At 69.8% G+C, this 53,385-nt stretch carries 61 protein-coding genes (2 of these 61 cut by a window edge); 30 read left to right on the top strand and 31 right to left on the bottom strand.

Annotation, left to right across the window (positions count from 1 at the left end):
- Window positions 1-147, bottom strand: partial view of an acetyl-CoA carboxylase carboxyltransferase subunit alpha gene (locus tag BM066_RS06140; protein ID WP_089925369.1) — the beginning only. 816 nt of this gene lie to the left of the window's left edge; only the first 147 of its 963 coding nucleotides appear in the window; its start codon is at window positions 145-147; its stop codon lies beyond the left edge, outside the window.
- A gap of 344 nt (window positions 148-491) precedes the next feature.
- Here BM066_RS06140 and BM066_RS06135 point away from each other — a divergent pair, with 344 nt between their 5' ends.
- Together BM066_RS06135 and BM066_RS06130 are read left to right on the top strand one after the other, a co-directional pair.
- Complete coding sequence (locus BM066_RS06135; protein ID WP_089925366.1) at window positions 492-692, top strand: hypothetical protein; 201 nt, start codon at window positions 492-494, stop codon at window positions 690-692.
- 141 nt (window positions 693-833) lie between these two features.
- The gene (locus BM066_RS06130) at window positions 834-1,253 is read left to right on the top strand and encodes an OsmC family protein (protein WP_089925363.1); all 420 of its coding nucleotides are present in this window, start codon (window positions 834-836) and stop codon (window positions 1,251-1,253) included.
- A 3-nt stretch (window positions 1,254-1,256) separates the two neighbouring features.
- Here the strand turns inward: BM066_RS06130 and BM066_RS06125 are convergent, their stop codons facing one another.
- From BM066_RS06125 to BM066_RS06115, 3 genes are all read right to left on the bottom strand, one after another.
- A complete protein-coding gene (locus tag BM066_RS06125) occupies window positions 1,257-2,306 on the bottom strand; it encodes an HpcH/HpaI aldolase/citrate lyase family protein (protein ID WP_089925360.1) in 1,050 nt (349 codons plus the stop codon).
- Window positions 2,307-2,567: 261 nt separating this feature from the next.
- A complete protein-coding gene (locus tag BM066_RS06120) occupies window positions 2,568-3,602 on the bottom strand; it encodes a mechanosensitive ion channel family protein (RefSeq protein WP_089925356.1) in 1,035 nt (344 codons plus the stop codon).
- Window positions 3,603-3,650: 48 nt separating this feature from the next.
- Window positions 3,651-4,655: an aldo/keto reductase gene (locus tag BM066_RS06115; protein WP_089925353.1), complete on the bottom strand. Its 1,005-nt coding sequence runs from the start codon at window positions 4,653-4,655 to the stop codon at window positions 3,651-3,653.
- Between the two features lie 125 nt (window positions 4,656-4,780).
- On the opposite strand from BM066_RS06115, the gene BM066_RS06110 reads away from it, so the two are divergent.
- Window positions 4,781-5,665, top strand: coding sequence for a LysR family transcriptional regulator (locus BM066_RS06110; protein ID WP_089925350.1), 885 nt, complete (start codon window positions 4,781-4,783; stop codon window positions 5,663-5,665).
- Between the two features lie 162 nt (window positions 5,666-5,827).
- Here the strand turns inward: BM066_RS06110 and BM066_RS06105 are convergent, their stop codons facing one another.
- The gene (locus BM066_RS06105) at window positions 5,828-6,427 is read right to left on the bottom strand and encodes a glutathione S-transferase family protein (protein ID WP_089925346.1); all 600 of its coding nucleotides are present in this window, start codon (window positions 6,425-6,427) and stop codon (window positions 5,828-5,830) included.
- A gap of 110 nt (window positions 6,428-6,537) precedes the next feature.
- On the opposite strand from BM066_RS06105, the gene BM066_RS06100 reads away from it, so the two are divergent.
- Entirely contained in the window at window positions 6,538-7,005 is a 468-nt protein-coding gene (locus BM066_RS06100) for an Lrp/AsnC family transcriptional regulator (protein WP_089925343.1), read from the top strand.
- A gap of 268 nt (window positions 7,006-7,273) precedes the next feature.
- On the opposite strand, the gene BM066_RS06095 is transcribed toward BM066_RS06100, so the two are convergent.
- On the bottom strand, window positions 7,274-8,413 hold the full coding sequence (locus BM066_RS06095; protein WP_089925340.1) for an aminotransferase class I/II-fold pyridoxal phosphate-dependent enzyme: 1,140 nt from the start codon (window positions 8,411-8,413) through the stop codon (window positions 7,274-7,276).
- Between the two features lie 124 nt (window positions 8,414-8,537).
- Here BM066_RS06095 and BM066_RS06090 point away from each other — a divergent pair, with 124 nt between their 5' ends.
- Window positions 8,538-8,864, top strand: coding sequence for a DUF1330 domain-containing protein (locus tag BM066_RS06090; RefSeq protein ID WP_089925336.1), 327 nt, complete (start codon window positions 8,538-8,540; stop codon window positions 8,862-8,864).
- Window positions 8,865-8,967: 103 nt separating this feature from the next.
- The gene (locus tag BM066_RS06085; protein WP_089925568.1) at window positions 8,968-9,453 is read left to right on the top strand and encodes a VOC family protein; all 486 of its coding nucleotides are present in this window, start codon (window positions 8,968-8,970) and stop codon (window positions 9,451-9,453) included.
- A gap of 284 nt (window positions 9,454-9,737) precedes the next feature.
- Here the strand turns inward: BM066_RS06085 and BM066_RS06080 are convergent, their stop codons facing one another.
- The gene (locus BM066_RS06080; RefSeq protein WP_035071647.1) at window positions 9,738-9,959 is read right to left on the bottom strand and encodes an alkylphosphonate utilization protein; all 222 of its coding nucleotides are present in this window, start codon (window positions 9,957-9,959) and stop codon (window positions 9,738-9,740) included.
- Window positions 9,960-10,030: 71 nt separating this feature from the next.
- Window positions 10,031-10,927 carry a LysR family transcriptional regulator gene (locus tag BM066_RS06075; RefSeq protein ID WP_255367495.1) on the bottom strand — a complete coding sequence of 299 codons (897 nt, stop codon included), beginning with the start codon at window positions 10,925-10,927 and terminating at the stop codon, window positions 10,031-10,033.
- Window positions 10,928-11,053: 126 nt separating this feature from the next.
- On the opposite strand from BM066_RS06075, the gene BM066_RS06070 reads away from it, so the two are divergent.
- Window positions 11,054-11,845 (top strand): NAD(P)H-dependent oxidoreductase, encoded by a 792-nt coding sequence (locus BM066_RS06070; protein WP_089925330.1) that lies wholly within the window; start codon window positions 11,054-11,056, stop codon window positions 11,843-11,845.
- Here BM066_RS06070 and BM066_RS06065 read toward each other — a convergent pair.
- Both BM066_RS06065 and BM066_RS06060 read right to left on the bottom strand, forming a co-directional pair.
- The gene (locus BM066_RS06065) at window positions 11,842-12,762 is read right to left on the bottom strand and encodes a site-specific tyrosine recombinase XerD (protein ID WP_089925326.1); all 921 of its coding nucleotides are present in this window, start codon (window positions 12,760-12,762) and stop codon (window positions 11,842-11,844) included. The genes BM066_RS06070 and BM066_RS06065 overlap by 4 nt on opposite strands.
- The gene (locus BM066_RS06060) at window positions 12,759-14,216 is read right to left on the bottom strand and encodes a hypothetical protein (RefSeq protein WP_089925323.1); all 1,458 of its coding nucleotides are present in this window, start codon (window positions 14,214-14,216) and stop codon (window positions 12,759-12,761) included. Before BM066_RS06060 ends, BM066_RS06065 begins: the two co-directional genes overlap by 4 nt.
- 122 nt (window positions 14,217-14,338) lie before the next feature.
- Between BM066_RS06060 and BM066_RS06055 the strand changes: the two genes are divergently transcribed.
- The 6 genes from BM066_RS06055 to BM066_RS06030 all read left to right on the top strand — a co-directional run bounded on the left by BM066_RS06055 (window position 14,339) and on the right by BM066_RS06030 (window position 20,888).
- Window positions 14,339-14,950, top strand: coding sequence for a shikimate kinase (locus tag BM066_RS06055; RefSeq protein WP_089925319.1), 612 nt, complete (start codon window positions 14,339-14,341; stop codon window positions 14,948-14,950).
- Window positions 14,947-16,056: a 3-dehydroquinate synthase gene (gene aroB, locus BM066_RS06050; RefSeq protein WP_089925316.1), complete on the top strand. Its 1,110-nt coding sequence runs from the start codon at window positions 14,947-14,949 to the stop codon at window positions 16,054-16,056. Before BM066_RS06055 ends, aroB begins: the two co-directional genes overlap by 4 nt.
- Before the next feature lie 289 nt (window positions 16,057-16,345).
- Complete coding sequence (locus BM066_RS06045) at window positions 16,346-17,344, top strand: VOC family protein (protein ID WP_089925313.1); 999 nt, start codon at window positions 16,346-16,348, stop codon at window positions 17,342-17,344.
- Window positions 17,345-17,433: 89 nt separating this feature from the next.
- The gene (locus tag BM066_RS06040) at window positions 17,434-18,717 is read left to right on the top strand and encodes an HlyC/CorC family transporter (protein WP_089925565.1); all 1,284 of its coding nucleotides are present in this window, start codon (window positions 17,434-17,436) and stop codon (window positions 18,715-18,717) included.
- 182 nt (window positions 18,718-18,899) lie between these two features.
- Window positions 18,900-20,516, top strand: coding sequence for a sensor histidine kinase (locus BM066_RS06035; protein WP_255367494.1), 1,617 nt, complete (start codon window positions 18,900-18,902; stop codon window positions 20,514-20,516).
- A 3-nt stretch (window positions 20,517-20,519) separates the two neighbouring features.
- Window positions 20,520-20,888 carry a response regulator gene (locus BM066_RS06030; protein WP_089925308.1) on the top strand — a complete coding sequence of 123 codons (369 nt, stop codon included), beginning with the start codon at window positions 20,520-20,522 and terminating at the stop codon, window positions 20,886-20,888.
- A 143-nt stretch (window positions 20,889-21,031) separates the two neighbouring features.
- Here BM066_RS06030 and BM066_RS06025 read toward each other — a convergent pair whose 3' ends face one another.
- Complete coding sequence (locus BM066_RS06025) at window positions 21,032-23,953, bottom strand: TonB-dependent receptor domain-containing protein (protein ID WP_089925305.1); 2,922 nt, start codon at window positions 23,951-23,953, stop codon at window positions 21,032-21,034.
- Window positions 23,954-24,346: 393 nt separating this feature from the next.
- Between BM066_RS06025 and BM066_RS06020 the strand changes: the two genes are divergently transcribed.
- Window positions 24,347-26,347, top strand: coding sequence for an alpha/beta hydrolase family protein (locus BM066_RS06020; protein ID WP_177218389.1), 2,001 nt, complete (start codon window positions 24,347-24,349; stop codon window positions 26,345-26,347).
- Window positions 26,348-26,403: 56 nt separating this feature from the next.
- On the opposite strand, the gene cdd is transcribed toward BM066_RS06020, so the two are convergent.
- Window positions 26,404-26,847, bottom strand: a complete 444-nt coding sequence (gene cdd, locus BM066_RS06015; RefSeq protein WP_089925297.1) for a cytidine deaminase — start codon at window positions 26,845-26,847, stop codon at window positions 26,404-26,406.
- 104 nt (window positions 26,848-26,951) lie between these two features.
- Complete coding sequence (locus tag BM066_RS06010) at window positions 26,952-27,224, bottom strand: BolA family protein (RefSeq protein WP_089925294.1); 273 nt, start codon at window positions 27,222-27,224, stop codon at window positions 26,952-26,954.
- Between the two features lie 59 nt (window positions 27,225-27,283).
- On the opposite strand from BM066_RS06010, the gene BM066_RS06005 reads away from it, so the two are divergent.
- Window positions 27,284-27,940 (top strand): J domain-containing protein, encoded by a 657-nt coding sequence (locus BM066_RS06005; RefSeq protein WP_035088807.1) that lies wholly within the window; start codon window positions 27,284-27,286, stop codon window positions 27,938-27,940.
- Between the two features lie 4 nt (window positions 27,941-27,944).
- Here the strand turns inward: BM066_RS06005 and BM066_RS06000 are convergent, their stop codons facing one another.
- Together BM066_RS06000 and BM066_RS05995 are read right to left on the bottom strand one after the other, a co-directional pair.
- Window positions 27,945-28,814, bottom strand: a complete 870-nt coding sequence (locus tag BM066_RS06000) for a hypothetical protein (protein WP_089925291.1) — start codon at window positions 28,812-28,814, stop codon at window positions 27,945-27,947.
- A gap of 28 nt (window positions 28,815-28,842) precedes the next feature.
- The gene (locus BM066_RS05995) at window positions 28,843-29,589 is read right to left on the bottom strand and encodes a phosphatase PAP2 family protein (RefSeq protein ID WP_089925288.1); all 747 of its coding nucleotides are present in this window, start codon (window positions 29,587-29,589) and stop codon (window positions 28,843-28,845) included.
- 195 nt (window positions 29,590-29,784) lie between these two features.
- Here BM066_RS05995 and BM066_RS05990 point away from each other — a divergent pair, with 195 nt between their 5' ends.
- The 4 genes from BM066_RS05990 to BM066_RS05975 all read left to right on the top strand — a co-directional run bounded on the left by BM066_RS05990 (window position 29,785) and on the right by BM066_RS05975 (window position 32,706).
- A complete protein-coding gene (locus BM066_RS05990) occupies window positions 29,785-30,174 on the top strand; it encodes an RcnB family protein (protein WP_089925285.1) in 390 nt (129 codons plus the stop codon).
- Between the two features lie 139 nt (window positions 30,175-30,313).
- A complete protein-coding gene (gene cobS, locus BM066_RS05985; protein WP_089925282.1) occupies window positions 30,314-31,321 on the top strand; it encodes a cobaltochelatase subunit CobS in 1,008 nt (335 codons plus the stop codon).
- 10 nt (window positions 31,322-31,331) lie between these two features.
- Window positions 31,332-32,261 (top strand): alpha/beta hydrolase, encoded by a 930-nt coding sequence (locus tag BM066_RS05980; protein ID WP_089925279.1) that lies wholly within the window; start codon window positions 31,332-31,334, stop codon window positions 32,259-32,261.
- A gap of 196 nt (window positions 32,262-32,457) precedes the next feature.
- Window positions 32,458-32,706: a DUF2188 domain-containing protein gene (locus tag BM066_RS05975; RefSeq protein WP_089925276.1), complete on the top strand. Its 249-nt coding sequence runs from the start codon at window positions 32,458-32,460 to the stop codon at window positions 32,704-32,706.
- 4 nt (window positions 32,707-32,710) lie between these two features.
- On the opposite strand, the gene BM066_RS05970 is transcribed toward BM066_RS05975, so the two are convergent.
- Window positions 32,711-32,911, bottom strand: coding sequence for a hypothetical protein (locus tag BM066_RS05970; protein ID WP_089925274.1), 201 nt, complete (start codon window positions 32,909-32,911; stop codon window positions 32,711-32,713).
- A gap of 303 nt (window positions 32,912-33,214) precedes the next feature.
- Here BM066_RS05970 and ychF point away from each other — a divergent pair, with 303 nt between their 5' ends.
- From ychF to BM066_RS05950, 4 genes are all read left to right on the top strand, one after another.
- Window positions 33,215-34,315, top strand: a complete 1,101-nt coding sequence (gene ychF / locus BM066_RS05965) for a redox-regulated ATPase YchF (RefSeq protein WP_089925271.1) — start codon at window positions 33,215-33,217, stop codon at window positions 34,313-34,315.
- A gap of 63 nt (window positions 34,316-34,378) precedes the next feature.
- The gene (locus BM066_RS05960) at window positions 34,379-35,059 is read left to right on the top strand and encodes a dienelactone hydrolase family protein (RefSeq protein WP_089925268.1); all 681 of its coding nucleotides are present in this window, start codon (window positions 34,379-34,381) and stop codon (window positions 35,057-35,059) included.
- Between the two features lie 2 nt (window positions 35,060-35,061).
- Entirely contained in the window at window positions 35,062-35,748 is a 687-nt protein-coding gene (locus BM066_RS05955; RefSeq protein WP_089925264.1) for a dienelactone hydrolase family protein, read from the top strand.
- 77 nt (window positions 35,749-35,825) lie between these two features.
- Complete coding sequence (locus BM066_RS05950; protein ID WP_089925261.1) at window positions 35,826-36,590, top strand: pepsin/retropepsin-like aspartic protease family protein; 765 nt, start codon at window positions 35,826-35,828, stop codon at window positions 36,588-36,590.
- A gap of 62 nt (window positions 36,591-36,652) precedes the next feature.
- Here BM066_RS05950 and BM066_RS05945 read toward each other — a convergent pair whose 3' ends face one another.
- Genes BM066_RS05945 through petA form a run of 3 tightly spaced genes read right to left on the bottom strand, consistent with a single transcriptional unit; the run spans window position 36,653 to window position 39,389 of the window.
- Window positions 36,653-37,507: a cytochrome c1 gene (locus BM066_RS05945; protein ID WP_089925258.1), complete on the bottom strand. Its 855-nt coding sequence runs from the start codon at window positions 37,505-37,507 to the stop codon at window positions 36,653-36,655.
- A gap of 5 nt (window positions 37,508-37,512) precedes the next feature.
- Window positions 37,513-38,832, bottom strand: a complete 1,320-nt coding sequence (locus BM066_RS05940) for a cytochrome b (RefSeq protein ID WP_089925255.1) — start codon at window positions 38,830-38,832, stop codon at window positions 37,513-37,515.
- Between the two features lie 5 nt (window positions 38,833-38,837).
- Entirely contained in the window at window positions 38,838-39,389 is a 552-nt protein-coding gene (gene petA, locus BM066_RS05935) for a ubiquinol-cytochrome c reductase iron-sulfur subunit (RefSeq protein WP_089925252.1), read from the bottom strand.
- 205 nt (window positions 39,390-39,594) lie between these two features.
- Here petA and BM066_RS05930 point away from each other — a divergent pair, with 205 nt between their 5' ends.
- Window positions 39,595-40,059: a tRNA (cytidine(34)-2'-O)-methyltransferase gene (locus BM066_RS05930; protein WP_177218388.1), complete on the top strand. Its 465-nt coding sequence runs from the start codon at window positions 39,595-39,597 to the stop codon at window positions 40,057-40,059.
- Window positions 40,060-40,236: 177 nt separating this feature from the next.
- Complete coding sequence (gene hemF, locus BM066_RS05925; protein ID WP_089925246.1) at window positions 40,237-41,109, top strand: oxygen-dependent coproporphyrinogen oxidase; 873 nt, start codon at window positions 40,237-40,239, stop codon at window positions 41,107-41,109.
- Window positions 41,110-41,122: 13 nt separating this feature from the next.
- On the opposite strand, the gene BM066_RS05920 is transcribed toward hemF, so the two are convergent.
- From BM066_RS05920 to BM066_RS05895, 6 genes are all read right to left on the bottom strand, one after another.
- Complete coding sequence (locus BM066_RS05920) at window positions 41,123-41,779, bottom strand: Isoquinoline 1-oxidoreductase subunit (protein ID WP_089925243.1); 657 nt, start codon at window positions 41,777-41,779, stop codon at window positions 41,123-41,125.
- A 69-nt stretch (window positions 41,780-41,848) separates the two neighbouring features.
- Entirely contained in the window at window positions 41,849-42,553 is a 705-nt protein-coding gene (locus BM066_RS05915; protein ID WP_089925240.1) for a type 1 glutamine amidotransferase, read from the bottom strand.
- A 106-nt stretch (window positions 42,554-42,659) separates the two neighbouring features.
- Window positions 42,660-43,913 (bottom strand): CCA tRNA nucleotidyltransferase, encoded by a 1,254-nt coding sequence (locus BM066_RS05910; protein ID WP_089925238.1) that lies wholly within the window; start codon window positions 43,911-43,913, stop codon window positions 42,660-42,662.
- Window positions 43,914-44,025: 112 nt separating this feature from the next.
- Window positions 44,026-44,688 (bottom strand): CoA pyrophosphatase, encoded by a 663-nt coding sequence (locus BM066_RS05905; RefSeq protein ID WP_089925559.1) that lies wholly within the window; start codon window positions 44,686-44,688, stop codon window positions 44,026-44,028.
- A gap of 2 nt (window positions 44,689-44,690) precedes the next feature.
- Complete coding sequence (locus tag BM066_RS05900) at window positions 44,691-45,266, bottom strand: DUF1285 domain-containing protein (protein ID WP_089925562.1); 576 nt, start codon at window positions 45,264-45,266, stop codon at window positions 44,691-44,693.
- 59 nt (window positions 45,267-45,325) lie between these two features.
- Window positions 45,326-45,859, bottom strand: a complete 534-nt coding sequence (locus BM066_RS05895; RefSeq protein ID WP_089925235.1) for a GNAT family N-acetyltransferase — start codon at window positions 45,857-45,859, stop codon at window positions 45,326-45,328.
- A 255-nt stretch (window positions 45,860-46,114) separates the two neighbouring features.
- On the opposite strand from BM066_RS05895, the gene BM066_RS05890 reads away from it, so the two are divergent.
- Window positions 46,115-47,413 carry an MFS transporter gene (locus tag BM066_RS05890; RefSeq protein WP_089925232.1) on the top strand — a complete coding sequence of 433 codons (1,299 nt, stop codon included), beginning with the start codon at window positions 46,115-46,117 and terminating at the stop codon, window positions 47,411-47,413.
- A gap of 11 nt (window positions 47,414-47,424) precedes the next feature.
- Here the strand turns inward: BM066_RS05890 and BM066_RS05885 are convergent, their stop codons facing one another.
- A complete protein-coding gene (locus BM066_RS05885) occupies window positions 47,425-47,904 on the bottom strand; it encodes a GNAT family N-acetyltransferase (RefSeq protein WP_089925228.1) in 480 nt (159 codons plus the stop codon).
- On the opposite strand from BM066_RS05885, the gene BM066_RS05880 reads away from it, so the two are divergent.
- Complete coding sequence (locus tag BM066_RS05880) at window positions 47,905-48,240, top strand: TfoX/Sxy family protein (RefSeq protein WP_089925225.1); 336 nt, start codon at window positions 47,905-47,907, stop codon at window positions 48,238-48,240.
- A 136-nt stretch (window positions 48,241-48,376) separates the two neighbouring features.
- On the opposite strand, the gene BM066_RS05875 is transcribed toward BM066_RS05880, so the two are convergent.
- The 5 genes from BM066_RS05875 to BM066_RS05855 all read right to left on the bottom strand — a co-directional run bounded on the left by BM066_RS05875 (window position 48,377) and on the right by BM066_RS05855 (window position 51,988).
- Window positions 48,377-49,234, bottom strand: coding sequence for an SDR family oxidoreductase (locus BM066_RS05875; RefSeq protein ID WP_089925221.1), 858 nt, complete (start codon window positions 49,232-49,234; stop codon window positions 48,377-48,379).
- A 128-nt stretch (window positions 49,235-49,362) separates the two neighbouring features.
- Window positions 49,363-50,325, bottom strand: coding sequence for an SDR family NAD(P)-dependent oxidoreductase (locus BM066_RS05870; RefSeq protein WP_089925218.1), 963 nt, complete (start codon window positions 50,323-50,325; stop codon window positions 49,363-49,365).
- 37 nt (window positions 50,326-50,362) lie between these two features.
- Window positions 50,363-50,776 carry a DUF3995 domain-containing protein gene (locus BM066_RS05865; RefSeq protein ID WP_089925215.1) on the bottom strand — a complete coding sequence of 138 codons (414 nt, stop codon included), beginning with the start codon at window positions 50,774-50,776 and terminating at the stop codon, window positions 50,363-50,365.
- A 1-nt stretch (window position 50,777) separates the two neighbouring features.
- A complete protein-coding gene (locus BM066_RS05860; protein ID WP_089925213.1) occupies window positions 50,778-51,548 on the bottom strand; it encodes an enoyl-CoA hydratase in 771 nt (256 codons plus the stop codon).
- The gene (locus tag BM066_RS05855; protein ID WP_089925210.1) at window positions 51,545-51,988 is read right to left on the bottom strand and encodes a MarR family winged helix-turn-helix transcriptional regulator; all 444 of its coding nucleotides are present in this window, start codon (window positions 51,986-51,988) and stop codon (window positions 51,545-51,547) included. The genes BM066_RS05860 and BM066_RS05855 overlap by 4 nt, the downstream gene beginning before the upstream one ends.
- 114 nt (window positions 51,989-52,102) lie before the next feature.
- Here BM066_RS05855 and BM066_RS05850 point away from each other — a divergent pair, with 114 nt between their 5' ends.
- The 3 genes from BM066_RS05850 to BM066_RS05840 all read left to right on the top strand — a co-directional run.
- Window positions 52,103-52,471, top strand: a complete 369-nt coding sequence (locus BM066_RS05850) for an ArsR/SmtB family transcription factor (protein WP_089925208.1) — start codon at window positions 52,103-52,105, stop codon at window positions 52,469-52,471.
- On the top strand, window positions 52,468-53,001 hold the full coding sequence (locus tag BM066_RS05845; protein WP_089925205.1) for an SRPBCC family protein: 534 nt from the start codon (window positions 52,468-52,470) through the stop codon (window positions 52,999-53,001). Before BM066_RS05850 ends, BM066_RS05845 begins: the two co-directional genes overlap by 4 nt.
- Before the next feature lie 123 nt (window positions 53,002-53,124).
- Window positions 53,125-53,385, top strand: the 5' portion of a protein-coding gene (locus BM066_RS05840; RefSeq protein ID WP_089925202.1) for a hypothetical protein. The gene runs 96 nt beyond the window's last position; 261 of the gene's 357 nt are visible here — the first part of the coding sequence; it begins with the start codon at window positions 53,125-53,127; its stop codon lies off the right edge, out of view.

Below are 53,385 nucleotides of genomic sequence, written 5' to 3'. Positions count from 1 at the left end.
GCGCAGTTGCTGGGCGCGATCGCGCAGGGCCTGGATCTCGCTCTCGAACGCGCCGGGGCCAGCCGTCTCGGAGAGCCGCGACAGCTCCTCGATCTTGCTTTCCAGATCGGCGATGGGTCGCTCGAAGTCGAGATAATGCGCGGCCATGGGTCTCTTAACGTCGCCGTTGCGGAAAGGTGGCGAACCTAGAGCGCGATAGCCGAAAACGAAACCGCTTTTGGCGCTCCCGGTCTCGAAATCGCCCCAAGCGGGGCTCACGGCGGGCCAGGCCTGCGACTCGTCGTCGCAGCGACACCGTGGCGGGCCGGGGAACCCTTTCTGAGTCCCGGGGATTCGTCCCCAGGAGAGTCTCGTCTGAAAACCGATGTTTGCTGGTTAACCGCGGGGTTCTCGCCTATATGTTGTCTGGTCGGCTTAGAACCAAAGCCGACGCCTGCGGCCCCGCCCATCGAATATGGACCCGGTCCCGCCTGATGCGAACGGATGTTCCCATGCAGGTGTTCACCTTCTTCTGTGTCGAGCCGGATGGTTCGGTGCCGCGCTTTGACGTCACCGCCTTCCCGGATGACCAGACCGCGCGCCGGCGCGCCGAGGAACTGGTCGGCGTCCATCGCGGCTGCGACACCGTCGAGGTGTGGCGCGGCGCGACCCAGCTGTTCGCCGTGACCTCGACCCAGCGGGCGGCGGCCTAACCTCCCCTTCTCCCTACACGGTCATCCCGGATCTGCGGCACCGCGGGCCTTGTCCGGGATGACAACGAAAAGACGCGATAAATCCGTGCAAGAAGGCTCCACTTCACGGTAGCAAGCGGGACGCTTGCCGGAGTCCGCCCCATGATCGCCGTCCCCGCCCGCCCTTCCGCCACCGCCGACGACAGCGGCCACGGCGGCGTGCAGATCCTGGTCGCCGCCGGCCCCATCCGCTTCGCGGCCGACCTGGGTCCCGTCGACGGCGGGCTGGACATCGGCCCCAATCCCCACGACCTGGTCGCCGCCGGCCTGGCGGCCTGCACCACCCAGACCCTGCGGCTCTATGCCCGGCGCAAGGGGTGGGCCGTGGGCGCGGTGCATGTCGAAGTGAGCTGGCGGCGCGAGCCGGCCGCCGCGCCGGCTGACCTGTTCGAGCGGACAATCACCCTGGGCGGCGACCTGGACGAGGCCCAGCGCGCCCGGCTGATGGAGATCGCCGAGGCCTGCCCAGTGCACAAGATGCTGGTGGCGGGGTCGCGGGTGGTGACGACGTTGGCGGGGTGACCCCTAGAACCCATAAAGCCCCGCATACGCCGCATCCTTGGTCGCGATCTGCTTGGCGCAATCGACCATGACCTTGGCCTGTTTCCAGGTCGCGTCGTCCTGCATCTTGCCGTCCAACATGGCCACGCCCGTGCCGTCGGGCATGGCCTCCAGGATGCGGCGGGCGAAGGCCACCTCGTCGGGGGCCGGCGAGAACACCCGCTTGGCGATCTCGATCTGGCTGGGATGTAGGCTCCAGGCCCCGGCGCAGCCCATCAGGAAGGCGTTGCGGAACTGCTGCTCGCAGGCGACCGGGTCGTCGATGGCCCCGAACGGGCCGTAGAACGGCTTGATCCCGTGGGCGGCGCAGGCGTCGACCATCTTGGCCAAGGTATAGTGCCACAGGTCCTGCTGCACCGAGACGCGGACGCTCCCGTCGGCCCGCGGGTCCTCGATCACCCGATAGCCGGGATGGCCGCCGCCCACCCGGGTGGTCTTCATGGCGCGGCTGGCGGCCAGGTCGGCCGGACCCAGCGAGATCCCCTGCATGCGCGGGCTGGCCCCGGCGATCTGCTCGACGTTCATCACCCCCTCGGCGGTTTCGAGGATGGCGTGCAGCAGGATCGGCCGGGTGACCCCATGCTTGGCCTCCAGCGAGGCCAGCAGCTGGTCCATGTAGAAGATGTCCCACGGCCCCTCGACCTTGGGGACCATGAGCACGTCGATCCGGTCGCCGGACTTCTCGACCAGGGTCGCCACCTCGTCCAGGTGCCAGGGCGAGTTGAGGCCGTTGATCCGCACCCACAGGCCCACGTCCAGGGCCCTGAAATCGACCTCGCGCGACATCGCCACCGTCCCGGCCAGGGCCGCGCCCTTGGCGTCGGCGGGGATGGCGTCCTCCAGATTGGCCAGGATCACGTCGACGGTCGGGGCGATCTCGGGGACCTTGGCGCGCACCTTGTCCAGGTGCGGCGGCACGAAGTGGATCATGCGCTCGACCCGGGCCGGCGGCTCCCGCCAGGGCGTCGGCGCGCCGATGGCCAGGGGTCTGAAAAAGCCTCGGGGGGTCTTCATGGCGGGCTCCCGGCGTCGTTTCTTATTTCGCAGTTGCGAGAAGACTGCGGCGGCGCGGGAACAGGGTCAAGACTGACGCGCGGGGAAGCCTGCGGCGGCCACAAGGCCGCGCCAAGGGTCACCACGGCGTCATCCCGGCCGAAGCGGAGCGTAGCGCCGGGATCCAGGGGAACCGCACCGCTTCCGCCCAGTCCCCTCGGCCCCGGACAGCCTCTGCCAGGCTTCCGGGATGACAAAGGGTTTTCGGCGGGCGACCTGGTCTCAGCTCCTGCCGTCCGGCTTCGGCGGCCCCTGGACCGGCAGCGGCGGCTCCTCGGGATCCTCGCGCGTCAGGTCCTCGGCCGCGTCGTTGCTGGACGGGGCGGCGGCCTTGGCCTTGGCGCGGCGGCTGGCGCGGGGCTCCAGGCGCAGGGCCGCGCGGGCGTCGTCGCCCTCCTCGCCCAGCACGCCGCGCAGCCGCAGGTCGCGCTGCGGATAGGGGATCTCGATCCCGGCCCCGCGCAGGGCGTCGTCGATGGCCCAGGTATAGGCCGCGAAGATCGCCGCCGGTCGGCGCACGGAATCAATGGTCGGCCAGACGACCAGCTCGAACTTCAGCGCCGAGTCGCCGTAGCCGACCAGCCAGACCTGGGTCTTGCGCATGGCGTCGTCCGGCGAGGTGAACGGCACCGAATGGGCGGCCTTCAGCACTGCGGCCCGCACCGCCTCCTTGTCGGCCCCAAACGCCGTGACGAACGGCACGCGGATGCGCCGGTTGGAATGATGCAGGGTCCAGTTGACGACCTGGTCGTTCACCAGCACCGAATTGGGGACGATGATGTCGGTGCTGTCGTTGGTGCGGATGCGGGTGGCGCGCGGCCCGATCTCGTGAACCACGCCCCGGGCGCCGTTGGACAGCTCGACGAAGTCGCCGACCGCCACCAGTCGCTCGAACACCAGCGAGATGCCCGAGGCGAAGTCCTTGATCACCCCCTGCAGGCCCAGGCCGACGCCGACGCCCAGGGCCCCGGCGAACACCGCCAGCGAGGTCAGGTCGATGCCCATGGTCGACAGGGCGGCCAGGAAGCCGATCACCACCAGGCCGTAGGTCGCCAGCTTCTCGACGATGTACAGCGACGAGGCGCTGTCGACCGCGCGGGCCCGCAGGCGGCGCAAGCCGGCGGCGGCCAGGCGGGCCGCCAGCATGGCCGCCGCCACGATCACGATCGCCGCGCCCAGCCCCCCGAGGGTAATGGTGCTCTTGCCCATCTTGACCAGTTCGAGGGCGTCGAGGCGGTGCAGCGGGTTGTCGACCATGGCGGCGAGTGTGGGGGCGCCCGGGCGTGGCGGGCAACCCCCGCTAGATTACCGCCCCACCATCGCCAGCCCGGCCGCGCTGTAGCGCGCGCCCTCGACGGCCGTCTCGGGCGCCGCCGCGGCGATCCGGGCCAGGTCGTCGGCCGACAGGGCCACGTCCACGGCGCCGAGGTTCTCCTCCAGGCGGCTGATCTTGGTGGTGCCGGGGATCGGGGCGATGTGCTCGCCCTGGGCCAGGATCCAGGCCAGGGCCAGCTGGGCCGGGGTGATCCCCTTCTCGGCGGCGATCGCCGTCAGGGCCTCGACCAGGGACAGGTTCTTGGCCATGGCCTCGCCCTGGAAGCGCGGCAGGCCCCGGCGGAAGTCGTTGTCGGCCAGGGACGCGTCGGTCTTGATCGCCCCGGTCAGGAAGCCCCGGCCCAGCGGGCTGTAGGGCACCAGGCCGACGCCCAGCTCGCTCAGGACCGGCAGAGTCGTTTGCTCCAGGTCGCGGAACCACAGCGAATACTCGCTCTGCAGAGCCGCCACCGGCTGCACCGCATGAGCCTTGCGGATGGTCTCGGGACCGGCTTCCGACAGGCCGAAGTGCTTGACCTTGCCCTCGGCGATCAGGTCCCTGACCGTCCCGGCCACGTCCTCGATCGGCACGTTGGGATCGACGCGGTGCTGGTAGAACAGATCGATCACCTCGACGCCCAGGCGCTTCAGCGACGCCTCGGCCACGGCGCGGATGTGCTCGGGCCGGCTGTCGGTGCCGCGCATGCGGGCAAAGCCCTCGCCCGACCCTTCCGGCGCGATGTCGAAGCCGAACTTGGTGGCGATCACCAGCTTGTCGCGGAAGGGCTTCAGGCCCTCGCCGACCAGAACCTCGTTGGTGTAGGGGCCGTAGACCTCGGCGGTGTCGAAGAAGGTCACGCCCAGCTCGACCGCGCGGGCCAGCAGCTTGAAGGCGTCGGCCTTGTCCAGCGCCGTGCCGTAGATCTGGCCCATCCCCATGCAGCCGAGTCCGATGGCCGAGACTTCCAGCCCGTCGCCGAGTTTGCGCGTCTTCATGGTGAGCTCCTGATGTTCGGATGTCGCATCGGAAGGCCTCGCCGTCCGACGGTGGGAAGATGGGCGCCGGACCGCCCGACGATAAGCGCTTGAAGTCTCAGTGAACTGCTGAGAATTTCTCAGCAATGGACCAGCGCCCCCTGCCCGACCTCGCCGTCTTCGCCCTAGTGGCCCAGCATCGCAGCTTCCGCGCCGCCGCCCAGGTGCTGGGCGTCTCGGCCTCGGCGCTGAGCCACACCCTGCGCAATCTGGAAGCCCGGCTGGACGTGCGGCTGCTGCACCGCACGACTCGCAGCGTCGCGCCGACCGAGGCCGGCGAGCGGCTGCTGGCCCGCCTGGCCCCGGCCCTGGCCGACATCGACGCGGCCCTGTCCGAGGTGGCGGCGTTCCGCGACCGCCCATCGGGGCGGCTGCGGATCAACATCGCCCGCTCGGCGGCCCGCTGGCTGGTGGGCCCACGCCTCGGCGGCTTCCTGAACGCCCATCCGGACGTGCGGGTCGAGATCGCCTGCGACGACGGCCTCTCCGACATCGTGGCCGGCGGCTTCGACTGCGGCGTGCGGCTGGGCGAGAGCCTGCAGGCCGACATGATCGCCGCCCCGCTAGGCCGCGAGTTGAGCCAGGCCCTGGTCTGCGCCCCGTCCTACGTCGAGGCTCACGGCGCACCGGCCCGGCCCGAGGACGTGCTCCTGCACCGCTGCCTGCTGTTCCGCCGGGCCGGCGGCCAGCCCTGGCCCTGGGAGTTCGAGCGCCAGGGGCGCGAGGTGGTGGTCAACCCGGCCGGCGTGCTGGTCAGCGACGAGAACGAGGTCCTCCGCCGCGCCTGCCTGGACGGCGCGGGCCTGGCCTTCCTGTTCCGCGACCAGGTGGCCGACGATATCGCCGCCGGCCGGCTGGTCTCGCTGCTCGACGACTGGTGCGAGCCGTTTCCCGGCTTCTTCCTCTACTATCCCAGCCGCCGCCAGCTCTCGCCGGCCCTGCGGGCGTTCATCGACTGGATGCGGTCTTAGGACGCAGCGGCGTCCGCGCCTGCTCCGCCCCTCTACGCCATTGCCCGTCATTCCCGCCCCCCCGGAATGGCGGCGCCGACGGTGGACATGTCCGCCGTCGGTTAGAGGGCGAAATTCGCCGTCGACGCCCCGCCAGCAAGCTGGCCTTCGATCGCCCAGAACCTAATCGAACGGCGCGGCCATGAAGGCTGGCGTCGCCTCGGCCCGCGCGGTCAGGGCGACCAGGTTCGGACAGGCGGCCGCCTCGACCGACTCCGGCAGGGTCCGGGCGGCGAAGGTCCAGGCCACCGCGCCGGTCGCCCAGGCCTGCGAGCCCTCCAGCCAGGCCGGCGGCGCGGCCAGCTCGGCCTCCAGCAGGCCCCAGGCCGCGCCGACCTGGCCGCGCACCCGCTCGATCCAGGGCGCGTGATATTTCTCCTCGGGCCGCTGGTTGAACTCGTAGACCAGCTGGACGGTCTTTTCGCAGGCGGCCAGGGCCAGGCCGAGGATCCGCTGGGCGCGGGCGTGGTCGGCCAGGCCGTCGGGGCTCAGGCGCCGCCCGGCCAGGCGCTCCAGGTGCTCGACGATCAGGCCGGACTCCATCAGCACCACGCCGTCGTCGGTGACCAGGGTCGGGGCCCGCACGATCGGATTGATCGCCGCGAAGGCGTCGTAGTGGCGGAACACCGACACCGGCTCGTGCGTGAACGGCAGGTCCAGCAGCCGCAGCGTCACCGCCACGCGCCGCACATAGGGCGAATCCAGCATTCCGATCAGTCGCATCGCACGCTCCCTGGTTGCTCGCACAGGATGAGGCATGCGTCGGCGAAAGGGCATGGCCATTCATCGGCCAAAGCACGATAGTTCCGATGAATTCAAGGTGGAAACCGCACATGCCGATCCCAGATGGCCTGGACGCCAAGGATATCGCCATCCTCGAGGCCCTCCAGGCCGATGGCCGCATCTCCCTTTCGGAGCTGGGACGACGGGTCGGCCTGTCCCAGCCGTCGATGTCGGAACGGGTCAAGCGGCTGGAGGAGCGCGGGATCATCATCGGCTATGGCGCGCGGATCGATCCGCTGGCCCTGGGCCTGGCCCTGACCGCCATCATCCGCCTGAAGACCACCCACGAGCACATGCGCGCCTGCCTGGAGGCGTTCGACCGCCTGCCCTATGTGGTCGAGGTCCACCGGGTGACCGGCGACGACTGCTTCGTGCTCAAGGCCGTCGTCCCCTCGGCCGGCGACCTGGCGACGATCGTCGACGCCATCGGCCGCTTCGGCCCGGTGACCACCTCGGTGGTGCTGCAGAGCCAGCCGCCCCGGCCGATCGGCAAGGCGCTGCTGGCGGCCGGTCGCTAGATCGGAGCGGCCTTTCCGCTCCGGGGGGTCGAAGGACAAGGACCGCGCACCGCCTTGGATATCGATCCGCTCTAGGGTCTGGACTCAATTGTCCCCACGGTTGTCATCCCGGCCGAAGCGAAGCGTAGAGCCGGGATCCAGGTGAACCGCACCGCATCAGCCCAGCCCCCTGGATCCCGGACAGCCTCTGCGAGGCTTCCGGGATGACAACTAGTTATAACCAACTGATATTTTTCAGATAATTTCACCACCCAATTGAGTATTGACCCTAAGCCGCGGCCCTCGCCGCGAACCACGGCGTGATCCGCCGCAGGGCCTCCTCGACCTCGGGCGTCGAGACCGCGAAGCTGAAGCGGATGAACCGCCGGCCGTCGACTGGGTCGAAGTCGACGCCGGGCGCCGTCGCCACGCCGGTGTCGCGCAGCAGGGCCTCGCAGAAGGCCAGGCTGTCGTCGGTCAGGTGGCCGATGTCGGCATAGATGTAGAAGGCCCCGTCGGGCGGGGCGATCGAGGCCAGGCCCAGGGCCGGCAGGGCGTCCAGCAGCAGGGCGCGGTTGGCGCGGTAGACGGCGACGTGGCCCTCCAGCTCGTCCAGGCAGTCCATGGCGACCAGGCCGGCGTGCTGGCTAAGCGACGGCGGGGTCAGGAACAGGTTGCCCATGAAGGCCCGGGCGCGACCAACCTGGTCGGCGGGCGCGACCACCCAGCCCAGCCGCCAGGCGGCCATGCTGAAATATTTGGAGAAGCTGTTGACGATCAGGGCCTCGGGTTCGAAGGCCAGCATCGAACGGGCCGGCTCGCCATAGCTGAGGCCGTGATAGATCTCGTCGGAGACGACGCGGATCCCGCGTTCGCGGCAGACGCCGGCGATGGCTTCCAGCTCGGCGGCGGGGATGATCGTGCCGGTGGGGTTGGCCGGGCTGGCGATGATCACGCCGGCCGGGGCCGGGTCCAACGCGGCCAGGTGGGCGGCGGTCAGCTGGAAGCGGCTTTCGGCCCCACAGGCGATCTCGACCGGGACCAGGTTCAGGGCCTTCAGCGTGTTGCGATAGGCCACGTAGCCGGGCCGCGCCAGGGCGACGCGGTCGCCGGGCCGGAAGTTCGAGGCCAGGGCCAGCACCAGGGCCGGCGAGGCGCCGCAGGTCAGGATGATCCGCTCGGGATCGACCTCGACCCCGTCCAGTTCGGCGTAGCGCCGGGCGATCGCCGCCTTCAGCCGCGGGCTTTCCCAATAGCCCATGCCGTCGGTGTCCAGCACGTGATGCGCCGTCGCTATGGCCGCCGCCGGGGCGCCGGTCGATGGCTGGCCGAACTCCATGTGGATGATCGACTTCCCCTCGGCCTTCATCTGGTGGGCCAGGCGGCTGATGGCGATGGCGTGGAAGGGTTCGATCTCGGAGGCGGACATGCGAGGGTAACTAGTGCGCGGCGACGGAAGCGGCAACGGCGCTGTTCTTTCGCATAACCTCGGAGGTTATCGCTTCGGCGCACTCGGCGCGCGACCCTGCCTCGTCAACAACGAGGAGCTCGCCATGCCCGCCTACGCCGTCGCCCATCTGCGCAGTGTCGATTTCGGCCCCGCCATCATCGAATATCTGCAGCGCATCGACGCCACGCTCGAACCCTACGACGGCCGGTTCATCGTCCACGGGGTCCAGGCCGAGGTGATGGAGGGCCAGTGGCCCGGCGACATCGTGGTCATCGCCTTTCCGGACCTGGCGGCGGCCCGCGCCTGGTACGCCTCGCCCGCCTACCAGGCCATCCTCGCCCTGCGCACCGACCATTCGCAGGGCGACGTCATCCTGGTCGCCGGCTGCGGCGCCAACCACAAGGGCGCGGACCTGCTGGCCGCAGCCTGAGAGCGGCCCTTCGTCGAAAAACGGGGGCCGATGTCGGGATGTGCGCGTTTTGATCGTCCTGGCCTTGAACCGGCCGATCAGCGGCCCCCTGGAGGATAGCCCCGTGCAGAAGATCACCCCGTTCCTGTGGTTCGACACCCAGGCCGAAGAGGCCGCGAACTTCTATGTCTCTCTGTTTCCCAATTCGAAAGTCACCAGCATCGCGCGCTATCCCAGCGACGCCCAGCCGCCGGCCGGGCCGCCCGGGACGGTGATGACCGTCGGCTTCGAACTGGACGGCCAGGCCTACACCGCCCTGAACGGCGGTCCGATCTTTCCGTTCACCGAGGCGGTGTCGTTCGTGGTCCACTGCGCCGACCAGGCCGAGGTCGACCGCTACTGGAACGCCCTGACCGCCGACGGCGGCCGGGAAAGCCAGTGCGGCTGGCTGAAGGACAAGTACGGCCTGTCCTGGCAGATCGTGCCGCAGGAACTGCTGGACCTCTATTCCAGCCCCGACAAGGCCGCCGTCGGCCGGATGTTCGCGGCCATGATGCAGATGGTCAAGCTGGACATGCCCAAGCTGAAGGCGGCGTTCGAGGGGGCGTAGGCGCCGCGAGGTCCCTGTGGGCAGGACAACCTGCATAGGGATGGGATGCGAATAGGGCTGTCATCCCGGACAAGCCCGGCGAAAGCCGGGCGCCGATCCGGGATCGCCTCAAGCGCCGAGTTTACGCGTCGGTCCCGGATCTTCGCGCTGCGCGCTTCGTCCGGGATGACAGCCGTATCTGGTCGTATGCGAGACCCCCCGCCCAGCGGGGGAGGATCAACGCCGAGCAGATGCTCCCCCGCTGGGGGAGCTGTCGCGAAGCGACTGAGGGGGCTTTCCGCCGCCTAGGCCTTCTTCACGAACTCGGTCCGCAGCACCAGGCCGCGCACCTTCTCGACATTGGCCTCGATCTCGTCGGTGTCGCCGGTCAGGCGGATGTTCTTGACCAGGGTCCCGCGCTTCAGCGTCACGCCGCCCGAACCCTTGACCTTGAGATCCTTGATCAGGGTGACGTTGTCGCCGTCGGCCAGGATGGCGCCGTTGCTGTCGCGGGTTTCGTCGGACATGTCGTTCTTCTCCTGAAAGGTGGCGGTGCTTAGCAGGGCGCGCGGCCAAATCAAAATCTGGCCGGCTAACGCTAAGACCGTGTCTTCTCGATCCCCGGGATTTCGCCGATCCGCGCGGCGAGGAAGTCGACCAGCAGCCGGACCCGGGCGACGCCCGCGCGTTCGGGGACGATCAGCATGTTCAGCGGGACGGACGGCGGCGCATAGTCCGGCAGAACCGCCTCCAGCCGCCCCGCCGCCAGCAGGTCGTCGACCAGCCACCGATGGGCGGGCGCCACGCCGCGTCCGGCGACAAGGGCCTCGCGCGCGGCCAGCCCGTGGTCGATCCGCAGACGGCCTTCGAACGGAGTCGCATGGTGTTCGCCGTCCGGTCCTCGCAGGACGAGCGTCTGGCTGCCCGCCACGTTCGACATCCGGACGCCCTCGTGGCCGGACAGGTCCTCCGGGACGGCCGGCCGGCCCCGCGCCGCCAGGTAGTCCGGCGAGGCCGCCAGCAGGCGCCGAGACTGGCCCAGGGCCCGCAGTTTCATGGAACTATCGGTAAGCGGCCCCAGGCGCAGCGCGACGTCGACGCCCTCCCGCACCAGGTCGACGCGCTCGTCGGTGAGGCCAAGGTCGATTCCGATGTCGGGATAGAGGTCCTGGAACGCGAAGATCAGTCGGCTGACGTGCAACACCCCGAAAGCGGCCGTGCACGAGATCCGGATCGTGCCGGCCGGCGCGCCGCGCGCGCCGCGCGCCTCTTCCCCGGCTTGCTCGACCAGCCGCAGGATCTGGACGCAGTCGGCGTAGTAGCGCGCGCCTTCGTCGGTCATGGCGACCCGCCGGGTGGTCCTGCTGAGCAGGGGCGCGTCGACCGCCTCCTCCAGCTCCCGCAGATGTCGCGTGACCGTCGACTGGCCGACACCCAGTTCCCGCGCGACGGCGGTCAGGCTTCCCCGCTCGGCCACCCGGACGAAGGTGCGCATGCGCTCCAGCGTAACATCCGACCTATCCATTTTTCGGCATGATCTTATGCATTCCCAACATATACCGGACCATGGCGACGCCGCCTACCTGGAGGGTCGATTTCCACCCCTAGGATCGTCGACCCCATGAAAGTCCTGCTCGTCTTCGCCCACCCCGAACCCCGCTCGCTGAACGGCGCGCTCCGCGACGTCGCCGTCCAGGAACTGAAGGCCCAAGGCCACGAGGTTCGGGTGACCGACCTCTATGCCGACGGCTGGAAGTCGCAAGTCGACCGCGCCGACTTCCCCGTCCTGGCGCCGGACGCGCGCTTCAAGCCCGCCGCGGCCTCCAGCGAGGCCTTCGCCGCCGCCAGCCTGACCGCGGACGTCAGGGCCGAGCAGGAGAAGCTGCTGTGGGCCGACGCCCTGATCCTCCAGTTCCCCCTCTGGTGGTTCACCATGCCGGCGATCCTCAAGGGCTGGGTCGACCGGGTCTACGCCTACGGTTTCGCCTATGGCGTCGGCGAGCACAGCGACACGCGGTGGGGCGACCGCTACGGCGAGGGAACCCTGGCGGGGAAACGGGCCATGTTGATCGTCACCGCCGGCGGCTGGGAGGAGCACTATTCCGCCCGCGGAGTGAATGGCCCGATCGACGACCTGCTGTTCCCGATCAACCACGGGATTCTCTACTATCCCGGCTACGACGTGCTGCCGCCGTTCGTGGCCTACAGGGTCGACCGCCTCGACGCGGCCGGTTTCGAACCCGTCGCCGAGCGTCTGCGCGAACGGATGCGGACGCTGGCGACCACCCGCCCCATCCCCTATCGGCGACAGAACGGCGGCGACTACCTGATCCCGAGCATGACGCTCAAGCCGGGCCTGGAGCCCCCCGGCGCGACCGGCTTCGCGCTGCACGCGGCTGGGGCGATCGGCTAAGTCTTCCTCGCCAGCGGGTGCTTGGTCTTCACCACCTCCGCCAGGTGATCCCCCGCCACGTGGGTATAGATCTGGGTCGTGGCGATGTCGGCGTGGCCCAGCAGCGTCTGGATGACGCGCAGGTCGGCGCCGCCCTCCAGCAGGTGGGTGGCGAAGGCGTGGCGCAGGACGTGGGGGCTGACCGTCGCGCGATCGATGCCGGCGGCGATCGCGGCGTCCTCGAGCAGTTGGGAGACCCGCCGGGCGGTCAGCCGACCGCCCTTGCCGCGCGACGGGAACAGCCAGGGGCTGTCCTTGACGCCCTTTGGCAGGAATTGCGGCCTTGCCTCCAAATAGGCCTTCACCGCCGTGCGGGCCGCGTCGTTCAGCGGGGCCAGCCGCTCCTTGCCGCCCTTGCCCTTGACCATCAGGAAGGCCGGGTCGCGGGCCAGGGCCGCCAGCGGCAGGTTCAGCAGTTCGGAGATCCGCAGGCCCGAGGCGTAGAGCAGCTCGATCATGCAGGCCAGGCGCAGGCCCTGGGCGCCGTCCTTGGCGGCGGCGGCCGCGATCAGCCGCAGGACGGCGTCGCGCGACAGCACCTTGGGCAGAGGCCGGCCGGCCTTGGGGGCCGCGACCCGGCGCGAGGGGTCGTCGTCGCGCCAGCCCTCGCCCAGCACGAAGCGGTAGAACTGGCGCAGGGCCGAGCGACGGCGGGCGGCGGTGGCCGGCGACAGGCCGCGCGCGCCCAGGTCGGCGAAATAGGCCTCGACGGCCTCGGCCGAGGCCCCGTCCAGGTCGCCGCGCGAGGCCAGGAACAGCCGCGCGTCGGCCAGGTCCTTGGCGTAGGCGGTCAGGGTGTTGCGAGCGGCGGCGCGCTCGACGGCCATCATCTCGAGGAAGGCGTCGATCCAGCCGGGGGTCTTGGCTGAGCCGCTCATTTCACCTGCAGCGCCAGCAGCCCCTCCACGACGAAGGCGCGGGCGTCGGCCTCCAGCCCGGCCTTCAGCAGGGCGCGGGCCAGCCGGGCGCGGTCGACCGGACCGGGACCCGCCGGGCCCGCGTCGGCGGCGATCGACAAGGCCAGCAGGGCCGCCTCGCCCTGGCGGCCGGCGGCGGCCGCGTCGTCCAGCACGGTCAGCCGTCCGGCCGGGGCGGCGGACTTGCCGGGATCGAAGGTGGCGAACGGCGCGCGGGCCTCAGGGCTCACGACGCCGCCGAGCGCGGCCAGCAGCAGGGCGGCCGGCTGGGCGGGCGACTTGCTCCCCCCCTGGACGCCGCGCTCGATCAGGCCGTCGAGGACCTGGCCGTCCTTCTTGCCCTCGGCGGCGGCCAGGGCCGCGTCCAGCAGGGCCAGGTCTGTGGTCGTGGCCCCAGCGGGCAGGACGTCGCTGGTCAGCTTGCCCCGGAGGGCCCCGGCCGTGGCGGGATCGCCGGCCGCCAGGGCGGCGCGGGCCAGCAGCACGGGATCCTGCAGCGGCGCGTCGGCCCGGGCCAGGGCGGCCACGACCGGCAGGGCGGCCTTGGCGGCCTCGGTGAAGGCGGGGAGGCCCTTGGCCCCGCGCAACGCCGCGACGGCCGAGGCCTGAGCGGCGGTCAGGTCGGCGGGCGGGGCCGCGTCGGCCGGCTTGATCGCCGCCTTCAGCGCCGGCGAGGCGGTGGCGACCGCGGCGGCCGACGACACGTCCAACCCCAGCTTGCGCGACAGGGCGTAGTCGATCCCGTTCTTCAGGCTGGCCGCCCCGGCGGGCGCGCCGGACAACAGGGCGTTCATCAGCCGGGCGTAGTCGGCGTCCTTGGTCTGCTGGGCGGCCAGGGTGAAGGTCAGCTGGGCCGCGTCGCGCTGGCCGCCGATCGCCTGGCAGAAAGCCCGCAGCCGCAGCCAGTAGGGCGCGCCGCGGTCGACGCTCAGCGCCTCGCCGATCCTGCAGGCCTTGTCGTCGGCGCCGGTGATCAGGGCCGCCTCGGCCGCCGCCAGCGACAGCGGGGCGCTGGCCGCCACGCCGGGGACGCGGTCCAGCACGGCGTCGGCGCCCTTGGCCTCGCCCAGGGCGATCAGGGCCATGGCCCGGGCGGCGCCCAGCTCCGGATCGTCGCCGATCCCGGCCGGGGCGTTGGCGCCGGTGGCCAGCACCCGCCGCGCCAGACCGGCCGCGGCCGGCGACAACGGCTTGGCCGCCAGCTTGGGCAGGGCTTCCTTGACCACGCCCGGCGCGGCGTCCTTCCACAGGTCGCCCGACAGGCCCGTCTGGGCCGCCGGCGGCGAGAACAGGTCCGGCGCGGCCAGGGACTGGACCTGCACCTGAGCCCAGGCGGGGGTCCAGGCGGGAGCCGCCGAAACCAGCGCCGCCAGGACGAGGGCCGAGCAGATCGTGAGTCGCTTTGAAGGAGCCATGGTTCAACTATGCCGCAGGACAGGGGTTGGCGAAACTTTTCGCCCTCGGGGCCACCCTGGACGCGGCTTTGGTCCAAACCTTGGCGGGACGCCCCGCCCTCGTGTAAACCGCCAGCAGGCCCATGACCGACGACCCCGCCCCTTCCCGCCCCGACCAGGGTCAAGACCTCCAGGGTCCCGACCCGAAGGCCGCCCTGCGTGGCAAGACCATCGTCCTGGTCGGGCTGATGGGCGTGGGCAAGTCCAGCGTCGGCCGCCGCCTGGCCGCGGCCCTGGACCTGCCGTTCCGCGACGCCGACAACGAGGTCGAGGCCGCCGCCGGACGCTCGATCCCCGAGATCTTCGCCGAGATGGGCGAGCCGGCCTTCCGCGACGGCGAACGGCGGGTGATCGCCCGCCTGCTGGACGAACCGCCGCACGTGCTGGCCACCGGCGGCGGGGCCTTCGTCAACGCCGAGACCCGCGCCCTGATCAAGTCCAAGGCCGTCGCCGTCTGGCTGAAGGCCGACCTGGAGCTGCTGGCCCGCCGCGTCGGCCGCAAGGAGGGCCGGCCGCTGCTGAAGGGCCGCGACCCGATGGACGTGCTGCGCGAGCACGCCAGCCTCCGCTACCCCGCCTATGGCGAGGCCCATCTGACGGTCGAGACCGGCGACACCGCCCATGGCGTGGCGGTCGAGGCCGTGATCCAGGCCCTGAAATCCTACCTGACCCCATCCGAAAGCGAGCTCAAGTGATCACCACCATCCCCGTGGGCCTGGGCGCGCGCGCCTATGACGTGGTCGTCGGCACGGGGCTGATCGACCGCGCGGGCGAGCACATCGCCCCCCTGCTCAAGCGCAAGCGGGTGGCGATCGTCACCGACACCAATGTCGGCGAGCATCATGGCGAGCGGCTGGCCAACGCGCTGGAGCACGCCGGCGTCGCCACGGACGTGATCCTGGTCCCCCCCGGCGAGGAGACCAAGAGCTTCGAGGGCCTGGCCGAGCTGTCGGACAAGCTGCTGGCCCTGAACCTGGAGCGCGGCGACATGGTCGTGGCGTTCGGCGGCGGGGTGGTCGGCGACCTGACCGGCTTCGCGGCGGCGATCTACAAGCGCGGCATCGACTTCATCCAGATCCCGACCACCCTGCTGGCCCAGGTGGATTCGTCCGTCGGCGGAAAAACCGCCATCGACACGCCGCGCGGCAAGAACCTGATCGGCGCCTTCCACCAGCCGCGCCTGGTGCTGGCCGACCTCGACATCCTGGCCACCCTGCCGGCCCGCGAGCTGGCCTGCGGCTATGCCGAGATCATCAAGTACGGCCTGCTGGGCGACTTCGTCTTCTTCGAGTGGCTGGAAGCCAACGTCCACGCCGTGCTGGAGCGCGACACCTCGGCCCTGGTCCGCGCCGTCGGCCGTTCGGTGGAGATGAAGGCCGAGATCGTCGCCGAGGACGAGAAGGAGGTCGGACGCCGGGCCCTGCTGAACCTGGGCCACACCTTCGGCCACGCGGTCGAGGGCGAGATGGGCTTCGGCGACACGCTCAAGCACGGCGAGGCCGTGGGCCTGGGCATGGCCCAGGCCTTCCGCTTCTCGGCCCGCCAGGGCCTGTGCTCCAGCCAGGACGCCGTCCGCGCCGAGGCGGCGATCAAGGCCGCCGGCCTGCCGACCCGGCTGTCCGACATCCGCCCCGAGCCGTTCAGCGCCGACGCCCTGATCGCCCACAGCGCCCAGGACAAGAAGGCCGAGGGCGGCCTGCTGACCTTCGTCCTGGTGCGCGCCATCGGCGACGCCTTCGTGGCCAAGGACGTGGACCGCGACGAACTGCGGGCGTTCCTGGTGGAGGAAGGGGCGGTTTAGCGGCCACGCTCCACCGAGCGGCGATATCCAAAGACATCGGCGCCCAACCGGCTGTCATCCCGGAAGCCTCGCAGAGGCTGTCCGGGACCCAGAGGACTAGGCGAAGGCTTTGCGGCCGTCCTGGATCCCGGACAAGCGCTGCGCGCTTTCCGGGATGACGACGAGGGGTGATGGCAATTCCCTCGCTCGACCCGCTCCCTCCGAATTCACTGACCTCCGAGGTCATGGACCCGCCCATGGCCCCATGCCAGCCTGCCCCGTCCGCCAAGCGCCACGGAGCCGTTTCGCCTTGCGCCCTCTCCTCGCCCTCGCCGCCCTCGCCCTGTCGTTGGGCCTCGGCCCGCCCGCAGCCCAGGCCGCGACGCCCGCCCCCGCCGACAGGCTGGACCATGCGCTGCTGTGGGGCCGCGACATCGACCAAGTCTCGGCGGTCCTGGCGGTCAAGCTGGGCTTCCAGGTGCGGCCCGGGCGCAACCCCGGCGGCGTCGCCAACCGCTATGTGCGCTTGGCCGACCAGGGCTATGTCGAGCTGCTGGGCATCACCCGCCCAGATGCGGAGCTGGACCCCGGCATGCAGGCCGACCAGGCCTCGCTGCACGGCGGGGCGGGATCGCGCTCGTTCGGCCTGCATTCTGCGGCGCTCGACCAGGCCCAGGCCGGACTGAAGGCCAAAGGCCTGCCGGTAACCCCGATCTTCACCGCCGGAGCCAATGACCCCGACGGCCAGGGACCGGGCAAGCCCCCGCGCTGGCGGCTGTTCGCCTTCGAGCGCCCGGTGCTGTCCAGCAACGTCTTCCTGATCGACTACGCCGCGCCGAGGTCCGATCCGGCCAGCGTCGCCGACGACAAGGTCGCCCGCCAGCATCCCAACGGGGCGCGCGAGCTGTCGGCCTTCTGGCTGCTGTCGGGCGACGCCGCCGCCGACCGGGCGCGGCTGGAGACCCTGGGCCTGGCCGGCGCAGTCCCCGTCAAGGTCCCGCAGGTCGCGGCCAAGGGCTATTGCGTGGCGGTCGGCCCGAACGCCCTGCTGGCGCTGGAGCCGGACGGCCCGGGGATCGCGGCCGACGCCTTGCGCGAGGGCGGCCCGCAGGTGCTGGGCGTCAGCCTGGGCGTCGCCGACCTGGACACGGCCAGGCGGCGGGTCGAGCGCGGCTACGAGCAGAGCCTCCCCGCCTATGCCGGCCTGTCGGGCCAATCATTCCTGGCCCCGACCCGCGCGGACCTGGGCCTGCTGATCGAATTCCACGCGGCCTCGGCCGCGGGGCCGTGCGGCGGCGCGAAGGGTTAGGGTCCTCGGCGCCCCGATCCCGGCAAGCCGCAAGCTTCGCGGCGTCCGACCTCCCGCATCGCCTGGACGTGGCGTAAGAAGGATCCATGATCCTGACCGCCATCCTCGGCCTCGCGCCGATCATCATCGGCCTGTTGGCCGTCTCGGCGCTGTTTTCGGCCGCCGAGACCTCGCTGACCGCCGCCTCCCGGGCCCGCATGCACCAGCTGGAGCGCGAGGGCGACCGGCCGGCCAAGCGGGTCAACACCCTGCTGGCCGACCAGGAGACGATGATCGGGGCGGTGCTGCTGGGCAACAACCTGATCAACATCCTGGCCTCGGCCCTGACCACCCAGGTGCTGACCGCCGCCATCCCCGGCCCTTGGGGCGTGGCGGCGGCGACCGGGGCGATGACCGTGCTGGTCCTGGTGTTCGCCGAGGTGCTGCCCAAGACCCTGGCGATCCTGAAGTCCGACGACGTGGCCCGCTTCCTGTCGGGGCCGACCCTGCTGGTGGTGCGATTGTTCGGCCCGATCATCTACGCCATCCAATGGGTGGTGCGGCGCACGCTGCGGCTGTTCGGGGTCAAGCTGGACATGGCGGTCGACGTGCTGGCCGCCCACGAGGAGATCCGCGGCGCGGTCGAATACCATCACTCCGAAGGCGGGGTCGAAAGCGGCGACCGGCGGATGCTGGGCGGGGTGCTGGACCTGTCGGACATGGACGTCTCGGAGATCATGGTCCACCGCAAGTCGATCACCCTGATCGACGCCGACCTGCCGATCCGCGAGCTGGTGGCCGAGGCGCTGGAGGCCCAGCACACCCGCATCCCGCTCTATCGAGAGAACCCCGACAACATCGTCGGCGTGCTGCACGCCCGCGACCTGCTGCGCGCCCTGGCCGCCGCCAACGGCGCGATCGACGACATCGACGTGGCCGCCATCCAGCGCGAGCCGTGGTTCATCCCCGACACCACCAACCTCAAGGACCAGCTGAACGCCTTCCTCAAGCGGCGCAGCCACTTCGCCCTGGTGGTCGACGAATACGGCGCGCTGCAGGGCCTGGTGACCCTGGAGGACATCCTCGAGGAGATCGTCGGCGAGATCGAGGACGAGCACGACACCAAGGTCGAGGGCCTGCGACCCCAGGCCGACGGCTCGGTGCATGTCGACGGCCACGTCACGGTCCGCGACCTCAACCGGGCGATGGACTGGCGGCTGCCTGAAGGCGAGGCGGTGACCATCGCCGGCCTGGTGATCCACGAGGCCCAAACCATCCCCGAGCCCGGACAGATCTTCATCTTCCACCACCACCGCTTCCAGGTGCTGCGCCGCCAGCGCAACCAGGTGACCGGCCTGCGGATCAGCGGACGGCTGGACGAGAGCGCCCGCTGACCGCGCCTTGCGTCGGGCAGCCGACGCAACCGCCTGATTTACCGCGCTTTGCACGCCGATTTGGCGCGACGATCGGTTGAGGACGGCCTCGACCCGGCGCAGTATGCCGGCGCGGGGAACCATCACCATGGCGACGCGTTTGTGACCGCGCTCGGAAAAACGAGCGACCGGGGCGAGTGGGGGTGAGCAGCTTGGCCAAGGCGACCAGCCGCGCCGAGGAAGACGAGGCCGACGACCTTGTCGCGCGCCTCGCCGCCGCCGAGGCGGCTCTGGCCGAGGAGGTGCGCCGGTCGCGCGCCCTCAACCGCATCGCCGAGGCCATCGGGGCCGGCCACGACGCCGAGACTCTGGTCCAGACCGTGGTCGACGGCGGAGTCGAGCTGACCGGGGCCCAGTTCGGCGCGTTCTTCTACAAGGTCGCCGGCGAGGCCGGCGAAAGCTTCATGCTCTACAGCCTGTCGGGCGCGCCGCGCTCGGCCTTCGAAGCCTTTCCTATGCCGCGCAGCACCGCCGTCTTCGCGCCCACCTTCCAGGGCGCGGGCGTGGTGCGATCGGACGACATCACCCGCGACCCGCGCTACGGCCGCAACGCGCCTTACCGCGGCATGCCCGAGGGCCATCTGCCGGTCCGCAGCTACCTGGCCGTGCCGGTGATCACCCGCCAGGGCTCGGTGCTGGGCGGCCTGTTCTTCGGCCATCCCCAGCCGGCGCGCTTCGGCCCGCACGCAGAGAGCCTGATGGTCGGCCTGGCCGCCCAGGCGGCGGTCGCGATCGAGTCCGTGCGGACCCACGACGCCGCTCACGCGGAGCTGGCCCAGCGCCGCGACGCCGAGGAGCGCCTGAAGTTCGCCCTGGAGGCCGGCCGCCTGGGCGCGTGGGAGCTGGACGTGGAGACCCGCGCCTATCTGGCCTCGGACATCTGCAAGGCCAATTACGGCCGCGGACCCGACGACGACTTCGGGTTCGACGACCTGGTCGCCTCCGTGGATCCAGACGACCGCCCGCGGATGATCGCCGCCATCGAGGCCGCCATCCGCCACGGGGCCGACTACGACATCGAGTACCGCGTGCGCACGCCGGGCGGCGAGATCCGCTGGGTGCACGCCCGGGGCCGCGCCGCCCAGACCGGCGATCATGGCGGGGCCCGGCGGATGGCCGGCGTGTCGCTGGACGTCACCGCGCGCAAGCGGGCGGAAGAGCGCCAGAAGCTGCTGGTCAACGAGCTGAACCACCGGGTGAAGAACACCCTGGTCTCGGTGCAGTCGATCGCCAGCCAGACCCTGCGCACCACCGACACCCCGGCGGCCTTCCGCGACGCCTTCGAGGGCCGGATCATGGCCCTGTCGCACACCCACGACCTGCTGACCCAGCAAAACTGGGAAGGCGCCAGCCTGCGCGAGATCTTCGATTTCGAGCTGGAGGCCTTCGCCGCCCGCGACCGCATCGCCTTCGACTACGCCCGCGACGTCCAGCTGAGCCCCAAGGCGACGGTGGCCCTGGGCATGGCCATCCACGAACTGGCGACCAACGCCCTGAAGTACGGCGCGCTGTCGGTCCCGGGCGGCGCGGTGCGGGTGGCCTGGGGGCCGGAGCCCGACGCGGCCGACGCCCCGCGCCTGCGCCTGACCTGGACCGAACACGGCGGCCCGCCGGTGGTCCCGCCCCGCCGCCACGGGTTCGGCGCGCGCCTGCTGGAAAAGGGCCTGGCGGGAGAACTGTCCGCACAAGTCGCACTGGCCTATGATAGCCTTGGCCTCGCCTGCACCATGAAGTTGCCGATCCGTGCCCTGGAGCCTTGAACAATGAAGACCCTCGCCGCCCTTAAGGTCCTGGTGGTCGAAGACGAGGCGCTGGTCTCCATGCTGGTGGAGGACATGCTCAGCGATCTCGGCTGCGTCGTCGTCGGTCCCGCCGCCGAGCTGGAAGAGGCCCTGCGCCTGGCCGGCGGCGCCGACATCGACGCCGCGCTGCTGGACGTCAATCTGGGCGGACGCCCGATCTTCCCGGTCGCCGACGCCCTGAAGGAACGCGGCGTGCCGTTCGCCTTCGCCAGCGGCTATGGCGAGGCGGGCCTGTCGGAAGGCCATAAGGGCGCGACCGTGCTGCAGAAGCCGTTCCGCGAAGCCGACCTGCGCAAGGTGCTGGAAGGCCTGGCCGCGCAACTGGCCTGAAGCCGCCGCATCGCCGCGGCTCGAAACAGGGCTCGATAAAAAAGAGCGGCGGGACACGTCCCGCCGCTCTTCTTTTTGTCCCGTGTCCGGAAGACGGCCTTGGCCCGTATCGTCGGAAGGACCGGCGACACGGGCCGCAGGCGCTACCAGCGCTTGGTGACTTCGAACATCACCCGGCGACCGCGCAGGTCGTAGGCGTTCAGCGCCGAGGTGCCGATCCGGAACTGGCCCGCCGACTGCGCCGGCGGCAGTTCGTCGAAGAGGTTCAGGACGCCCAGCTGGAGCGTCAGCTTGTCGAACTTCTTGCGCACGGTCAGCGAGTGATAGGCCGTGAACTCCGTATACTGCTTGGAGTACAGCGTCTTGTTGTACCGGCTGCTGAAGCGGGTGTCGCCATCGACCAGGAGCTCGGTGTCCGAGGCCTTGCCGTACATGTCGACCGCCCAGTTGATGGTCCAGTCGTCGTGATCGAAGCGGGTGTTGATCACGCCGGTGAAGTCCGGCTCGGTGGTCTCGCCGTTGTGGTCGTCGGGGATGCCGCCTTCCAGCAGGTTGGTGACGTCCTCGAACTGCCAGGTGAACTGGCCGTCGATCGTCAGTTTTCCGGCCGTGAACTCGTGCTGATAGCGGGTGTTGAGGTCCAGACCGCGGTTCTTCTGGCTGGCGACGTTCAGGTAGTTGTCGTTGATGACCGAGATGTCGTGGGTGACCGGGTCACGATTGAACAAGGTGCAGAAGTCGTTCGGGAAGGTGGTGCCGCCGTAGCAGGAAGCCAGGATGTTGCTGGCGCCGAACACCGCGACTTCGTTGTTGACGGTGATGTCGAAGTAGTCGAGCGCCACGCTCAGGTCCATGAAGCTCGGGGTCCAGATGACGCCGAACGTGGTGGCCTTGGAGGTTTCGGCCTTCAGACGGCCCAGGCCGCCGCCGGTGCTGACCTGCGGGGTGGACGGGGCGGTGTAGTCGTCCGGGATGCCGGCCGCCGCGCAGTTGGTCTGGACACGGGGGTTGTTCGCCTGGGTGGTGCCCCAGCGCTCGCAGGGGTCCACGCCGTTGAAGAACGAGGTTTGGTCGGCCAGGTACAGCTCGTACAGCGCCGGGGCGCGGAACGAGGTGCCGTAGGCCGAACGGATCCGGAAGGACGACGACAGCTGCCAGTTCAGGCCGACCTTGTAGGTCTCGTCCGAACCGTAGCTCTTGTAGTCGGTGTAACGGCCCGACAGGCTGAGATCCAGCTTCTCGACCATCGGCAGGTCCTTGAAGACCGGGATGGCCAGTTCGCCGTAGATTTCCTTCACGTCGTCGCTGCCGGCCGTGCGGCCCGCGGTGCTGTAGCCCCAGTAGTTGGCGTGCTGGGCGTTGAAGCCGGGAGTGTCGTCCAGCTTGTCCTTACGGTAGGTCGCGCCGAACGCCGCGCCCACCGGGCCGGCCGGCAGGTTGAACAGGTCGCCGCTGATCGAGCCTTCGAACGAGTACTGGGTGTACTTGGTCGTGCCGGTTTCCTGGCCGATCAGGAACGACCGTTGGGCGGGCGTCAGGTTGCCGGCCAGGATGTCCTTGCCGAAATAGTCGATGGTCATGCACGAGCCGCCGGAGATGGTGATCTCGGACGGGTCGCAGGCCAGGCCGCTGCCGCCGGTGGTGGCGAAGACGCGGTCCTGGTAGATGAAGTCGCTGGTGTATTTGGCGTCGGACTTGCCGTACTGGCCGTAGATGTCCCAGTCCCAGTTGTTCAGGAAACCGCCGCCGTTGATCGTGCCCTTCAGGCCGCCGACGATGCGGCCGTAGTCGATGGTTTCCGACTGCTTGTGCGGCAGCAGGATCAACGGAATGGCGTCGCCCGACGCGCCGCCGGCCTGCAGGCCCGCGGCCACCGAGTTGGCGGGGTTGTCGCCCGACACGGTTTCGAACAGGTACATGATGCTGGTGCCCGACGACTTGCGGCGGTTCAGCAGCAGTTCGCCATAGGCTTCGACATTGGGCGTGATGTCGTAGCTGCCCGTCACATAGATCGTGCCGCGCTTGATCGGCGAGATCGCATCGGCGTTCTGATAGGCGGGGCTGTCGTAGTTGGCGTAGGGGTAGGTCGCCGGCTGGCCGGCGCGGGCTGCGCGCACCCAGTTGGGCAGGAACGCGCGGGTGGTCAGACCGGCCGCCGGGTAGCCGCCGGGAGGGGCGTTGGCCAGGGTCGGATCCCACTGGAACACACCGCCGAACAGGTCGGCCGCCTGCCAGCTATTGTTGATGGCGTTGAAGCACTTGTAGTGGCCAGTCTTCGGATCGATGAAGTCGGCGCGGGCGCCGGTCGAGGCGTCGAAGCGGTAGTCTTCGGCGCAGGACGTGTATTTGCGGTCCTTGACCTTCAGGGCCTTCTGCTCGTTGTAGTCGCCCGTGATGTTGATGTAGCCCTTGTCGAACACCTTCCCGGCCGTAGCCGAGAAGCGATAGGTCTCACCCTCGCCGCGGGTCGGCACCGCGCCGTAGACGTTCATTTCGACGCCGTCGAAATCCTTCTTGGTCATGATGTTGACGACGCCAGCCACGGCGTCCGAGCCGTAGATCGACGAGGCGCCGTCCTTGAGGATTTCGGTGCGGTCAATGATCGACGACGGCAGGACGTTCAGGTCGACCGGGCCGACCGTGCCGCCCTGGCCGGCCGGGGCCAGGCGACGGCCGTTCAGCAGGACCAGCGTGCGGTTGGCGCCCAGGCCGCGCAACGAAACGCTGCTGATGTTCTCGCCGCCGGTGATGACGTAGCCGGTCAGCAGGTTGTTCGACTGGAACGAACCGCTGGCCGCCGACGACTTCTGCAGAATGTCGCCTGTGTCGACCAGTCCCTGCAGGGTCGACTGTTCCGAGGTGATCACCTGGATCGGCGAGGCGCTGGTGTATTCGGTGCGCTTGATGCGCGACCCGGTCACGACCAGCGCTTCGACCTCGGTGTCGGCCGACGCCGCCTTGGCGGCGGGCGCCGTGTCCTGGGCCAGGGCGGCCACGGGCGCGGCGGCAAGGGCGATGACGCCCGCCAAGATTGAAGTGGTGAGCAAAAGCTTGCGGTCGAGCATATGGTCCCCTGCCAAATAATTCACAGCGGGGCGCGACCAAAAAATTGCGCCGACCCCGATTGCGACGGACGCTATTCACCTTCGGGAGCCGGCTCAACGATAAGAAGCGGATCCAGAAACTTATGGCGACCGGCGTTACAATCTGGTCACAGTATCGCCACGAAGGGTTCAGGGCGCCGCTTTCATCGGCGGCTCAGGCGCTCGCGCTGGGTTGGAGTCGTCCGCAAACTGGATAGATTGTGGAATTGAGCGCCTTGAAGCCGTTCGTCGAGCGTGTCGGAAATGGGGCCGGCGCGGAGTAAGCACGCTCTTACAAATGGCAATGTTTATCCAACGCGGGGATTTGGAGTAACGATGTTTTTACGCAACCTTGGATTGCTTACGGGCGCCACCTTGGCCTTGGCGACCGCCCCGGCCCTCGCGCAGGCGCCGGCCCCGGCCCCGGCGACCGCGCCGACCGCCCATGACTTCGCCCGCAACGCCCAGATCGACGACGTCAGCATCTCGCCGGACGGCAAGCATATCGCCGGTCTGGTCTCGCAGGACGGCGTGACCAAGGTCATCGCCATCTGGGAAACCGCCAATCCCGACAAGGCCCCGACCATCCTGGGCGCGTCCAAGATGCAGCTGATGGCGGTGAACTTCGTCAAGGACGACCGTCTGGCGGTCGTGGCTCAGCAGTTGTGGACCTTCGGCGCGACCAAGGCCCACCTGCAGAAGGTCTACATCACCGACCTGCAGGGTTCGAAGTGGACCTCGGCCCTGCCGGAGAACCGCGGCAAGAGCGACTACGAGGAGCTGATGCAAGCCGTCAGCAACCCGTCGATCCTGAGCCGGCTGCCCAACGACCCCAAGCACATCCTGGTGCTCAACACCGGCGCCAACGGCGCGGGCGACGTCTACAAGGTCGATCTCTACGACGGCGGCGCCGATCGCGTGACCCGCGGCTCGGACCGGTTCGGCGGCCTGGAGCCCGACCACACCGGCGAGCTGCGCGCCCGCCAGAAGGTCGATTTCGACAACGGCAAGGTCTATGTCGCCCAGCAGATCCGCGACCCGAAGACCGGCGACTGGGTCGAACACTTCCGTTCCTACGCCAAGGACCGCAACCTGACGACGGTGGTCGGCTTCAGCGACGATCCCAACATCGTCTACGTCAATGTCCGCCAGAACGGCGCCGACAAGACCGGCGTCTATGTCTACGACATCCAGCAGCGCAAGATCATCGAGCCGGCCTTCGAGATCAAACTGTTCGACGCCGGCGGGCCGATCCTCGACGACGACGGCAAGGTGCTGGGCTTCAGCTACGAGGCCGACACGGTCCGCGACTACTGGGTCGATCCGATCCTGGCGGCGGCCGCCAAGAGCCTGCCCGCGGCCCTAGGGGTCCAGAACACCACCCTGCAATGGACCGACCCGGGCGGCGGCGCGCCCCCGGCCAAGTTCAGCTACCCGGACGGCGCCGGGGCCCAGATCACCGACTGGTCCAAGGACAAGAAGTACATCCTGGTCCGCAAGTCCGGCCCCAACCTGCCGCCGGAATATTACCTGCTGACCGACGGCAGCAAGCTGACCCTGCTGGGCAAGTCGCGCCCGCAGATCAATCCCGCCACGCTGGGCGAGTCGCGGCTGGTGCAGTACGCCGCCCGCGACGGCCTGATGATCCCCGCCTTCCTGCACACCCCGCCCAAGGACGTCTACGGCCCCGGTCCCTACCCGGCCATCGTCCTGCCGCACGGCGGCCCCTCGGCCCGCGACGCGCTGGACTGGGACGTCTCGGGCTGGACCAAGTACTTCACCGCGCGCGGCTATGTGGTGATCCAGCCGCAGTTCCGCGGGTCGGAGGGCTGGGGCTCCAAGCTGGCCCGGGCCGGCGACGCCCAATGGGGCATGGCCATGCAGGACGACAACGACGACGCGGCCAAGTACCTGATCGACCAGAAGCTGGCCGCGCCGGACCGCATCGCCCTGTTCGGCTATTCCTACGGCGGCTATGCGGCCTTCGCCGCCGCCATCCGGCCCAACGGCCTGTACCAGTGCTCGATCGCCGGGGCCGGCGTGGCCGAGATCAAGCGCTTCCAGGGCGAGACCTACAACGACCGCTTCCTGCGCGAATACCAGCGGCCGACCATCGACGGCCTGGACCCCCTGCCCAACGCCAAGAACGTCTCGATCCCGATCTTCGTCTATCACGGCGATCGCGACCAGACGGTCGAGGTCGAGGAATCCCGCCGCTTCGTCGGGGCCCTCAAGGCGGCCGGCAAGACCTACAAGTACCTGGAAATCAAGGACATGGGCCACCAGTACATCTTCATGACCCCGGAGATGCTGGAGACCCAGCTGGTCGAGATCGAAAAGTACCTGAAGACCGACTGCGGCCCCGGCGGCCTCTGATCGACCTTCGCGGCGACCCAGGGGGCGGCTTTCGAGCCGCCCCTTTTTCGTGGCCGCTAATCCAGGTCCCGTGGGCCGAACGAGTCCGGCAGCAGGCTCCAGAACGGCGTGCGGCGGGTGACCTTGCCGTCCTGGACCGAGACGATCTCGCAGGCGTCGGCGGCGAACTCGGCGATGCGCTGGCGGCAGGCTCCGCAGGGCTGGACCACGCCGCCGGAGCCGGCGGCGATCAGCACCCGGGCGATGCCGCGCCCGCCGGCCGTGACCATCGCCCCGATCGCCGTCTGCTCGGCGCAGGTGCCGGACGGATAGGCGGCGTTCTCGACATTGACTCCCAGGTGCGCCCGGCCGTCCGCGTCGATCACCGCGGCGGCCACCGTGAAGTTGGAATAGCGAGCGTAGGACCGCGCCAGCAGGGCCGGCAGAGCCGCCGCCAGGGCGGCTTCGCTGTCCTCGTCCAGGAAGATCGGGATGGTGGGGGATGTCTCGGTTGCGCTCATGCCGGCCTCGTTGCCGGCGGAACCCGCCTCGTTGCGGGGTCGCGCCGGGCGGAGAGGCAATCAGTCGCGGGCCGCCCTGGCAAGCCCGTTTTCGCGGGCGAGGGTCAGGCTTCGCCCGGCGCCCTGGCGACGATCGACAGAGCGTGGACCGGGCCGGCCATCTCCTCGGCCAGGGCCTGGAAGATCAGCCGCTGGCGGACCACCCGGGCCTTGCCCGCAAAGGCTTCGGCCTCGATCAGCAGGTTGAAGTGGCTCTCCCCGCCCTCGCGGTGTCCGGCATGGCCGTGATGGCGGTCGCTGTCGTCGACCACCTCCAGCCGGGTGGGTGAAAAAGCGGTGGTCAGTTTTGCGGCGATGGCATCGGCGACGGCGCCCATGGCGGCTTCCTTGCTTGTCAATCCTTGAACGGAAATAGCTGCGGCTTACTCTAAGCGCCATGAGCGCCGACTTCGAATATCGCCCCAAGTTTTTCGACATCCGTGTCCGCCCCCCGAAATCCCCGGAGGAGGCCGCGCGGGAGAACGACGTCTACGCCCTGAAACCGGGCGAGGTGCGCTGCGACCACCCCGAGTGCCGCTCGGCCGCCACGGCCAAGGCGCCCAAGTCGCGCGACATGCCGGGCGTCTACTACAATTTCTGCCAGCGCCACGCGGCCGAGTACAACAAGAACTGGAACTTCTACGCCGGCATGAGCGAGGGCCAGATCCGCGCCCAGCAGGAGCAGGAGAAGATGACCGGCGGCCGGCCGACCTGGTCGATGAAGGCCGACAGTCGCTCGCGCGAGGCCGCCGCCGCCGCCGCCCGCGACGCTCGCCACCTGAACGACCCGTTCGGCCTGTTCCGCGCCGAGAAGCGCCGGGCCGAATCGGCTGCGGCCGCCGCCGGCCGCAGCCTGGGCAAGCTGGAGCGCCAGGCCCTGGCCGACCTCGACCTGGAGGCCGGCGCCGACGGCGCGGCCATCCGCGCCCGCTACAAGGACCTGCTCAAGCGCTGCCACCCCGACATGAACGGCGGCGACCGCAGCGCCGAGCACAAGCTCCAGCGGGTGATCAAGGCGTACAAGACCCTGCAGAAATCGGGGCTGGCGAAGTAGGCGGTCAGAGCCGCCGATAGCCTTTTTCGACCTCGTAGCTATCGTCCTCGGGCGCCCCTTCGTCATTCACCGCCGGGATCTCGACATCGACCAGCGGCCGCGTCGGCTGAGCTAGAGGCTGTCGGGTCTTGGCGTCGAGCTCGGCGCTGGGCGTGATCCGCCAGCCCCGCGCGTCGCGGACCAACTCGGCGACCAGCGACCGCTGGCCCTTCATCGCGTCGGAATCCGTGCAGGTCATCGTCAGGCGCCGGTTGCTCTTCCAGGCTCCGGCTTGGCAAGCGGCGATGTCGCTGGCCGCCTCCAGCCTAAGGCCGCGCGGGCCGGCCTCGAACACCGCCACCGCGCCGTCCGTGTCCGGGTCGTCGTAGGCTACGACCAGCCAGCGGCCGTCCGGCGAAGCCAAGGGCTCGCCCTGGGCCCTGACCAGCCGGCCCGTGGCGTCGACGATGTAGGCCGTCTCCTCGCCCTCGCCGTGGAAGAAGGTCAGCCACGGATAGTCCCGCCCGCCCAGGCGCCAGACGCCCCGGAACCGCCAGCGGCCGCACTGATCGAAGCCGTCGCAATAGCCGGTGTCGGTGAAGCTGGCGGCGTCGCTATCGCCGGCGCGGATGATCAGCACGTCGCCCTCGCGCCGCGCCACCCCCGGCCAGCGCGCGAACGGCGCCGTCTCCTGGTCTCGCTCGAACTCGAGATTGCGGCGGCGGTCGGCCTCGATCTCGGTGGGGCTCGTGGCGTCGCCGGCCGAAACGGGCGCGGCCTCGGGGATCGGAAAAACCGGCGGCGGCTGATGCGCCAACCGGATGCTCAGCGCCACGCCGACGACCAGTGTCGCCATGCCGATCGCGATCGCCAGCTTGCCGAACTTTCCGACCATGAGCCCCCGCGCGCGACCTGCGGGGAAGCTAGCTTGCTTCCGGATCGCGGTCGAGCTTGCCGCCCCACCACCGCTCCCATGCCCAGGCCGCCACCCAGCAGGCCATGGCCCAGGCCGCGCCCAGGCTCCAGCCGCCCAGGACGTCGCTGGTCCAGTGGACGCCCAGATAGATCCGCGACGCCCCGACCAGCAGGCTCAGCAGCACCGCCGCGCCCAGGGCCAGGGCCTTGACCCGCTTGCGGGGCGCGAACCGGGCCGCCAGGGCGCCCAGGGTCAGGAACACCACGGCCGACAGCATGGCGTGGCCGGAGGGGAAGCTGGGATTGGCCGCCTCGACCGCGCGATAGACCAACTCGGGCCGTTCGCGCCCGAACACCTGCTTCAGGCCCTGGCTGATCGCCACCCCGCCGCCGGCCCCGACCAGCACCACCAGGGCCTCGCTCCAGCGCCGCAGGCTCAGCATCAGGGCCAGAGCCAGGACCACGACCAGGCCCAGGACGGTCACCGAGCCCAGGGCCGTGACGTCGGCCGCCGCTACGTGCAGCCATGGGGGCCCGACCAGGCCGTTGGGGTCGCCCGGCGTCCGCAGGGCCTTGAGGACGGCCAGGTCGAAGGCCGCCGTGTCGCCCTCGGCCACCTCGTCCGACAGCGCCAGGAACGCCAGGGCGCCGCCCGCCAGCACCAGCAGGGCCGCCACCGCCCCCAGCTCGTTGCGCGCCGCGGCCAGCAGTCGCGGCAAATCCCGGCCAGGTTGAAAGAAGGAAAAACGCCTCATGGCAAGTGAACGCGCAAACTTCGATTTCGCGCCACGCCAGTATTCCAGAGCTGCGTCAAATGTTTCACCCCGGAAATACGATGAACCATTCCTGACCCGCGCCGTTCATGTCTAGTCCAAACCCCGTTCGCTAGTGTCCGACTATCGAAGAGGTTCGGCGGTGTCGGACCGCCACCAACAAGGAAGGACCTCGCTATGAAGCGCCTGATCATCACCACCCTCGCGGCGACCCTGCTGGCCGGCACGGCCCTGTCGGGCACGGCCATGGCCGCCGGGCAACGCTACGACGACCGCGGCCGCTACGACCAGCGTTACGACGACCGCCATGACCGCCGCGAGGCGGCCCACGAGCGCCGCGACTATCGCCACGAGCGCCGGGACGAACGCCGCGAGTATCGCCGCTGGCAGCGCGGCCAGCGCCTGGACGCCCGCTATCGCGACCACCGCTACTATGTCAGCGACTGGCGCCGCCACGGCCTGCGCGCCCCGCCCCGCGGCTATCGCTGGCAGCGCGTGGACGACAGCTACATCCTGGCCGCCGTGGCCACCGGCCTGATCGCCTCGGTGATCATCGCCAACCACTAGGTCCTTCCCCCTCCCCTCGGAGGACCTCGCCGCGCGCCCCGGACGGCCTGCCGCCGTCCGGGGCGTCGTGCTTTTTTCCATGCAGGACTGGCCTTCGCCCTTCCCCTCCCCCACGTCAAAGCGGTAAGCGGGAAGCATCATGCCCGACCTGACCGACAGCCACGCCGCCGATCCCCTGATCACCCTGGCCCCCGACAAGTGGGTGACGCTCCGCGACGCGTTCGGCGTCGACAGCGACATGAAGGTCCCGGCCTTCAGCCACAAGGACAGCCACGTCCCCGAGATCGACTCGGCCTACCGGTTCGACCCGCAGACGACCAAGGCGATCTGCGCCGGCTTCGCCAACGACCGGCGGGTGATGGTCCAGGGCTATCACGGCACCGGCAAGTCGACTCACATCGAGCAGATCGCCGCCCGGCTGAACTGGCCGCTGGTGCGGGTCAACCTCGACAGCCACGTCAGCCGCATCGACCTAGTCGGCAAGGACGCCATCGTCCTGAAGGACGGCAAGCAGGTCACCGAGTTCCGCGAAGGCATCCTGCCGTGGGCCCTGCAGCGCCCGATCGCCCTGGTGTTCGACGAATACGACGCCGGCCGGCCCGACGTGATGTTCGTCATCCAGCGCGTGCTGGAGGCTGGCGGCAAGCTGACCCTGCTGGACCAGAACCGGGTGATCCGCGCCAACCCCTATTTCCGGCTGTTCAGCACGACCAACACCATCGGCCTGGGCGACACGACGGGGCTCTATCACGGCACCCAGCAGATCAACCAGGGCCAGATGGACCGGTGGAGCATCGTCACGACGCTGAACTACCTCGACCACGACGTCGAGGCCGGCATCGTCCTGGCCAAGAACCCGGCCTACGACACCCCGGAAGGCAAACGCACGATCGCCGCCATGGTCCGCGTCGCCGACATGACCCGCAACGCCTTCATGAACGGCGACATCTCGACCGTCATGAGTCCGCGCACGGTGATCACCTGGGCCCAGAACGCCGAGATCTTCGACAAGGACATCGGCCTGGCCTTCCGCCTGACCTTCCTGAACAAGTGCGACGAGCTGGAGCGCCCGACCGTGGCCGAGTTCTTCCAGCGGGCGTTCGGCACGGACCTGCCGGAGAGCGCGGCGCGGGTGAAGGTGGCTTAGGGGCTCAAGAGTGGCGCCTCAGCGTTCGGTCGGGCGGCCGCTCCTCGCTCTCCTCGCCGCCGCGTCCACGGTCGCGGTCCTGGCCGGCTGCAAGCCGTCCGCCGACGCCCAGGCCGCCGTGCAGGCCAAACCCGCCCCCGCCCAGGATGGCGCGCCGTTCGTCGTGCCCAACACGGCCGTCCACACCTTGCCGGCCTCGGCCGAAGGCCGCGTCTACCAGATCTATGTGAAGACGCCGTCCAGCTACGACGCGCCGGAGAACGCCGGTCGGACCTGGCCGGTGATCTATCTGAACGACGGCCCGTACACCTTCCAGGTCGCCTCGGGCGTCACCCACCTGCCCTACAGGTTCGACCGGCTGGAACAGGCGATCCTGGTCGGGATCTCCTATGCCCAGGGCGACGACGGCATGGTCAGCCGCCGACGCGACATGACGCCCTGGCGCGACCCCGGCCTGCCGTCCGCCAGCGGCGGCGCTCCGCAATACCTGGCCTTCATCAAGGGGCAGGTCCTGCCGTTCGTCGAAAGCCGTTACCGCGCCGATCCGCACCGCCGGACGCTGGCCGGCCAGTCCTATGGCGGCCTGTTCGGCGCCTGGGTGGCGGTGACCGAGCCGGAGCTGTTCGACAGCTACATCCTGACCAGTCCGTCGCTCTGGTACGACGACCACCGGATGTTCAAGGCCGAAGCCGCCTACGCCGCCGGCCACAAGGACCTGAAGGCCCGCATCTATCTGGCGACTGGCGAACTGGAACGACCGCGCCCCGGCGGCGACGCCGAGGACATGGTCGCCGACCAGCAGGCCTTCGCCAAGGCGCTGCGCTCGCGCGGCTATCCCGGCCTGAAGATCCGCGACGAGGTGACGGCGGGAACCTTCCATGAAACCACCTTCCCGGTGGGGCTGGTGCACGGGCTGGAGTGGCGGTTTCCCAAGGGGTGAAGCCGCCCCTCGGAACCGGCCGAAGGACTCGACTCCCTTCTCGGAGCGAGAAGACGAGCACCGACGCCCTTGCTCCTCACCCGCAACGCGGGGGAGGAGAAGGATTGGAGCCGTTCCGTTCAAGACTTGCCGCTTGGAACCGTGGCCTGCGAGGCGCAGTTTCTAGAAAACGAGCCTTCAAACGGAGCCGCAGCCCATGACCGACATCACCTACACCATCGTCGAGCACGACGGCGGCTGGGCCTACAAGGTGGGCGCGGTGTTCTCCGAGACCTTCCGCACCCACGAGGCGGCCCTGCACGCCGCCCAGCGCGCGGCCGGCGAGCAGCGGGTGGCCGGCGAGGACACCGGCATCTCGTACGAGGACGACCGCGGCCGCTGGCGCGACGAACTGTCGGCCGGCGACGACCGCCCCACCACCCAGGTGGTCGACAGCAAGAAGTAGGCCTTCAGTCCGGCGGGGGCTCGCGGCTGACCACGAACAGCCGGACATGGCCGTTCCAGACCTCGATCCGCGCGCAGCTGCGATGCTCGTCGAGCAGCCGGCGCGCGTGGGCCGCCGGGTCCTCCTCGCGCTCCAGCACCCGCACGTCGAGGAACGGCGAGCGCCCGTCCGCCGCCAGGCCGACGAAGGTGAAGGTCTGTCCCATGCGCGCGCCGCCCCCTGCCCGAATCCGACCCTAGCGCGGCGGCGGGCCGACCGTCGGTCAGCCGGCCGACGGTGGGGGTGTTTTTGGATGGGGACGGGATCGTACCCGTGAAAGACCCCCTCAGTCGCTCCGCGACAGCTCCCCCAGAGGGGGAGCATCTGGGCGGTGTAGATCCTCCCCCCTCTGGGGGAGGTGGCCCGAAGGGCCGGAGGGGGTCCGCCGCGCCGACGGCCTGCTTCATCCGAACAGGACTTCCCCCACGATCCATGCTAAGCGCGCGCCAACGAAATTCACGAGAGTTCCATGGCCCTTAAAGTCGCCATCGTCGGCCTGCCCAACGTCGGCAAGTCCACCCTGTTCAACGCCCTGACCCAGACGGCCGCGGCCCAGGCGGCCAACTATCCGTTCTGCACGATCGAGCCCAACACCGGCGACGTGGCCGTGCCCGAGCCGCGCCTGGACGCCCTGGCCAAGATCGCCGGCTCCAAGGAGATCATCCCGGCCCGGATCACCTTCGTCGACATCGCCGGCCTGGTGCGCGGCGCGTCCAAGGGCGAGGGGCTGGGCAACCAATTCCTGGCCAACATCCGCGACTGCGACGCCGTGGCCTTCGTGGCCCGCTGCTTCGAGGACGACGACATCACCCACGTCGAGGGCCGCATCGACCCGCTCAGCGATCTCGAGATCATCGAGATGGAGCTGATGCTGGCCGACCTGGAGAGCCTGGAAAAGCGCCTGCCGGCCATCGAGAAGAAGGCCAAGACCGGCGGCGACAAGGACGCCGCCAACACCCTGCGCCTGATCAACCTGGCCCTGGCCCAGCTGCGCGAAGGTCGCCCGGCCCGCTCGGCCAAGGTCGACCCGGACGACGAGAAGGCCTGGCACATGCTTCAGCTGCTGACCTCGCTGCCGGCCCTCTATGTCTGCAACGTCGAGGAAGGCAGCGCCGACAAGGGCAACAAGTACAGCGACCTGGTCGCCGAACGCGCCGCCAAGGACAACGCCAAGGCCGTGGTCATCTCGGCCCAGATCGAGAGCGAGATCGCCCTGCTGGACGCCGACGAGCGCGCCGAGTTCCTGGAGACCCTGGGCCTGGAGGAGCCGGGCCTGAACCGCCTGATCCGCGAGGCCTACAACCTGCTGGGCCTGCAGACCTATTTCACGGTCGGCCCCAAGGAGGCCCGCGCCTGGACCATCCATGTCGGCGACACCGGCCCGCAGGCGGCCGGGGTGATCCACACCGACTTCGAGAAGGGCTATATCCGCGCCGAGACCATCGCCTTCGACGACTTCGTCAAGCTGGGCGGCGAGAGCGGCGCCAAGGAAGCCGGCAAGATGCGGGCCGAAGGCAAGGACTATGTCGTCAAGGACGGCGACGTGATGCACTTCCGGTTCAACGTCTAGAACCACGGACGGCCGGGCTCACCCCGGCCGTTTTCGTATCGGCCATCCGTTCGAGCGTTCCCCATGACCGACACCGTCACCCTGACCTCCGCCGTCGACGGCTTCGCCTTCACCGCCCTGCACGCCCAGCCCGAGGGTGCGCACAAGGGCGGGATCGTGGTGGTGCAGGAGATCTTCGGCCTGGACCAGTACGTTCACGCCGACGTGGCCCGTTGGTCGGCCCTGGGCTTCGAGGTGCTGGCCCCGTCGCTGTTCGACCGGGTCGAGCGCGGCTATCTGGGTGGGCGCGAGCCCAAGGACTTCCAGACCGGCGTCGCCCACGTCAACACCATCGGCCTGGACCCTATGCTGTCGGACATCCAGACCTGCATCGACCGCCTGGCCCCGCGCGGGCCGGTGTTCGCGGTCGGCTACTGCCTGGGCGGATCGCTGGTCTGGCTGGCGGCTGGCAAGCTGAAGGGCCTGGCGGCGGGCGCGGCCTATTACGGCGGCATGATCGCGGCCAACGCCGAGCTGCCGCTGAACGCGCCGGTGATCGTCCACCTTGGCCGCAAGGACCCCCACATCCCGGCCGACGCGGTCAAGGCCAGGCTCGCCGAAGCCCATCCGGAGGTTGAAGTCCACATCTACGAGAACAGCGGCCACGGCTTCAACAACGACGGCCGGCCGGACTCCGACCCGGAAGACGCCGACCTGGCGCGCCAGCGATCCTTGGCGCTGTTCCAGGCGCACGGAGCGGCCTGACCATGAGCGGACGGCGCATCACCCTGACGACCGCCGACGGCTCCCCCGTCGCCGCCTACCACGCCCCGCCCGGCGAGGCGCGCCGCGGTGGGCTGGTGATCCTGCACGCCATCTGGGGCGTCACCCCGCATATCCGCGCGCTCTCCGACACCCTGGCCGAACAGGGCTACGAGGTGATCGCCCCCAGCCTGCTGGACGACGCCGACGCGCCCTTCCCGACCGCCGACCTGGATCCGCCCAACCTGGCCGCCCGCATGGCCATGGGCCTGGCCAGCGGCTGGGGCGCGGCGGCCCTGCCCCGGGTCCAGGCGGCGATCGACAGGCTGTCGGGGGACGGCAAGGTCTTCGCCATGGGCTTCTGCTTCGGCGGCACGACCGCCTGGTTGGCCGCGGCCCGCTGCACCGGCCTGACGGCCGTATCGTGCTTTTACGGCGGCGACATCGCCGGCTATGTCGACGAACAGCCCAAGGTTCCGACTATTCTGCATTTCGGCCGGACCGACGAACTGATCCCAATCGGCGACGTCGAGGCGATCACCGCCGCCCATCCGGACCTGCCGGTCTGGCTCTATGACGCCGGCCACGCCTTCGTCGCGCCCAGCGGTTATCACGCCGACAGCGCCAGCCTGGCCATGCTGCGGACCTTGCAGCTGTTCCAACGGGCGGGCGGAAGCCGGGGCGAGGCCTGACCCCTCAACCGCTCATCCCGCCGACCGGCTTTGACGGCAGGATCGCCCGCCGCAGAAACCTTGGCTAGGATCGGCTCATGCGTCACGCCGCCTCCCTGCTGTTCCTGAGCCTGCTGGCGGCGCGCGGCGGCCCCGCCGTGGCGGGCGAGACCGCCTGCTGGTTCGAGAACGGCGCGGTCGTGGCCCCGGCGGCGATCGGTGGGATCGCCGGCGACTACGTGATCGACCTGTCGGCGCCGCGCACCCTGCTGCACATCGACGTCGCCCAGCGCGCCGGCTTCACCGAGACCGCCCTGACCCTGCCCGTGCGCCTGGCCGGTCAGGAGGTCGCGGGCGCACCGGTCGCCGTGCAGGACCTGGACTATCGCGCCGTCGGCTTCTCGACGCCGATCGTCGGGGTGATCGGGGCCGACATCCTGGACCGCTACGGGATGACCCTGGACTTCTCGCCCTGCCGACTGCGCCTGGAGCGGCCTGGACGCGCCATGGGCGGCCGGGACGGTTCGCTGCCGGTGACGATGGTCGGCGGCGTGCCGACGATCCTGGCGGCGGCCTCGAACGGCCTCAAGGGCGTCTCCGGCCCCTTTGCCCTGGACACCGCCTCGGCTGGCGGCGTGCGGGCCCGCGGGGCCGCCGACGGACCCCGCCAGAAGCCGGCCGGAACCCTGAGCGGCCTGTCGCTGGACGGGACCCTGCGCCAGGACCTGCCGGCCGTGGTGGCCGGCGACCTGCCCGACGGCGTGGTCGGGGCCCTGGGAGTCCAGGTGCTGGCCGCCTATCGCCTGCGGCTGGACCCCAAGGCCCTGCGCCTGTGGCTGACGCCCGTCCCCGCGGCTCGATAGGCGGCCAAAAAAAGGGCCCGGCGTCGCCGCCGGGCCCCGATCTCTCAAGCCGTCAGAGCCGCTCAGTGCGACTCGTTCTTCCAGACCTTGCGGTAGCTGGCGTAGAGCAGGCCCGCGAACAGCAGCAGGTACAGCAGCACGGCGAAGCCGGTCTGCTTGCGCTCTTCCAGCTTGGGCTCGGCGGCCCACATCAGGAAGGCCGCGACGTCCTTGGCTTCCTGGTCCAGCGTCGACGGCGTGCCGTCGTCGAAGGTCACCTGGCCCGCCTTCAGCGGCGGGGCCATGGCGATGAAGCCGCCCGGGGGCACGTGTTCGTGGCTGCCCGACCAGTAGGAGCTCAGGTCGCCCGCCATGTACTGGTTGTAGTGCTGGGTCGCGTCCATCTTCAGGCCGGGCGGCGGGGCCGCGTAGCCGGTGACGATGGAGTAGATATGGTCCGGCCCCTCTTCACGAGCCTTGGCCAGCAGCGACATGTCCGGCGGCAGGGCGCCGCCGTTGCTGGCGCGGGCCGCGGCCTCGTTCGGGAACGGCGACGGGAAGCGGTCGGCCGGGGTGGCCGGACGCTTGATCGCGTCGCCGGTCTCGTTGTCGATGTCGGCGACCTCGTAGTCCTTGGCGATCGCCTTGACGTACGGGTTGTCGTTCGAGTTCGGGTACTTCTTGTCGTAGAACGGACCGCCCTTGTCGCCGAGGTTCCGGAACGAAACCAGGCTCATCGAGTGGCAGGCCGAGCAGACCTCCCGATAGACCTTGTAGCCGCGCTGCAGCTGGGCCTGGTCGAACTTGCCGAACGGGCCGTCGAACGACCACTCGACCTTCTTGGCCGGCAGGGCGCCGTGGGCCGCCAGGGCCGGGCCGGCGACGCCGGCCGTCAGGAGACCCGCGACCGCTGCGATGACGGAGAGTTTGCGCAGCATCGGGATCAGCCCTTCATTTCAGGCGCGGCGGTCGCTTCGGCCGGCGCGGCGGCCGGGTGCGACAGGGCGGGAGAGGCGATGGAGTCCGGCACCGGCAGGGTCTTTTCGGTCAGGCCCAGCACCGGCAGGATCACCAGGAAGAAAGCGAAGTAGTACAGCGCCGCCACGCGGCTGAGCCACACGAAGCTGTTCAGGTCCGAGGCCATCAGCTGGAACGTGGTCAGGTGCGGAATGACCTGGTCGTCGGGCAGCTTGGCGCCGCAGACGCCCAGGATGCAGCAGGCCACCACGAAGATGAAGAAGTGGATCTTCGCGGTCGGGCGGTAGCGCATCGAGCGCACCTTCGAGGTGTCCAGCCACGGCAGGGCGAACAGGCAGGCGATGGCGCCGAACATGGCCAGCACGCCCATCAGCTTGTCCGGAACAGCGCGCAGGATCGCGTAGAATGGCAGGAAGTACCATTCCGGCACGATGTGCGACGGCGTCACCAGCGGGTTGGCCGGGATGTAGTTGTCGGCGTGGCCCAGGGCGTTGGGCATGAAGAAGACGAACCAGGCGAAGAGAATCAGGAAGACGCTCATCGCGAACCCGTCCTTCACCGTCGCGTACGGGGTGAAGGGCACGGTGTCGGCCTTCGACTTGGGCTCGACGCCGGTCGGGTTGTTCTGGCCCACCACGTGCAGCGCCCAGATGTGCAGGATCACCACGCCGGCGATCATGAAGGGCAGCAGGTAGTGCAGCGAGAAGAAGCGGTTCAGGGTGGGGTTATCGACGGCGAAACCGCCCCACAGCCAGGTGGTGATGCTCTCGCCGACCAGCGGCAGGGCGCCGAACAGGTTGGTGATCACGACCGCGCCGTGGAAGGACATCTGGCCCCAGGGCAGGACGTAGCCCATGAAGGCGGTGGCCATCATCAGCAGGTAGATCACGCAGCCCAGCAGCCACAGCACTTCGCGGGGCGCCTTGTAGGAGCCGTAATAGAGGCCGCGGAGCATGTGGATGTAGACGGCGATGAAGAACATCGACGCGCCGTTGGCGTGCATGTAGCGGATCAGCCAGCCGTAGTTCACGTCGCGCATGATGTGCTCGACGCTGGCGAAGGCGTGGTCGGCGCTCGGCGTGTAGTGCATCACCAGGATGATGCCGGTGATCAGCTGCGAGGCCAGGCACAGCGACAGGATGCCGCCGAAGGTCCACCAGTAGTTCAGGTTCCGCGGCGTGGGGTAGTCGACAAAGCTGTCGTAGCCCAGGCGCACGATCGGCAGACGGGCGTCGAGCCAGCGCTCGAAACCGGTCTTGGGTTCGTAGGTCGAATGTCCGCTCATCTCTCTTAGCCGATCTTGACCTTGGTGTCGGAAAGGAAGGCGTATTCCGGAACCACCAGGTTCTTGGGCGCGGGGCCCTTACGGATACGGCCCGAGGTGTCGTAGACCGAGCCGTGGCAGGGGCAGAACCAGCCGCCATACTCGCCGCCGCCGAAGGTCGGGACGCAGCCGAGGTGGGTGCAGTTGCCGCCGACGATCAGCCACTGGGACTTGCCCGGCTTCACGCGGGCCGAATCCTTTTCAGGATCCTTCATCGAGGCGCCATCGTCCGCGACCGCCTTGGCGATCTCGGCCTTGGTGCGGTTGCGCACGAACAGCGGCTTGCCGCGCCACTTGACGACGACCTGCTGGCCTTCGGGGACCTTGGTCACGTCGAATTCGATCGACGCCAGGGCCCGCGTGTCGGCGGAGGGGTTCATCTGGTCGATGAACGGCCACGCGATCGCGGCCGCGCCGCCGGCGGCGACCGCCATCGATGCGATGTAGATGAAATCCCGGCGGCTGGGGTCTTCCCCATGCGCCGGATCAGTTTTTGCGCCCACGGCGGTGTCGGCCACCCAAGTCACCCTTCGATGCCGCCGCGCCGCCAAAGACGGCCCGGCCTGGAGAAACGCCTGTCGGCGCATACTGTCTGGACCCGCGAACGGGTCTTCGCCACAACAGGCAAAAGCGGATCGTCCTATCGGACGCGCGGACAAAGTCCGCAAGCCCTTTCGATTCGCAGCAAATGCCCCTGCTGGCTCTATGGTTGGTTCGCTTAGAATGCGGCTCGCGCTTTTTCAACCCGGCATTCCTCAGAACGTGGGCGCGGCGATCCGCCTGGGCGCCTGCCTGGGGGTGGGGCTGGACGTCATCGAGCCCTGCAGTTTCCCTTTGGACGACAAGAGCTTGAAGCGCGCGGCCCTGGACTATGGTCCGCTGACCCATATGATCCGCCACGCCTCATGGGAGGCTTTCCTGGCCGCGCCGGAGCGCCGCGAGGGACGATTGCTGCTGTTCACCACCAAGGCGACCGCGCCGTTCCACAAGTTCGACTTTCAGGCAGGCGACACCCTGTTGTTCGGCAACGAGAGCCACGGGGCGCCACCTGAGGTTCACGCGAAGGCGTTCACGCGCCTGACGATCCCGCTACGCCCCGAAGCGCGGTCGATGAACTTGGCGACCACGGCCGCCATGGCCCTGGGCGAGGCGCTGCGGCAGACGGACGGGTTTCCGGGATTAGCATAGTTCGGTGAACACTCGCCCCCTCCGGGCCTTCGGCTCTCCTCCCCCAGAGGGGGAAGAGCGCTTGGAGGCGGACAGACCGCGCAGCGGTCAGGTGGGGGCAAGTACCAGCCTCCGCAAAATCCCTTAGGCGGCGCTCCCTATTTGCGCCGGCTTCGCTGAACCCTTAATCGGCGTGCCATGACCGACGCATCCGACCTCGACCAAAAGAAAGCCGCCGCCCGCGCCTGGTTCGAAAGCCTGCGCGACCAGATCTGCGCGGAATTCGAGCGCCTGGAGGACGAGGGCCCCGCCGAGCTCTACGCCGGCGAGCCCGGCCGGTTCGTCCGCAAGCCGTGGGACCGCGAGGCCGGCGGCGGCGGCGTGATGTCGATGATGCACGGCCGGTTGTTCGAAAAGGTCGGCGTCCACGTCTCGACGGTGTTCGGAACCTTCACGCCGGAGATGGCCAAGAACATGCCCGGCGCCGACCAGGACCCGCGGTTCTTCGCCACCGGGATCAGCCTGATCGCCCACATGCGCAATCCCCGCGTGCCGGCGGTGCACATGAACACCCGCTTCATCGCCACCACGAAAAGCTGGTTCGGCGGCGGCGGCGACCTGACTCCCCTGCTCGGCTACCAGCGCCGACAGGACTTCCCCGACGCCGTCGACTTCCACGCCGCCTACCAGCGCGCCTGCGACGCCCACGACCCGGCCTGGCACGCCAAGTACAAGGCCTGGTGCGACGAGTACTTCTTCCTGCCCCACCGCAACGAGCCGCGCGGGATCGGCGGGATCTTCTACGACCACCACGACAGCGGGGACTGGTCCAAGGACTTCGCGTTCACCCAGGACGTCGGCAAGGCGTTCCTGGAGATCTACCCGACCCTGGTCCGCCGCCGGATGGGCGAAGCCTGGACGCCGGAGGAGCGCGAGCAGCAGCTGGTGCAGCGCGGCCGCTACGTGGAGTTCAACCTGCTCTACGACCGCGGCACGATGTTCGGCCTGAAGACCGGCGGCAATGTCGAGTCGATCCTCAGCTCGATGCCGCCCGAGGTGAAGTGGCCGTAGGGCGGCCGCCGCCTCAAGCCTTCGGGCACTTGGCCCCCGTATCGATCCAGGCCTGCACCAGCTCGCCGAACCGGGCCTGCGTGCCTGGCGCGGGCCGGCGGCCGTCGCCCGGACTCCAGGCCCAGCCGACCAGGTGGTCCTGCGCCATGTGGTGATGCAGTTCGGCCAGCGAGCGGCCGCCGTTGCGGGCCGGGTTCTTGATCTGGGCGCAGATCGCGCCCAGCGACTTGCCCTGCCAGGCCATCTCGGCCGGGGCCAGGGCCCATTTCGGATCGCCGGGGATCGACTGGACGTCCTGCCCCCAGGTCCGGACGTTGGCCGGGCCGTGGCACGAACCGCAGGGCAGGCCGACGGGACCGTGGCCAGCCTGGCCGCCGACCATCGGCGGATTGTGCGGATGGCGGTCCTCGCCCTGGGTCGGGGCGCGCTGGACCGGGTGGCAGTTCAGGCAGCGAGGGCTGGTGATCACCTTGCCGGCCTCGGTGAACAGCGCGACCGAGCGGGCGGCCGGGTCCTTGATCGACACGAAGTCGGCGGCGCTCTTCAGCGTCTCGGCCGGCGCGGCGGCGGGCGTCTCGGGGACGGGGTCCGGGGCGGCCGCTCCAACGCTGGCCAGCAGCGCCCCGCCGATCATCAGCGAACCGGCGGCGAGCACGATGGCGGCTCTCATGATCCTGGTCTCCCGCGTTTCAAGCGGCCCCGCCCCTGAAACGCCGGCCCGCGGCCAAGGTTGCCGGAGTCAGGCGGCGCCGGCCAGAAAAGCCTCGATCCAGGCGCCCACCCGGGTCCGGTCGTCGGCCTGGCCCAGGCTGGCGATGGCCGCGTCGGCCTGGGCGTCGGTGAAGCGGCTGCCGCGCCGGGCCTCGATCAGGGCCCGCGCATAGGCCGGGTCGAACTCGGGATGGAACTGCATCGAGATCGCCGGGCGGTCGTCATAGACCAGGATCCCGGCCGGCGTGAAGGCGCTGCCGGCCACGGCGCGGGCGCCGGGCGGGACGACGATCACCTGGTCCTGGTGCGAGGCCGGGACGGCGACCGTGGCGGCGCCATCCGGCCCCGGGTCCATCCAGGGCTGGCGTTCGGCGACCTCGTACCGGTGCAGGCCCACGCCCCAGCCCTTGTCGGACTTCACCACCTTGCCGCCGAACGCCTCGGCCATGACCTGGTGGCCGAAACAGACCCCGACCAGCGGCCGGTCGGCCGCGACCAGGAAGGCCTTCAGCGGCTCGATCCACGGCAGGTCGTCATAGACTCCGGCCGACGAGCCGGTGACGATATAGGCGTCGCACTCGGCCGGATCGGCGGGCAGCACGCCGGCCTGGACGTCGTAGACGGCGTAGTCGTGCCCAGGGCCGAGCAGGTCCTGGAACATCGCGGCGTAGCGGCCGAACGCGGGCTGCAGAGGCTGCGGCGGTTCGCCGGTCTCGAGCAGGCCGATCTTCATTGGGGTCTCCAGGCGCATCAGGTGCTGACCGGCATTTGTGGGCGGGCGCGGCCGAGTTCAACCGCCAACCTTCTCCCTCTCCCATAGGGAGAGGGTTTAAGTTCTCCTAGAACACCATCCCCTGCGCCACGGCCTTCAGCCGCTCGATGGCCGAAAACTTGTCCTCGATGAAGTCCTGGTCGATCCACCAGAGCTCGACCTCGCGCATCACCTCGCCGACCATCGGCCCCTTGGGAACCCCGGCCTTCAGGATCTCCTCGCCGGTCAGGGGGAAGGCCGGCGGCGTCCAGCTTTCGCCCAGGGCCAGCAGGCCGCGCCATTGCGGCGTGGCGGCCGAGCGGTTCGCGCCGGCCCAGGCCAGCTTGACCCGGTCGCTGAAGGTCTTCAGGCCCAGGGCGTAGACCGCGCGGCGGGTCTCGCGCGGGCTCATCCAGCTGACGATGCGCGGCGACTTGCCGACGGCCTCGACCAATCGCTCCTTCAGGGCGTTGGACAGCCGCAGGCGCTCGGCCATCTGACTGGCGATTTCGGGATCGTCGGGGATCAGGGCGGCCAGGCGCAGCTCCGGATCGTTCTCGAACAGCTGCTCGGTCTCGATGGTCATCAGCGCCTCGAAACGGGCCAGGGACTTCACGAACGGCAGGATCGAGGACAGGACGCTGGTGGCCGCCATCAGCCGCAGGGCGGCGCGCGGATCGTCGGCCGCCAGCAGCTTCAACAGCTCCTTCTGGGTGCGCTCGGCGGCGCGGCCCTCGACCATGCCCTTCAGGGCCTTGCAGGCCGCCAGGGCCTTCTGGTCGGCCTCGCCCCGGCCGTACCAGGCGTGGAACCGGAAGAACCGCAGGATGCGCAGATAGTCCTCGCGGATCCGGGTCATCGGGTCGCCGACGAACACCACCCGGCCCTCGCGCGCGTCGTTCACCCCCTCGCCGGTCGGATCGTAGAGCCGGCCATGGATGTCGGCGTAGAGGGCGTTGAAGCGGAAGTCTCGGCGCTCGGCGTCCTGGTCCCAGTCCTGGGTGAACGACACCACCGCCCGGCGGCCGTCGGTCGAGACGTCGCGGCGCAGGGTGGTGATCTCGTACGGGCGGCCGCCCGACAGGGCGGTGACCGTGCCGTGGTCGACGCCGGTGGGGATGGCTCGCAGACCCGCCGCGCCCAGCGCCTCGATCACTTGGTCCGGGGTCAGGACGGTGGCGATGTCGATGTCGTCGATGGGCTTGCCCATCAGGGTGTTGCGCACGCAGCCGCCCACGAAGCGCGCGCAGCCGGGGAAGCCCCGCGCCTCGAGCGCCGCGATCACGGCCTGCGTCTCCGGCAGCGCCATCCACGGCGCCGCGCCTATCGTCTCGGTCTTCACCCTCGTCCCCCACGGCACGCCACGCCCCCGCCCGGCGGGGGTCCGCATTTCAAACGATTATCGCAGGTCGACAAGCCCGAATGAGGGCGTAAAGGGCATATCTTTTAGCGGGTTACGCTGGGGCGCCCTCGACCGGATCGGCCAGGTCGTCCGGCGCGTGCAGCCGCTCGTACAGCGCCCGCAGCATGCCCGCCGTCGCGCCCCAGATGAACCGCTCGTTCCACGGCATGGCGTAGAAGAATCGCCGCTCGCCGTCCGGCAGGTCGCGGTGCTGGCGCTGGTGGTTGCCCGGGTCCATCAGGAACGCGAACGGCGTCTCGAACACGTCGGCCACCTCGTCGGGGCTGGCCTCGAAGGTGGCGGCCGGATCGATGAAGCCGACCACCGGCGTGACGTGGAAGCCGGTCACCGTGCGGTAGCCGTGCAGCAGGCCGGCCAGGGTGACGAACCTCGGGTCGAGGTGGACCTCCTCCCGGGCCTCGCGCAGGGCGGTCTCCCACGGCGTCTCGCCGGGATCGCAGCGCCCGCCCGGAAAGGCGATCTGACCGGTGTGGCTGCGCAGGGTGTCGGCCCGGCGGGTCAGCAGGACGGTCATGCCCGCCTCGCGCTCGACCAGGCCGACCAGCACGGCGGCCGGCCGCAGGGCGTGGGGATTGTCGGGCCGCAGGCCGGGATTGAGGTCGTAGTCCGAGCGCGCCGCGTCCAGGCTGGGATCGTAGGCGTCGATCGGATCCAGCTTGCTGGCGATCCAGGCCCGGCGCTGGTCACGCGTCAGGGTCACGATCGATGCGCTCCGGCCGGGGCGATCGGGAACCAGGCGCCGCTGGAGGCGACGCCCAGGCGGGGTCCGTCGGGGGTGTCGCGCTCGATGGCCAGCTCGGCCAGTTCGTAGAACGCCGACCGGGCGATCAGCGCCTCCAGGCCGCGCCGCACGTGCAGATAGGGCCGCGGCTCGCCGGTCGCCGGATCGGTCTCGACCCGGATGGCGTGGTCCGGCCCGGCCTCGACCACGTCGCCGACATTGGTCTCGAAGCGCAGGGCGTCGCCCACCTGATCCACGCGCGTGGCGACGAACGGCGCGTCCTCGACCTGGATCTTCAGCTTCTCGACCGGCGTGACCAGGTGGTAGCCGTCCGGGTCCAGCCGCAGCACGGTCGAGAACAGGCGCACCAGGGCCTCGCGGCCGATCGGCGTCCCCTCGTGGAACCAGACCCCGTCCTTGCGGATGCGGATGTCGATGTCGCCGCAGTGCTCCGGATGCCACAAATGCACCGGCGGCAGGCCGCGCTCGCCCGCGCTCGCGGCCGCGGCGGTGACACCCGCGAGGCCGGAGGATGTGGGATCGACGGTCATCAGGTTCAGGTAGGGCAAGCGGGCGTCGGGCTCAAGCGCCGCAGGCCCCCTCCGGCCCTTCAGCCGATCCGGATCGGCCCGACCAGCCCCGCGTCGCCGCCCTCGACCAGGGCCTTGACCAGCACCCGGCGCTGATCGGCGGGGCCGGGCATGATCGCCTGGGCGGCCGGCCCGGCCGCGAAGCCGACGCGGCCGAAATAGGGGGCGTCGCCGACCAGCAGCACCGCGCGCCAGCCGGCCTTGGCCGCCGCCTCGCAGGCCGCCTCGACCAGAGCCTGGCCCAGGCCGTGCCGGCGCTCGTCGGCGTCGACGGCCAGGGGACCGAGGAAGGCGGCGGGCGCGCCGCCCACCGTCACCGGCCACAGCCGCACGCTGCCGATCACCCGGCCCTCGTGCAGGGCCACGAACGAGCAGTCGTCCAGCTTGCGGTTGCCCTCGCGCAGGCGCTCGGACGACTTGGCGAACCGGCCCGGCCCGAAGGCGCGGTCGACCAGCGCCTCCACGGCGCGGGCGTGCTCGGGCCGCTCGATCGAGATGGCGGGCGCCAAGGCGGAGGGCGATGGCGGCGAAGGGGCGACGGCGGAAGACGACATGGGCGCTAAACGATCCGGAACACGAAAGGGGGACATAGCCCCGGATCGTGACGCGGCCGAGACGGCCGCCTCCGGGGCGTTAGACGCGGACTCCGGTCCGCGCGGCGCAGGTTCGTCGCAGGCGTCGCATGACGGCCTTCCCTTCCGTTGGAGGGCGCGAAATAGGGCCTGGGGCGCGTGGCGTCAATGAAATCAACTGTCGCATCAAACAAACTCGATTGCGGCGACGCTCATCGGGGGACATGGTCCGCCGCGATGAGCGACCTCCCCTCCGACCCCGACTCCGTCCCTTCGGCCCTCGAAGCGCCAAAGCAGGAGGGGGACACGTCCATGCGCGCCCTGCTGCGGCAGACCGACTTCCTGTTCTTCTGGACCGCGCGCTTCGTCGCCACCCTGGCTGTGCAGATCCAGGGGGTGACGATCGGCTGGCAGGTCTACACCCTGGCCCGCGAGACCGGCCACAACGAAGGCCAGGGCGCCTTCCTGCTGGGCATGGTGGGCCTGGCCCAGTTCATCCCGCTGTTCTTCCTGGCCCTGACCGCCGGCGAGACCGCCGACCGCCATGACCGCCGGGCGATCATGACCGCCGCGATCGGCGTCGACATCGTCTGCGCCGGGTCTCTGGGCCTCCTGGCCTGGTCGGGACACACGGCCCTGTGGCCGATCTTCGCCATCGCCGTGCTGTTCGGAGCTGGGCGCGCCTTCCTGTCGCCGGCCTCCAGCGCCATGGGCCCGATGCTGGTGCCTCGCCCGCTGCTGCCCCGCGCCATCGCCTGGAACTCGCTGTCGTGGCAGAGCGCCTCGATCATCGGCCCGGCCCTGGGCGGCCTGCTGTGCGCCATCTCGCCGGCCACGGCGTTCGGCGCCTCGGCGGGCCTGTTCCTGCTGGGCGGCCTGTGCCTGCTGGGCATCCGCCAGTCGACCAAGCCGGTGGTGCAGCCCGGCTCACGCTGGACGCTGATCAAGGAAGGCCTAGTCTATACCTGGCGCAACAAGATCGTCTTCGGCTCGATCTCGCTGGACCTGTTCGCCGTGTTGCTGGGCGGGGCCACCGCCCTGCTGCCGGTGTTCGCCCGCGACGTGCTGCATGTCGGGGCCGAGGGCTTCGGGATCCTGCGCGCCGCGCCGGCCGTCGGCGCCACCGTGGTGGCGGTCGTCCTGGCCAGCCATCAGATCCGTCGTCGCGCCGGCCTGCTGATGTTCGGCGCCGTGGCGGTGTTCGGCGCGGCGACGGTGGTGTTCGGCCTGTCGCAATGGATGTGGCTGTCGGTGGCCGCCCTAGCGGTGCTGGGCGGGGCCGACATGGTCTCGGTCTATATCCGCCAGACCCTGGTGCAGTTGGTCACGCCCGACCCGATGCGCGGCCGGGTCGCCGCCGTCTCGGGCCTGTTCATCAGCGCCTCCAACGAGCTGGGCGAGTTCGAGAGCGGCGTCGCCGCGCGGTTCCTGGGCCCGGTCGGCGCGGCGATCTTCGGCGGCGTCGGGGCGCTGCTGGTGACCGGCGCCTGGGCGAGGATGTTCCCGGAGCTGCGGAAGGCGGACCGGCTGGAATAGGCGTCCCGGGTTCACCGCCCCGCCAACCTCGCCAGCGCCTCGCCCGTCATCCGCCGCACGATCCACTCGTCCATCGCCGCCGCGCCCAGGCTGTCGTAGAAGGCGATCGACGGGGCGTTCCAGTCGAGCACGGCCCATTCCAGCCGGCCCAGGTTCTCGTCGACGCAGCGCCTGGCCAGATTGGCCAGCAGCGCCTTCCCCGCGCCGGAGCCGCGCGCCTCCGGCCGCACGAACAGGTCCTCCAGATAGATCCCGTGCCGGCCGACGAAGGTCGAGAAGTTGTAGAACCACAGGGCGAAGCCCACGGGCCGGCCGTCGATCTCGGCGATGTCGCAGAAGGCCTTGGGATTTTCGCCGAACAGCGCCACCGTGACGTCGTCCTGCGTCGCCCGCACGTCGTCGAGCAACTTCTCGTACTCGGCCAGGTCGCGGATGAACTGCAGGATCAGGGCGCTGTCCTCGCGGACGGCGGGACGAATGGCGACGGACATATGGCGGTCTCTTCGGACTATCTGGATTTCGTGCTCGAGCAGTTGGCGCCGGTCGGGCCGCTGACCTCGCGCAGGATGTTCGGCGGAGTCGGGCTCTACGCCCAGGGCCTGTTCTTCGCCCTGATCGACGACGACACCCTGTATCTCAAGGGCGACGAAACCCTGCGCGCTGATTTCGAGGCGGCCGGCAGCGTCCAGTTCGCGCCGTTCGGCATGAGCCCGATGGCCTACTGGTCCGCCCCCGCCGAGGCGCTGGACGAACCGGAGCGGATGGTCGACTGGGCCCGGCGGTCGATCGCGGTGGCGGCGGCGCGGAAGACGCGGCCTCCCAAATAATCCGCTCATCCCGGCGAATGCCGGGACCCAGATGGAATGGCTTTGGGGCTGACGCCAAAAGCGCAGAGCTCTTCCAGCCCGACACTCCGCTGTAGGATCTGGGTCCCGGCATTCGCCGGGATGAGCGGTGTTTGGGTCACCCGATCACCACTCCCGGAGGCGGAACGCTGTCCTCGGGCACGAAGAAGTCCGGCATCAGGGTGGCGGTGGGATCCACACGGTATTTGTCGAAGTCGCGCACGCCCTCGCCGTAGAGGAAGGTGTCGTCGATCACGAACTGGCCGGTGAACTCGCGCGACGGCTTTTCGAAGATCGCGTGGGCCGCGTCGGCCATGATCTCGACCGTGCGACAGTGCTTGAGCCCTTCCTCGCCGGTCAGGGCGAACTGGATGGCGGCGGTGGCGATGGCGGTGCGCGGCCACAGGGCGTTGCAGGCCACGCCGTCGACGCGGAACTCCTCGGCCAGGCCCAGCATGCACAGGCTCATATTGTACTTGGCCATCGAATAGGCGACGTGCGGCGCGAACCAGCGGGGCTTGATGTCCAGCGGCGGCGACAAGGCGAGAATGTGCGGGTTGGCCGCCCTCTTCAGGTGCGGCAGGCAGATCTTCGAGGTCAGGAAGGTGCCGCGCCCGTTGATCTGGTGCATCAGGTCGTAGCGCTTCATGTCGGTCGACAGCGTGCCGGTCAGCGAGATCGCCGAGGCGTTGTTGACGCAGATGTCGATGCCGCCGAACGTCTCGACCGCCTTGTCGACCGCCGCCTGGACGCTGGCCTCCTCGCGCACGTCGACCACCAGCGGTAGGGCCTTGCCGCCGGCCGCCTCGATCTCGGCGGCGGCGGTGTAGATGGTGCCGGGCAGCTTGGGATGGGCCTCGGCGGTCTTGGCGGCGATGACGATGTTGGCGCCGTCGCGGGCCGCGCGCAGGGCGATGGCCAGGCCGATGCCGCGCGAGGCGCCGGTGATGAAGAGGGTCTTGCCCGATAGGCTCATGAAAGCCTCCCTTGAAGATGCGTTCGCCAGGCGCCGGAGCCCTCGTCGTTCGACAGACTCGGGATGAGGGCTGTTGATACGCTGGTTCAGAAGAAATCCTCACCCCGAGCTTGTCGAGGGCGTGGATTTCACAGCCCCGTGGTCTCCACCGACAGGGCCCACAGCCGTTCGGCCGCTTCGGGATCCAGGGCGTGAGGCATGACGCCGGCCCAGGGATGGTCCTTGCTCCACGGCGCGGCCTGGGCCAGGTCTTCCAGATAGAGCCCGCCTCGCCCCTCCAGCTCGTCGCCCACCGCGGCCCAGACACTGGTCGAGGCGCCCTGCTGCGGGGTCTTGAAGCCGTCGCGCGGCTTGCCCTCGTCATCCAGCCATCCCAGCGTCTTCTGCTCCTCGATCGGCAGGTGGCGCTGCAGCGGCGTGAAGATGCCGCCCGGCATCACCGCATTGGCCCGCACGCCCTGGTCCCTGAACCGCCGGTCGAAACCCACCGCGAACAGGGCGTTGGCGGTCTTGGCCTGGCCGTAGCTCTCCCACTTGTCGTAGGGGCGGTGGCGGAAGTGCGGATCCTCGAAGTTCATCGGACCGCGGCGGTGGCCGATCGACGACAGCGACACCAGGCGCGAGGCCTTGCCGGATCGCTTGGCGCCCGCCGCCAGGTTCGGGGCCAGCAGCAATGACAACAGGAAGTGGCCGAAGTGGTTCGTGCCGATCTGCATCTCCAGCCCGTCCTCGGTGTAGGCGAGCGGACAGGCCATGACGCCGGCGTTGTTGATCAGCAGGTTCAGCGGCCGCTCGCCCCAGCGCTCGGCGAAGGCGCGGATCGACCGGAAGCTGGAGAGGTCCAGCATCGACCACGACACCTTGCCCTTGGCCGCCCTGGCGATGTCGGCCACCGCCGCCTCGGCGAGATCCGGCTTGCGCACGGCGATCACCACCTCGGCCCCGGCCTCGGCCAAGGCGCGGGCGGTCTCGACGCCGATGCCGGTGGCCCCGCCGGTGACGATGGCGACCTTGCCGCTCAGGTCGTGGCCGGCGACGACGTCGCGGGCGTCGGTGTAGGGCCCGAAAGGGGACTTTATGCGGTCGGCCATGGTGTTCGCTCCCTTGATTTTATCGTTGTGCCGAACGCTACAGCTGCAAGATCAGGATCCCCAAGGCGATCGCCAGGCACAGCGGCCCGTAGGCCCGACGATTGAGCGTCGCGAACGGCGTGCCCTCGGCGTAACGGAACACCGGCGGGACATAGGTCGCCAGGCCGCGTCCGGCGAACACCGCCAGCAGCCCCCAGCGCGCGGCCTTCAGCCACCCGTCCCAAGGCGTCGGCGTCAGGCTCGCCAGCACCAGGACGCCGCCCGCCGCCAGGGCCAGGGCGACCCCGGCGGAAGCCGGCAGGCCCGGCGCGCGCATGCCGCGCGTGCGGCCTACGACGTGCTCGACCATCGAGGCCTCGTCATGACCCGGCCAGCGACCGCCCAGCCCCCAGTAGAGATGGATCCCCGAAAGGGCGAACAGCGCCGCCGCCAGGACCAGGGCCAGCGTCACCTCAGCCGACCTTGCTGAAGTCCGGCGCACGACGCTCGGCGAAGGCCATGAACGCCTCCCGCGCCTCGGCGGTCTGCAGACGGGCGGCGAACAGCTCGCCTTCCTTGTCCATCAGGGCCGAGATGGCCCCGGCGTCGCGCATCAGGCCCTTGGTGGCGGTCAGGGCGCCCAGCGGGCGCTTGGCCAGCTGGTCGGCGGCGGCGCGGGCCCGGGCGCGCAGGTCCTCCAGCGGCACGCAGGCGTTGGCGATCCCCCAAGCGGCGGCGGTCTCGCCGCTGACCGCCTCGCCCAGGGCGAACATGGCGTAGGCGCGGGCGTGGCCGATGCGGGCCGGCAGCAGCAGGCTGGAGGCCGCCTCCGGCACCAGGGCCAGGTTGACGAACGGCACGGTCAGCTTCGCGTCCGGGCTGGTGAACACCAGGTCGCAATGCAGCAGCATGGTCGTGCCCACGCCCACGGCCTGGCCCTGGACGGCGGCGACCAGCGGCCGCGTGGCCTTGGCCAAGGCCTTGAGGAACCGCATCACGTGGCGCTCGCCCTCGAAGGCGCCGGCAGCCTGGGCGGCGAAGTCCTGCAGGTCGTTGCCGGCGCTGAAGCTGTCGCCGTCGGCCTGGAACACCACCACGCGCACCGACGGGTCGCGCTCGGCCTTTTCGAGGCTGTCGGCCAGCACGCCGTACATGGCGTTGCTAAGCGCGTTCTTCTTGTCCGGGCGCGCCAGGGTGAGGGTCATCACGCCGGCGTCGACGGCCACTTGGACGTGATCAGTCATTGCGGGTCTCCTTTGGGGAATTTCGTTTGCAGGCTGGTCAGCCAGCGCGACACCACGGCGATCTCCTCGTCCGTGAAGCCTTCGGTGAGACGGGCGTTCAGGCCTTCGACCCCGGCCTTGGCCTCCTCGCGGGCCGCTTCGCCGTGGGTGGTCAGGTGCAGGCGGAAGGCGCGGCCGTCCTTGGGATCGGGCCGGCGCTCGACCAGTTCGGCGCGGACCATGCGGTCGACCAGCCCGGTCATGGCCGAGGGCGCCAGGTCCAGGGCCTCGGCGGCCTCGCCGATCAGGGCGCCGTCCTTCTGGCCCAGCACGAACAGGGCCCCGGACTGGGCGGCGGTCAGCCCGCCCTTGGCGGCCATCTTGGCCTCGATGTAGCGGGTCACGCGCCGATGGGCGACGTTGAGCAGGAAGACGAGGCGTCGGTCGGGCGGCGTGGTCATGGCGGGCGAGATTATAGTTCGCGCACGAAATATCAAACGAATGTTTTGGCTTCGCGGTGGATTTATTCAACCGATCGGTTGACTCTTCACGGGCCGTCCTACACATTCAACCACATGGTTGAATTACTTGCCCCTCCGCTGGACGCCGTCTTCCACGCCCTCGGCGACGCCACCCGTCGCCGGATGCTGCGCGACCTGGCGAACGGCGAACGGACGGTGGGCCAGCTGGCCGAGCCGTTCTCGATCTCGCTGGCCGCCGCCTCCAAGCACATCAAGGCCCTGGAAAGCGCCGGCCTGATCCGGCGCGAGGTCCGCGGCCGCACCCACCTGTGCCGCCTCGACCCCGGGCCCCTGGCCACGGCCCACGAGTGGCTGAACTTCTACGAACACTTCTGGACCAGCCGTCTGGACGTGCTCGACCGGCTCCTCCGCGAGGAGGACGCCCGCAAGACCCCGCCCGCCAAACAAGGAGACGACCAATGACGGAACTCGCGACCCTTTCCGCCTATGGCGAACTGATCGAGCCCCTGACCCTGAAGATCCAGCGCCTGCTGCCCGGCCCCGTCGACCGCGTCTGGGCCTATCTGACGCAGAGCGAGCTGCGCCGCCAATGGCTGGCCTCGGGCCAGATGGAGATGAAGGCCGGAACGCCGTTCGAACTGGTCTGGCGCAACGACGAGCTGAGCGACCCGCCCGGTACGCGGCCGGAGGGCTTCGGCGCCGAACACCGCCTGGAGAGCCGGATCCTCGCGCTCGAGCCGAACCGCAAGCTGGCCATCGCCTGGAACCAGGGCGAGGTGTCGTTCGAGCTGGAGCCGGCCGGCGACAAGGTGCTGCTGACGATCACCCACCGCCGCCTGCCCGACCGCGCCCAGCTGCTCAATGTCAGCGCCGGCTGGCACGCCCACCTGGACGTGCTGGTCACCAAGATCGGCGGCAAGCCGCAGACGGCGTCGTTCTGGGACACCTGGAGCAAGCTCAAGGCCGAGTACGAGAAGCGCCTGCCGGCCTGAGGACGCTTTCCGATCAGGCTCCGTCGGTCAGCCGGCGGAGCCGACGTCGCGGGATTGACGGGGGTCGGCGTCCATGGTGAAGCTCGCTCGACACAACCTCCGCGATCTGAACTGGAAAGACGCATGAAACTCTTCCCCTCGGCGGCCCTGGGCCTGGCGATGGCCGTCATGCTGCCGATCGGTTCGGGAGCCAGCGCCTCCGTGTCGGCGGCCAAGACCGTATACAACATCACGGTCACCCCCAGCGGCGTCGCCTACTTCTTCCAGGACGGCGGCGCCCGGACCGGCGTTCCGGCCTGCGCGGCGAATTTTCCGAACCGCTGGTCGTTCAGCACCCAGACGTCGGCCGGCCAGGCCGTGCTGGCCACGTTGCTGTCGGCCTAC

This window comes from Caulobacter sp. UNC279MFTsu5.1 (assembly GCF_900114015.1).
Lineage (GTDB): Bacteria > Pseudomonadota > Alphaproteobacteria > Caulobacterales > Caulobacteraceae > Caulobacter.
This window is presented reverse-complemented; position numbering and strand designations above follow the sequence as displayed.

What these genes read in the sequence shown, in the direction of transcription:
- BM066_RS06135 (WP_089925366.1), top strand. Translation starts at nt 492, where the DNA reads ATGCAGGTGTTCACCTTCTTCTGTGTCGAGCCGGATGGTTCGGTGCCG.
- BM066_RS06130 (WP_089925363.1), top strand. Translation starts at nt 834, where the DNA reads ATGATCGCCGTCCCCGCCCGCCCTTCCGCCACCGCCGACGACAGCGGC.
- BM066_RS06125 (WP_089925360.1), bottom strand. Translation starts at nt 2,306, where the DNA reads ATGAAGACCCCCCGAGGCTTTTTCAGACCCCTGGCCATCGGCGCGCCG.
- BM066_RS06120 (WP_089925356.1), bottom strand. Translation starts at nt 3,602, where the DNA reads ATGGTCGACAACCCGCTGCACCGCCTCGACGCCCTCGAACTGGTCAAG.
- BM066_RS06115 (WP_089925353.1), bottom strand. Translation starts at nt 4,655, where the DNA reads ATGAAGACGCGCAAACTCGGCGACGGGCTGGAAGTCTCGGCCATCGGA.
- BM066_RS06110 (WP_089925350.1), top strand. Translation starts at nt 4,781, where the DNA reads ATGGACCAGCGCCCCCTGCCCGACCTCGCCGTCTTCGCCCTAGTGGCC.
- BM066_RS06105 (WP_089925346.1), bottom strand. Translation starts at nt 6,427, where the DNA reads ATGCGACTGATCGGAATGCTGGATTCGCCCTATGTGCGGCGCGTGGCG.
- BM066_RS06100 (WP_089925343.1), top strand. Translation starts at nt 6,538, where the DNA reads ATGCCGATCCCAGATGGCCTGGACGCCAAGGATATCGCCATCCTCGAG.
- BM066_RS06095 (WP_089925340.1), bottom strand. Translation starts at nt 8,413, where the DNA reads ATGTCCGCCTCCGAGATCGAACCCTTCCACGCCATCGCCATCAGCCGC.
- BM066_RS06090 (WP_089925336.1), top strand. Translation starts at nt 8,538, where the DNA reads ATGCCCGCCTACGCCGTCGCCCATCTGCGCAGTGTCGATTTCGGCCCC.
- BM066_RS06080 (WP_035071647.1), bottom strand. Translation starts at nt 9,959, where the DNA reads ATGTCCGACGAAACCCGCGACAGCAACGGCGCCATCCTGGCCGACGGC.
- BM066_RS06075 (WP_255367495.1), bottom strand. Translation starts at nt 10,927, where the DNA reads ATGCGCACCTTCGTCCGGGTGGCCGAGCGGGGAAGCCTGACCGCCGTC.
- BM066_RS06070 (WP_089925330.1), top strand. Translation starts at nt 11,054, where the DNA reads ATGAAAGTCCTGCTCGTCTTCGCCCACCCCGAACCCCGCTCGCTGAAC.
- BM066_RS06065 (WP_089925326.1), bottom strand. Translation starts at nt 12,762, where the DNA reads ATGAGCGGCTCAGCCAAGACCCCCGGCTGGATCGACGCCTTCCTCGAG.
- BM066_RS06060 (WP_089925323.1), bottom strand. Translation starts at nt 14,216, where the DNA reads ATGGCTCCTTCAAAGCGACTCACGATCTGCTCGGCCCTCGTCCTGGCG.
- BM066_RS06055 (WP_089925319.1), top strand. Translation starts at nt 14,339, where the DNA reads ATGACCGACGACCCCGCCCCTTCCCGCCCCGACCAGGGTCAAGACCTC.
- BM066_RS06030 (WP_089925308.1), top strand. Translation starts at nt 20,520, where the DNA reads ATGAAGACCCTCGCCGCCCTTAAGGTCCTGGTGGTCGAAGACGAGGCG.
- BM066_RS06025 (WP_089925305.1), bottom strand. Translation starts at nt 23,953, where the DNA reads ATGCTCGACCGCAAGCTTTTGCTCACCACTTCAATCTTGGCGGGCGTC.
- cdd (WP_089925297.1), bottom strand. Translation starts at nt 26,847, where the DNA reads ATGAGCGCAACCGAGACATCCCCCACCATCCCGATCTTCCTGGACGAG.
- BM066_RS06010 (WP_089925294.1), bottom strand. Translation starts at nt 27,224, where the DNA reads ATGGGCGCCGTCGCCGATGCCATCGCCGCAAAACTGACCACCGCTTTT.
- BM066_RS06005 (WP_035088807.1), top strand. Translation starts at nt 27,284, where the DNA reads ATGAGCGCCGACTTCGAATATCGCCCCAAGTTTTTCGACATCCGTGTC.
- BM066_RS06000 (WP_089925291.1), bottom strand. Translation starts at nt 28,814, where the DNA reads ATGGTCGGAAAGTTCGGCAAGCTGGCGATCGCGATCGGCATGGCGACA.
- BM066_RS05995 (WP_089925288.1), bottom strand. Translation starts at nt 29,589, where the DNA reads ATGAGGCGTTTTTCCTTCTTTCAACCTGGCCGGGATTTGCCGCGACTG.
- BM066_RS05990 (WP_089925285.1), top strand. Translation starts at nt 29,785, where the DNA reads ATGAAGCGCCTGATCATCACCACCCTCGCGGCGACCCTGCTGGCCGGC.
- cobS (WP_089925282.1), top strand. Translation starts at nt 30,314, where the DNA reads ATGCCCGACCTGACCGACAGCCACGCCGCCGATCCCCTGATCACCCTG.
- BM066_RS05975 (WP_089925276.1), top strand. Translation starts at nt 32,458, where the DNA reads ATGACCGACATCACCTACACCATCGTCGAGCACGACGGCGGCTGGGCC.
- BM066_RS05970 (WP_089925274.1), bottom strand. Translation starts at nt 32,911, where the DNA reads ATGGGACAGACCTTCACCTTCGTCGGCCTGGCGGCGGACGGGCGCTCG.
- ychF (WP_089925271.1), top strand. Translation starts at nt 33,215, where the DNA reads ATGGCCCTTAAAGTCGCCATCGTCGGCCTGCCCAACGTCGGCAAGTCC.
- BM066_RS05960 (WP_089925268.1), top strand. Translation starts at nt 34,379, where the DNA reads ATGACCGACACCGTCACCCTGACCTCCGCCGTCGACGGCTTCGCCTTC.
- BM066_RS05955 (WP_089925264.1), top strand. Translation starts at nt 35,062, where the DNA reads ATGAGCGGACGGCGCATCACCCTGACGACCGCCGACGGCTCCCCCGTC.
- BM066_RS05950 (WP_089925261.1), top strand. Translation starts at nt 35,826, where the DNA reads ATGCGTCACGCCGCCTCCCTGCTGTTCCTGAGCCTGCTGGCGGCGCGC.
- BM066_RS05945 (WP_089925258.1), bottom strand. Translation starts at nt 37,507, where the DNA reads ATGCTGCGCAAACTCTCCGTCATCGCAGCGGTCGCGGGTCTCCTGACG.
- BM066_RS05940 (WP_089925255.1), bottom strand. Translation starts at nt 38,832, where the DNA reads ATGAGCGGACATTCGACCTACGAACCCAAGACCGGTTTCGAGCGCTGG.
- BM066_RS05930 (WP_177218388.1), top strand. Translation starts at nt 39,595, where the DNA reads ATGCGGCTCGCGCTTTTTCAACCCGGCATTCCTCAGAACGTGGGCGCG.
- hemF (WP_089925246.1), top strand. Translation starts at nt 40,237, where the DNA reads ATGACCGACGCATCCGACCTCGACCAAAAGAAAGCCGCCGCCCGCGCC.
- BM066_RS05920 (WP_089925243.1), bottom strand. Translation starts at nt 41,779, where the DNA reads ATGAGAGCCGCCATCGTGCTCGCCGCCGGTTCGCTGATGATCGGCGGG.
- BM066_RS05915 (WP_089925240.1), bottom strand. Translation starts at nt 42,553, where the DNA reads ATGAAGATCGGCCTGCTCGAGACCGGCGAACCGCCGCAGCCTCTGCAG.
- BM066_RS05900 (WP_089925562.1), bottom strand. Translation starts at nt 45,266, where the DNA reads ATGACCGTCGATCCCACATCCTCCGGCCTCGCGGGTGTCACCGCCGCG.
- BM066_RS05895 (WP_089925235.1), bottom strand. Translation starts at nt 45,859, where the DNA reads ATGTCGTCTTCCGCCGTCGCCCCTTCGCCGCCATCGCCCTCCGCCTTG.
- BM066_RS05890 (WP_089925232.1), top strand. Translation starts at nt 46,115, where the DNA reads ATGAGCGACCTCCCCTCCGACCCCGACTCCGTCCCTTCGGCCCTCGAA.
- BM066_RS05885 (WP_089925228.1), bottom strand. Translation starts at nt 47,904, where the DNA reads ATGTCCGTCGCCATTCGTCCCGCCGTCCGCGAGGACAGCGCCCTGATC.
- BM066_RS05880 (WP_089925225.1), top strand. Translation starts at nt 47,905, where the DNA reads ATGGCGGTCTCTTCGGACTATCTGGATTTCGTGCTCGAGCAGTTGGCG.
- BM066_RS05875 (WP_089925221.1), bottom strand. Translation starts at nt 49,234, where the DNA reads ATGAGCCTATCGGGCAAGACCCTCTTCATCACCGGCGCCTCGCGCGGC.
- BM066_RS05870 (WP_089925218.1), bottom strand. Translation starts at nt 50,325, where the DNA reads ATGGCCGACCGCATAAAGTCCCCTTTCGGGCCCTACACCGACGCCCGC.
- BM066_RS05860 (WP_089925213.1), bottom strand. Translation starts at nt 51,548, where the DNA reads ATGACTGATCACGTCCAAGTGGCCGTCGACGCCGGCGTGATGACCCTC.
- BM066_RS05855 (WP_089925210.1), bottom strand. Translation starts at nt 51,988, where the DNA reads ATGACCACGCCGCCCGACCGACGCCTCGTCTTCCTGCTCAACGTCGCC.
- BM066_RS05850 (WP_089925208.1), top strand. Translation starts at nt 52,103, where the DNA reads ATGGTTGAATTACTTGCCCCTCCGCTGGACGCCGTCTTCCACGCCCTC.
- BM066_RS05845 (WP_089925205.1), top strand. Translation starts at nt 52,468, where the DNA reads ATGACGGAACTCGCGACCCTTTCCGCCTATGGCGAACTGATCGAGCCC.